Source organism: Dietzia sp. 179-F 9C3 NHS, from assembly GCF_045369825.1.
Classification (GTDB): domain Bacteria; phylum Actinomycetota; class Actinomycetes; order Mycobacteriales; family Mycobacteriaceae; genus Dietzia.
The window spans coordinates 400,192-457,862 of record NZ_JBIQES010000002.1 but is presented as its reverse complement, the minus strand read 5'-3'; the positions used below and the strand labels follow the sequence as shown (position 1 = coordinate 457,862).

Sequence of the window (57,671 nt, the reverse complement as noted above, 5' to 3'; positions counted from 1 at the left end):
ATCCGAGGGGTGAGCGCGGGCCGGCGCGCGGCGGCGCGGCACACCACGTCGTAGACCTCGTTGCTGAGGAACTCGTCGCTGACCAGCTCGCGGAAGCGGCTCACGGGGGCGAGGACGGTGTCACCGGGCAATCGGGTGTTGCGCTTGACGTTGATGTTGTCGGTGTGGGGGAACCAGAAGAACTCGGCGTGGTCGGCCGACCGGGCGAAGCCCTCGAGGTCGGCGAGCGCGGCGTCGAGCGTCCACGGCTGCTCCTCGGCGCGCAGGGCGAAGGCCGGCACGCAGTGGACGGTCATCTTGGTGATGATCCCGAGCGCGCCGAGTCCCAGGCGCGCCGACTCGAACACCTCGGGGTGCGACTCCCGAGTGCAGGAGAGGACGGAGCCGTCGGCCGTGACGAGCTGGAGTCCGACGACGGTGGCGGGCAGTCCCGGGAACCCGGTGCCCGTGCCGTGGGTTCCGGTGGAGACGGCGCCGGCGAGGGACTGCCCGGCGAAGTCGCCGAGGTTGGGCTGGGCCAGGCCGAGGTCCCACAGCAGAGGGCCGAGTCGGTGGAGCCGGGTCCCGGCCCACACGGTGACGTCCGCGCCGTCAACGGTCCCGTCGGCGGCCCGCGTCGGCACGATTGACTCGATACCGGTGAGGTCGTCGAGGGAGACCAGTACCCCGCTCGTGGCGGCGGCGGGGGTGAAGGAGTGCCCGGCGCCCACGCACTTGACGGTGCGACCCCGCTCGGCGGCGGCGGTGACGACGGAGGCCACCTCGGCGACGGTCGTGGGGGCAGCCCGCTCGGCGGGGTTCGCGGTGACGTTCCCGGCCCAGTTGCGCCACGGGCCTGTGCTTGCACTCATGGATCAGGACGATACCCCCGCGAGCGGCCCCCGGAGCGTTGTTCCTGGACGCCCGACCTGCTGTGGTCACCCGCGCCGTGAAGCGCCCGGCCGCCCGGGGTGCTCGTCGTACGATGGATCGGTGACCCGCAGACTCCCGGCCGAGCAGCGCCGCGCCCAGCTCCTCCAGGCCGCACTCCAGATCGCCGAGCACAACGGCCTCGGCGCGGTGACGGTGCGCGGCGTGGCCGAGCGCGCCGGCGTCTCGCTCGGTGTCGTGCACTACTGCTACACGGACAAGGAGGAGCTCCTCAGCGAGGTCATCAACGCGGTCAACGCGGAGGTCCACCAGGCCGCGGCCGCCTTCCTCAACGTCGACTTCGGCTCCGGGGAGCAGGGGCCGGAGGGGCTGCGCCGTCGCCTGTACGACGCCATCGACCTCATCTGGGCCGTCATCTCCGCCTCGCCGGACCGCCAGCTGCTCACCTACGAGATCATCACGTACTCGCTGCGTACCCACGGCGTGCCCGAGGTGGGGCTGGCCCGGGACCAGCAGGACTCGAACGAGGACATTGTGCGCATCGTGCTGGAGCGCACCGCCGAGTCCGCCGGTATGCGGTGGACGAGCGGGCTCGACGCGATGGTCAAGCTCGTCATGTGCCTGGTCGAGGGCATCGGTCTGCGGTGGCAGATCTATCGGGACGACCACGACGCGACCGCCCTGCTGCACCACGGCGTGGACCTCGTGGTGGCCGGTGCGGTCCCGGCCGACGGCGGCTAGCGTGGGAGCAATGGCCCGCACTTCGGACACCGTCGACGCGATCGGGGCGGCCACCGCCCACCTCGACCCCCCTCTGGCCGCGCTCCACCTGCCGAGCCTGCGCGCCAACCTCGCCGACCTGCGCCGCCGCGCGGGCGGCACCCGGATCCGCATCGCGAGCAAGTCCGTCCGGTGCCGCGGGGTGCTCGCCGAGGCGCTCGGCGCCGGGCTCCGCGGCGACGACGGGGTCCGCGGGATCATGGCCTATTCCCTGTCCGAGGCGCTGTGGCTCGTGGGCCACGGGTGTGACGACGTCCTGCTGGGCTATCCGACGGTCGACCGGGCGGCGCTCGCCCGGCTGGGGGCGGACCCCACGGCGCTGGCCGCCGTGACGCTCATGGTGGACGACGTGCGCCAGCTCGAGATCGCCCACGCCGCCGGCGCGGTGGGGGCACGGGTGTGCGTGGACGTGGACGCCTCGCTGCGCCTGGGCCCGATCCACCTCGGGGTCCGGCGGTCGCCGCTGCGCGGCCCGGACGACGTGGAGCCGGTGGCGCGGCGCGCGGTGGAGCTCGGGTTCCATGTGGTCGGCGCGATGTTCTACGAGGCACAGGTGGCCGGGGTGCAGGACAACGTGCGCGGCATCGGGCTGGTCAAGCGCGCCTCTCTGCGCCGCCTCCTCGGTGTGCGCGAGGCGGTCGCCGCGCGGCTGGCCGACGTCACGGGTCGGCGCCCCGAGATCGTCAACTCGGGCGGCTCGGGCTCCCTCGCGGAGAGCGCGGCGGACCCCGCCGTCACCGAGGTCACGGCGGGGTCGGGGCTCTTCGTTCCGGGCCTGTTCGACCACTACCGCTCGTTCACCCCACGCCCGGCGCTGTTCTTCGCGCTGCCCGCTGTGCGCACCCCGGCCCGCGGCCTCACCACCTTCCTCTACGGCGGGTACCCGGCCTCCGGCGTGCCCGGGTGGGACCGCCTGCCCGTCCCGGTGCGCCCGGCGGGCCTGCGCTACCTGCCCCGCGAGGGGGCGGGGGAGGTCCAGACCCCGGTGCGTGGGGACGTCGCGATCGGGGACCGGGCCTGGTGGCGCCACGCCAAGGCGGGGGAGCTCTGCGAGCGGTTCGACGCGATCCACGTGGTGGACGACGACGAGGCCGGCGGCTCCGGACCGCGGATCGTCGAGACCTGGCCGACGTACAGGGGAGAAGGGAAGTGCTTCGGATGACCGGCGGCACCGGCGGGGTGACCGACGAGGCGCGGGCCCGGCTGCACGCGGAGGCGGTGGCGATCACCGCCGAGCTCGTGGCGATCGACTCCACCAACACGGGCGACCCGGCGACGATCGGCGACGGCGAGACCCGGGTGTGCCTGCGCATCGCCGAACTGCTCGACGAGGTCGGCATCGCCAGCGAGCTCGTCGAGTCGGTCCCCGGGCGGGGCAGCCTCTTCGCGCGGATCGAGGGTGCCGACCCGGCGGCGGGCGGGCTCGTCGTCCACGGGCACGTCGACGTCGTCCCCGCCGTGGCCGAGGACTGGTCGGTCCCGCCCTTCGCCGGGGAGATCCGCGACGGGTGGCTCTACGGGCGTGGAACCGTGGACATGAAGGACATGCTCGGCATGGTGCTCGCCGTGGTCCGCCACCACCGCCGCGAGGGGATCGTCCCGCGCCGGCCCCTGCTCCTGGCGTTCTTCGCCGACGAGGAGGCCGCCGGCGTCATGGGCGCCCAGTGGGTGGTCCGCGAACGTCCCGACCTCTTCGACGGGATGACCCACGCGCTCAGCGAGGTCGGGGGCTTCTCCGTGCCGGTCGCCGGGCGGCGCCTCTACCCGATCGCCGTGGCGGAGAAGGGCGTCGCGTGGGCGAGCGTGCGCGCGCACGGCACGGCGGCGCACGCCTCCCGGCCCACCGCGGACAACGCCGTGGCCGCGGTCGCCGGCGCGGTCCACCGGGTGGCCACCCGGGAGTACCCGGTGGCGCCCACCGAGGCCAACACCGCGCTCGCGGCGGCGGTCGGCGAGATCGCGGGCGTGAGCGGCGAGGTCGCCGACCTGCCCGCGCACCTGGACGTGCTCGGGCACTTCGGTCCGGTCGTGGGGGCCTCGCTCTCGCACACCGCCTCGCCCACCGTCCTGTCCGCCGGCTACAAGACCAACGTCATCCCCACGGAGGCGCGCGCCGAGATCGACTGCCGCGTGCTGCCGGGCGGCGAGGACACCTTCCGCGCCGAGATCGAGGAGACCCTCGGGCCGGACGTCGAGGTCGAGTGGATCTGGGCGCCGCCCATCGCCGCCCCCGCCGACGACCCGCTCGTCGGGGTGATCACCGACGCCGTCCGCGAGTCGGACCCGGACGCCCTCGTCGTGCCCTACCTCCTGCCCGCCAGCACGGACAACAAGCACCTCGCCCCGCTGGGGATCGCCGGCTACGGCTTCGTACCCCTGCGGGTGCCCCACGACTTCGACGTGTTCGGCCACTTCCACGCCGTCGACGAGCGGGTGCCCGTGGACGCGCTGCACTTCGGCGCCGACGTCCTCGACCGCGTCCTCCGATCGGCGTGACGGGACGGCTGTCCGGGGCGTCGACCGGGCGGGGGGAGAGGGCACCGGCCCCGCGCATCCCCGCGGACGTGTGGGTGCTCGTCGCCGCGGCGTTCGCCGTGGCGATCGGGTACGGCCTCGTCGCCCCGGTCCTGCCGCAGTTCGCGCGGAGCTTCGACGTCTCGGTGGCGGCCGCGTCCGTGGTGGTGAGCGCGTTCGCGTTCTTCCGCCTGGTCTTCGCCCCCGCCGGAGGGGTTCTGGTGGACCGGCTCGGAGAGCGCCGGGTCTACATGACCGGACTCCTCGTCGTCGCCGTCTCCACCCTGGCCACCGGGTTGGCCCAGTCGTACTGGCAGCTCCTCGTCTTCCGCGGTCTCGGGGGCCTCGGCTCCACGATGTTCACCATCTCGGCCATGGCACTGCTCGTGCGGATCTCGCCGCCGGAGGCGCGCGGCCGGATCTCGGGGCTGTACGCAACGGCCTTCCTCGTGGGCAACATCGGCGGGCCGGTCCTCGGCGGCCTGCTCGCCGGGTTCGGCATGCGGGTGCCGTTCTTCGTCTACGCCGCCAGCCTGCTCGTGGCCACCGCCGTCGTCGCCGTCTTCCTCCGCGGCGGGCGGCGCCGCGCCCCCGACGACCCCACCTCCACCCAGCCCGTCCTCGAGCTCTCCGAGGCGCTGCGCGACAGCGGGTACCGGGCGGCGTTGGTGTCGAGCTTCGTCAACGGGTGGACCTCGTTCGGCGTCCGGGTGGCGATCATCCCGCTCTTCGCCGCCGCGACCTTCGACGCCGGCGCCGGGATCGCCGGGACCGCGCTCGCCTCGTTCGCGGTGGGCACGGCGAGCGTCGTCGCCGCGGCCGGGAGGCTCTCGGACCGGTTCGGCCGCCGTCCGCTGGTGATCGCGGGGCTGCTCGTGTCGGGGTCGGCAACCTTCGTGCTGGGCTGGTGCGACACGGTGCCGCTGCTCGTGGCGACGTCCGTCGTGGCGGGCATGGGGGCGGGTGTGCTCAACCCTGCGCAACAGGCCGCGGTGGCCGACGTCGTGGGCGCCGACCGCGCGGGCGGCAAGGTGCTCGCCACGTTCCAGATGGCCAGCGACTCCGGCGCGATCCTCGGGCCGGTCGTGGTGGGACTGGCGGTGGACCGGTTCGGCTACACCGTCGGCTTCGCGCTCTCCGGCGGACTGCTCCTGGCCGCTGTCGTCCCGTGGTTGTTCGCGCGCGAGACCCACACCCACCACCGGGCGGAGCCGACGGGGGAGTGACCTGCGACGTCGTCTCGCGTGCCGGGGGCCGGAGGCCGTAGCATGGGAGACCTCATGAACACTGACGACGACGACCGTACCGCCGCTTCCGGCGACGAGGTCGACCACGACGCCCCGACGTTCGCCGACATGGGGCTCGCGCCCGAGGTCGCCAAGGCCGTCATCGACGTCGGCTACGAGATCCCGTCGGCGATCCAGGCCGCCACCATCCCGCTCGTCCTCGCCGGTCGCGACGTCGTGGGCCTCGCCCAGACCGGTACCGGCAAGACGGCGGCGTTCGCGCTGCCGATCCTCTCGCTCATCGACCCGGCGGTGAAGGCCCCGCAGGCGCTCGTCCTGGCGCCCACCCGCGAACTCGCGCTCCAGGTGGCCGAGGCGTGCGTGACGTACTCGGCGCACCTGCCGACGGTCAACGTGCTGCCGATCTACGGCGGCCAGGCCTACGGCATCCAGCTCTCGGGCCTGCGCCGCGGCGCGCAGATCATCGTGGGTACGCCGGGCCGTGTCATCGACCATCTGGAGAAGGGCACCCTCGACCTCTCGGGCCTGCGCCACCTCGTCCTCGACGAGGCCGACGAGATGCTCACCATGGGCTTCCAGGAGGACGTCGAGCGGATCCTCTCCGACACCCCGGAGTCGACCCAGGTCTGCCTGTTCTCGGCCACCATGCCCGCGGCCATCCGTCGTATCTCGCAGCAGTATCTCACCGATCCCGCCGAGGTGAAGGTGGCGTCCAGGACGGCCACGGCCTCGACGATCGAGCAGCGCTACGTCCTGGTCCATCACCGCGACAAGCTCGACGCGCTCACGCGGATCCTCGAGGTCGAGGACTTCGACGCGATGATCATGTTCGTCCGCACCAAGCAGGCCACGGAGGAGCTCGCCGAGCGCCTGCGGGCCCGCGGATTCTCGGCGGCGCCGATCAACGGCGACATCCCGCAGAACCTCCGCGAGCGCACCATCGACGCGCTCAAGGACGGGCGGACCGACATCCTCGTGGCCACGGACGTGGCGGCGCGTGGCCTCGACGTGCCCCGGATCAGCCACGTCGTCAACTACGACATCCCGCACGACACGGAGTCCTACGTCCACCGCATCGGCCGCACCGGCCGTGCGGGTCGCAGCGGCCACGCTCTGCTCTTCGTCACCCCCCGTGAGCGGAGGCTGCTCGCGCAGATCGAGCGGGCCACACGCCAGCCGCTGACCGAGATCCAGCTGCCCAGCGTGGACGACGTCAACGAGATGCGTATGCAGAAGTTCGCGCAGTCCATCACCGAGAGCCTCGAGGACCCCAACATCGCCCTCTTCCGGCGACTGGTCGAGGAGTACGCCTCCGAGCACTCGGTCTCGATGTCCGACATCGCCGCGGCGCTGGCCACCCAGTCGCGCAACTCGGACGAGTTCCTCATGAAGGAGCCCGAGCGGCCCGCGCGCCGGCAGGACGACCGGCGTGACCGCCGGGACGACCGGGGGGACCGCCGCGACCGCGGGCCCCGGGACTTCGACGGCCCGCGCCCGTCGCGTTCGGGCAAGGACATGGCCCAGTTCCGGATCGCGGTGGGCAAGCGGAACAACGTCAAGCCGGGCTCGATCATGGGTGCGCTGGCCAACGAGGCGGGCCTGCGGGGCGGCGACATCGGGCGCATCTCCATCCGCTTCGACCACTCGCTCGTCGAGCTCCCCGCCGACCTGCCTGCCGACCAGCTCGCGTCGATGAAGGGCATCCGGGTCGGGGGCCAGGAGATCGACATCCGGCCCGACTCGGGCCCGCCCGCCGGGCGCCCGTCCTCGTTCCGGTCCGATCGCGGCGACCACCGCGGGGGACGGGGAGGCCGCGGCGGGTACCGCGGCGACCGGAGCGACGGGGGATACCGCCGGGGTGACGACGGCGAGGGCCGCCGCGGCGGGTTCCGTGGCCGTTCCGGGGGTGGCCAGGGCCGCTACTGAGCCCAGGCCTCTCGACAGCGCGTGCGGGGAGGGGCGACCACCGACCCCGTGTTCGAACACTTGCGCTATATGATCGCCGCCTATATGATGGAACGCAAGTTCGAGTCAGGGGGGCTCGACCTGCGGATTCCGGGGGGTGGCGGTGATGACGGTTCTCACGATGGACTCGGCGTCGCCCCTGGCCGCGATGGCCCTGCCGGAGCTGGTGGAGGCGTCGCGGGGGTTCACGCGGGCGCAGAATCTCGCGGCGGTCGACCGGCTGGACGCCGTCTTCGCCATGGTGTGCGCGGCGACCCGGCGAGCGGAAGAGGCGGATCGGTGCGACGAGGCGGAGGGGCGTGGACGCGGTCCGGAGTACACACGACTCGAGCCGGCGCGACTCGTTCGCTCGCACGTCACCACCGCGATGGGGGCGCCGTCCTGGCAGGCCGGACGCCTGGTCACGGCGGCGATCCAGCTGCACACCCGCCTGTTCCGGCTGTCCCGGCACGCGCGTGAGGGAGTGCTCGACGAAGCGATGATCGTCGACCTGGCGTGCCGACTCGCCAAGGTGCCCGACCGGCTGGTCCACGAGGTGGAGTGCGAGGTCCTGCGCGGTATCCGCACCCGCCTCGACCAGGGGGATCCGCCCACACGCGGCTCACTGGGGGAGTTCATCGACCGCGCCATGGAGGGCGTGGACCGCGACGAGCTCGATCGTCAACACGAGGCCGCCCGCGAGGAGCGGCGGGTGTCGTTCCGTCCAAAGGGGCAGGGGATGACGTCGATGTGGGCGATGCTGCCCACCGAGGATGCGGCCGCCCTCGAGGTCCGCCTCCGGACCGCCGCGGATGCCGATACCGATCCCACCGATCCCCGCACCGCGGCCCAGCGTCAGGCCGACGCCCTGGCCCGGCTCGGGGAGGACGGCCCCGCCGACGAGGCGCCGGGGACGACAGGCGGGACGGCGGGGACGACAGCAGCGCGCCGGCCGCGCGTGGAGATCACCGTCATCGCCGCGGCGGCTGAGGGCATGCCCGAGCGGGTGGAGTTCGTCCGCGGGGCCTACTCGTCGTTCGACTGGCTGTGTGGTCAGGTCCTGGCGGAGGAGAACGGTGGCGCCCGCTTCCGTCTGGTGGACCCGCTGCCCGGCGCCGAGGACGAGGATCAGGATCCGATGAAGTACTTCCTGTCCGAGGCACTCAAGCGGCGCATCCGGCTGCGTGACGGAACATGCCGGCACCCGGGGTGCAAGGTCAAGGCCGAGGACTGTGAGATCGATCATGTCCTGGCCTTTGACAAGGCGGATCCCGCCCGGGGCGGCCCCACCGCCGAGTGGAACCTGGTGTGCCTGTGTAAGAACCATCACCTGGAGAAGACCTTCGGACCCTGGACCTATCTGCCGGGGCCGAGGGGTGACGGCGAACTGATCATCCTCACCGAAACCGGGCACGAGTACCGCACCTATCCCGACGGCATGCTCGCGCGCGCCCGTGATCAGCTCCTCGGCGTCGCCGCGGTGCGCTGGTTCGACCGCGTCCAGCGCGCCGGCGACCAGCCGGACGATCCCTAGCTGGACATCAAGCTCGGCCGGTCGCATAGGGGCCGCTCACCGACCCCGCGGGCACCGGTCCGCGGCGACGGCGAGAGCGTCGTGGTCGTCGACTGTCACGGGTAGCCCGTAGGCGACGGCGGCCGTGAGGTAGCGGGCCGCATAGAAGCAGTGCCGGTCGGGGGCCGGGGGCATCCAGTCAGCGGGCGTGGAGTCGCTCTTGTGTGTGTTCACCGACCCCGCCACGGCCACGAGGTTGCGGTCCATGTCGTTGGCGAACGCGGCCCGGAGCCCGGCCGGCCACTGCCAGGCGCCCAGGTCCCACGCGGCGGAGAGTGGGTAGACGTGATCGACGTGGATGCCCCGTAGGCCTGTGCGGTCCACGTCGACGATCCGGCCGGTGTAGGGATCGACCAGCAGCCCGCCGCTCACCGCGCAGGCCTCACCGGGGACGGCCGCCGCGCGGACGAGGTCGCGGGCCAACACGTCCAGTCGGGTCGAGCAGCCGTTCCCGGACCCCGGTGCGCCGGTGGTGTCGCTCCACGCCGGGCCGAACACACACGCCGAGGCGCCGGAGCAGTCCCGCTCGTAACCCGGCCGGCGTGGCCGTTCGGGAACCACCTCGACGGCGCCGAGCAGGGCCTGCACCGCGGCGCGGTCGGGGCTGCCGGGCGCCGAGCCGCTCGGGCGCTCGGCCCACCACACGGCCGCGAGCGCCGCGGCCACGGCCAGCGCCGCGGCGACGGCGCGGCGTGGCATCGGTGGGACGAGACCAGGCGATCGGGGCGATCGGGGCGGGCGGAGCGGGCGGAGCGGGCGCACGGTCAGCAGTATGGGCGGCGGCGGTGACGGACAAGCCCGACGAGGCGCCTCGGAGCGGTCGCCTGTGGAGGCGCCCCGAGGCTGTGGACACCGGGCTGGCGGCGTCCGCGTCCGGCAATGTCGGGGCACCGTGCTTACATGTGGACGTGACGGTCGACAGCGGGGACGCCGGTGAGGGAGGCGGTGTGGGCGGCAGCGACGTCGCCGCCCACACCGTCGCCGCGCGCCCCCGGCTGCACGCCGTCTGGGACTCGGGGGTCGTCTCGCTCTGGTGCGACACCGGCCTGGGCCGCCCACGATCGGTGGCGCCGGCGGCATCGGTGACCGCGGTGGCCAGGGCGGGCGCCCCGGACGAGGTGGTCTCGCTCCTCGGCGCCGCACGCCTGGCGCACCGCGTCACGGTGTCGGTCCCCGTCGAGGGGCGTGTCCGGGCGGCGACGGTGCCCGGGATCAGGATCTCGCTCGCGCGGGCGCTCGAGCTGGCCGACCATGCCTTGCCGGGCCGCGCCGGGGCGGTCCCGCACGGAGGCATCCCGCACGCATCCGCCCCGGACTGGGCGGGGGCCGGGCTCCGGGCCCTGGCGACGCTGTCTGCAGGGGTGGCGGCGTTCGTCTCTGCGGGGCACGTGGTTCCCGTCCTCACGCGGCTCGACGGCGCCTGGGACGCCTCGTGGCGGCTCGTCGCCTCGCCGACGGTCGCGGCCTGGACCGCCGAGAGCGCCGACCGCTGCCACGGCCTCGTCGCGGGCCGCGAGGAGCTCGACCGGCTGCTCGCCGCGCTGGCGGACCACCACGCGCGGGCCGCGCTCGCCCCGCTCGCCGCGGACCGGCGCAGCGAGCTCGGTGCCGCCCTGGTGTCGGGCGGCGAGGTCGCCTCGGCGGGGCAGGCGCTGGCCGAGGCGGTCCGGGAGTTCGGTCGGGCCGCCGTCGCCCGAGACGTGGACGTGGTGTTCCGGATCGCCGAACCCGGGGAGGATACCGCGGACCCGGCCGCCCCCGCCTGGCGGCTCGAGGTCCTGGTGCGGGCGGGCGGCGACGCTCTGCGGCCCTACGGCGAGCTGCCGGATCCGGCGGCGGTGGCCGAGCCGGTGCGTGACGTGGTGGACCGCGCCGTGCGGGCGTGGACGCCGCTCGGGCACGCCGACCCCGCCGAGACCGGTCCCGACCTGCTGCTGACCCCGGACCTCGTGGTGGACCTCGTCGACACCGGGATCGAGGCCCTGCGGGGCCACGGGGTCGAGGTCCTTCTGCCGCGGGCGTGGACCCGCGTCCGTACGGCCGTCAGGGTCGTGGTGCCAGAACCGGGCACGGAGGCGGTCGACACCGGCAGGCGCCTCGGCCTGGACCAGCTCGCGGACGTGGACTGGGAGATGGTGGTCGACGACGAGCCGGTCGACGCCGTCGAGCTGCAACAGATGCTCGACTCGGCGTCGGACCTCGTGCGGCTCCGTGGCCGCTGGGTCCGCGCCGACGCCGGGGCCCTGCGGCGCGCGGCCCGGTTCCTCGCGTTGCGACGCGGGGAGCGGACCACGCCGGCCGCGCTCGTCGCCGCACTCGCCTCGGAGGAGGCGGAGGGGGTGGAGGTCGAGGGGCCGACGACCCTGGCGTGGACCGCCGCCGCGGACCCCGGGCCGACGGCCCTGCCGGACTGGTTCGCCGCCACCCTGCGGCCCTACCAGCAGGAGGGGCTGGACTGGCTCGCCGCGCTCGCGGCATCCGGGACCGGGGCGGTCCTGGCCGACGACATGGGCCTGGGCAAGACCGTCCAGGTCCTCGCGTTGACCGCCGCGGAACACGCCGCGGGTCCGCGGGGGCCGACCCTCGTCGTCGCCCCCCTCACCCTGGTCTCCACCTGGCGCCGGGAGGCCGAGCGCTTCGCCCGCGAGCTGACCGTGGCCGTGCACCACGGACCCGGGCGCGCCCGCGGGGAGGGGGCCGCCGAGGTCCTCGGCGCCGCCGACCTCGTGCTCACCTCCTACGGCACCGCGTCGCGCGACGTGGAGCTGCTCTCGACGGTGCCGTGGCGGCGGGTGGTCGCGGACGAGGCGCAGACCGTCAAGAACCCCTCTACGGCCGTTGCGCGAGCCCTCCGTACGATCGGTGCGGAGCACCGGGTGGCCCTCACCGGAACCCCCGTGGAGAACCGGCTCGACGAGCTACGGGCGGTGTTCGACTTCGCCAACCCCGGCCTCCTCGGGTCGGCGAGTACCTTCCGGGCGCGCTTCGCCGTCCCCGTCGAGTCGCACCGTGACGAGGCGGCGGCAGCCCGGCTCCGGACGCTCGCGGCGCCGTTCGTCCTGCGCCGGCTCAAGTCCGATCCCCGCGTCATGGCGGATCTTCCGGACAAGCTGCACATCCGGGTGGACGCGCCCCTCACCCACGAGCAGGTCTCGCTGTACCAGGCGGTGGTCGAGGACATGATGGAACAGGTCAGCCAGGCGGAGGGCGCCTCGCGCAAGGGGGCGATCCTCTCGGGGCTCACCGCGCTCAAGCAGGTGTGCAACCACCCGGCCCACTACCTCGGCGACGGCTCCGGGCTGCTGCGCGGCGGCCGGCACCGGTCGGGCAAGGTCGCCGCACTCGACGAGGTGCTCGCCGAGATCCTCGACGCGGGGGAGAAGGTCCTTCTCTTCACGCAGTACCGGGCCTTCGGCGATCTGCTGCTGCCGCTCCTCGAACGCCGGTCGGCGGGCGCCGTGCCGTTCCTCCACGGCGGCGTGAGTGCGGCCGGACGGGCCGAGATGGTGCGCGACTTCCAGTCGCCGGACGGGCCGCGAGTCATGCTCGCCTCCCTCAAGGCCGGTGGTACAGGCCTCACGCTCACGGAGGCCAACCACGTCGTCCACCTGGACCGCTGGTGGAACCCGGCGGTGGAGAACCAGGCCACCGACCGGGTACACCGGATCGGACAGACGCGGACGGTGCAGGTGCGGACGATGGTCGCGCCCGGGACGGTGGAGGACAGGATCGACGAGCTGTTGGTGGCCAAGCGGGAGCTCGCGGACATGACGCTCGGCCCGCTCGCGGGGGCGCTCACCGAGCTCGGCGACGAGGAGCTCGCGCAGGTGATCTCGCTGGCCGACTACGTCCGGAGCCGGGAGGGGGAGCCGTGACGGCCCGGCGGGGGATCCGGACGCGCAATCGGGCGGGTGCGTTCGGGACACACATGTGGAGCCGGCGCTGGATCGCCGACCTGGAGGCCGGGGCCGCGCCCAGGGAGGCCCGGCAGGCGCGGGTCGACGCGCGGGTGGGGAAGGTGCTCTCGCTCGAGCACTCGGGACGCGTCGTGCGGTGCGACGTGGCGGGCAGCCGACCCGAGCCCTTCACCGTGGAGTTCGCCTTTGCCGAGCTGGACGGTCCGGATGCCGAGGCCCTGCGGCGCGAGCTGCGCTCGGGGGAGGGTGGAGTGCTCGCGGCCCTGGCCGGGCGGTACTCCGACCGGGTGGGCTTCCTGCTCGTCCCCGCCGTCGAGGGCGCCACCCGGTTCTCGTGCCCGTGTCCGGTGCAGCCGGGCCCGTGCCGGCACGTGGTGGCCGCCGGGTGCGTGGTCGTCGAGTGGTGGGACCGCTCGCCCGAGGCACTCTTCGGTCTCCGTGGTCTGGGCGCGGACGTGCTCGGGGCGTCCCCGGGCGCGTCGGGGGAGGCGCTCGGGGTCGACGTCGAGGAGGCACTGTGGGGCGAGGACCCGCTCCTGCCGATGGTCCCCGACCCCGCACCGGCAGGACTGGAGGACCTGCTCGACGCGCCGGTGGCCCGCAGGATGGCGGCCGCGGCCACCCGGGATCCGCTCGAACAGATGCGGGTGGTGGCCGATCTCGAGGACTTCCTCGACGCGTTCGGCCGGTACCGGGCGCGGTGAGCCGGCGCCGCCCGAACGGCCCTGTCGTACCCGCGTCCTACCATGCGGCCATGACCACCGACCGGTCCCGACCCGACGTCCGATTCGTCCACTCCGCCGACTGGCAGCTCGGCATGACCCGGCACTTCCTGGGCGCCGAGTCGCAGGCGGTCTTCGCCTCCGACCGGCTCGCGGCGGTGTCCGCGCTCGCCGACCTCGCCACCGAGTACGACGCCCGGTTCGTCGTGGTGGCCGGGGACGCGTTCGAGCACAACGCGGTCCCGCGCCGGGAGGTCCTGCGCGCCGCCGAGGCGCTCTCGGGCTTCCCCGTGCCGGTGGTGATCCTGCCGGGTAACCACGACCCGCTGGACGTCTCCTCGGTCCTGCGCCACCCCGACTTCGCCGCGGCCACCTCCGGCGGACCGGTCCGGGTGGTCGACGGCCCGGAACCGCTGGAGGTGGTGCCCGGCGTCGAGGTGGTGGGCGTCCCGTGGACGTCCAAGCGTCCCGACCCGTCCCGGCTGGCCACGCTGCTCGACGCGCTGGAGCCGACCGACGGCCTGCGGATCCTCCTCGCCCACGGGTCCACCGACGAGGTGTACGGCGGGAGCTCCCCGTCCGTGGAGGCGATCCCGGTGGCGCGGCTCGAGGCGGCGGTGACGGCGGGGCTCGTCGACTACGTGGCGCTGGGCGACCGGCACTCCGTGACCCGCGTCGGCTCCGGCGACCGCATCTGGTACTCCGGCAGCCCGGAGGCCACCGACTTCGACGATGTGGAGGACGACTCCGGTCACGCCCTCCTCGTGCGACTGGCCGGACGGGCCGCGGACGGGGGGACGTGCGAGGTCACGCCGCAGCGCACCGGGCGCTGGTCCTTCCGGACGCTCCACGCGGTGATCGAGACGGACGGCGACATGGACGCGCTGGTCGAGCGGGTGGAGGAGGCGCCGGACAAGGTCCGCACCGTGCTCCGGCTGGGTCTCACGGGCGCGGTCGGCGTGGCGCTCCGGGCCCGGATCGACTCGTGCCTGGAGCGGTGGTCGGAGCTCTTCGCCTCGGCGCGCGTGTGGGAACGGAACACCCACCTCGTGGTGCGACCCGAGGACGCGGACTTCTCCGGCCTCGTCGGCGGCTACGCGGGCCGCGCCGTCGAGGACCTCCGGGAGCTCGCCGCGTCGTCCGATCCCGCGGCGGAGGACGCCGGCAACGCGCTCGGTCTGCTCTACCGACTGGCCGGGGAGGATGCCCGATGATCCTGCACCGCCTGCTCCTCGAGGACTTCCGCGGCGTGCGCCGCGAGGAGGTCCGGTTCCCCGACACCGGCGTGACGGTGGTCGAGGGGCCCAACGAATCCGGCAAGACCAGCCTCGTGGACGGGCTCCACATGCTGCTCGAACACAAGGCGTCGTCGACCAAGGCGGGCGTCCGGGCGGCCGCGCCGGTGGGACGGGACGTCCCGGTGGTCGTGGAGGCCGAGTTCACGATCGACGGCACACGGATGCGCTACCGCAAGGAGTTCGTCCGCGGGAAGAAGACCGTCCTCGAGTTCCCCGGCTCGACCCGGCCGGCCCTCACGGCGGACGACGCTCACGACGAGGTGCGCAGGCTCCTGGACACCGAGGTGGACTGGCCGCTGTGGTCGGCCCTGCGGGTGGACCAGGACAGCCCGGCGGCGCAGGTCGCCGGGGCGGGGGACTCGGACTCGCTGCGCCGGGCACTCGACGCGGCCGCGGGCGGGGCGGACCCCACCGGTGACGACTCGCTGCTCGAGCGGGTACGGCAGGAGCGCGAGCGCTACCTCACCGCCGCGCGGGGCGAGCCGACCGGGGAGCTGGCACGCGCCCGGGACCGACTCGCCGCCGCACGGGAGGAGCGTGACCGGGCGCGCGCCGGGGTGGACGAGCACGAGGGGGCCGTGGCGGCGTTCGCGACAGCGGAGTCCGCGCACCGGGTCCGGGCGGACGCCCTGGTGACCGCGCAGGCCGAGCTCGACCGGCTCGAGAAGGCACACGAGGCCGCCGCCGGGCTGCGCGCGGACCTCCGCGAGAAGGAGGCGACGGCCGAGCGGGCGTCCACCGCCGAGGAGACCGCGCGGCGGCTGCTCGGCGAGCGCCGGGACCTGACGAAGGACGCCGAGGACGCGGCGGGCAGGGCCGAGCGGCTCGCCGGGGCGTCGGCCGACGTCGACGCGCGGCTGGCGGACGCCACCACCGGCGCGCGTTCCGCCCGGGAGGCGCTCCGGGCGGCGGAGGACGCCGCGGACCGGGCCCGGATCCGCGTCGAGCGGGCCCGCCGGCGCCGGGAGCGGGAGCGGGCGCGGGACGAGCTCGCCTCGCTGACCGACACCCTGGCCGCGCTCGAGAAGGTCGAGGCGGACCTCGAGAAGGTCGAGGCCGACCGGGAGTCGGTCCGGATCACCCAGGAGGCCGTGGACGCGATCCGCGATGCCGCCGACGCGGCGCGCTCCGCGGAGGCCCGCCTCACCGCGGGCGCGCCGGTGCTCGAGATCGGCGGCAGGGGAGAGGCCCGGATCGAGGGCGAGGCGATCGACGCCGCGGCCGGGTGGCGCACCTCGGTGGTCGATCCCACCACGGTCAGCGTCGGCGAGGTGGATCTGACGGTGAGCCCGTCCGGGAACTCGACCGCGGCACGCGACGACGCTCGGCGCGCCCGCGAGCGCGCCGAGGCGCTGCTCGCCGACGCCGGGGTAGCCACCCCGGCCGAGGCGGACGAGCGGCTCCGGCGGTACCGCGAACTCGGCGTCGAGGCGGACGCCCTGCGCGGTCGGCGCGCAGACCTGTTGGGCCGGTCCACCGCCGCGGAGCTCGCTGCGCGCCGCGACACGCTGATCGCGGAACTCGCCGTGAAGGACGAGCCCGGCGACGACGAGGCGGACGCGGACCCCGGCGATCCGGCCGACGCGGTGCGGGAGGCCGAGGCGGCCGTCGCCGCCGCCCGCGCCGCCGAGGGGGAGGCCGCGGCGATCCTGAACGGGTGCAGCGCGGAGCAGGCCGTGCACGCGGCCCGCCTCGCCGACGCCCGGGAGGCCGCGGACGCGCTCGCCGCTCGAGTGGCGACCGCACGCCGGGAGAACACCGACGACGACCTGGCCGGCGCCCTGGAGACGGCGGAGGACGCGCGGGCGGCGGCGGACCGGGAGCACGTCGAGGCCCGCCGCCTGCTCGACGAGGCGCTCGCGGACGCACCGCCCGGACTGCTCGAGAACGCGCGGGCCTCGGTCGCGTCACTGCGCGAGGAGGAACGGCGCGCCGCCGACGAGGTGTCCACTATCAAGGGCGTCGTGTCCCACCTCGGCGACCAGGGCCTGCTCGAGCGCAGTGAGCTCGCCGAGCGCGAGTACGACTCCGCCGAGCGGGACGACGCGGCGCTGTGGCGCCGGGCCCGCGCCGCGGACCTGCTGCACCGCACCCTCACCGAGCGGCGGGCCGAGGCGATGCGCGGCTACCAGGAGCCCTTCCACCGTGCGGTGGTGGACCTGGGGCGTCTCGTCTACGGCCGCGAATTCGACGTCGAGCTGGCGGAGGACCTCACCATCACCTCCCGCCGGCTCGGCGAGGAGACGGTGCCGTACGCCTCCCTGTCCGGCGGGGCGCGCGAGCAGCTCGCGCTCATCGTCCGGGTGGCGTGTGCGCGGATCGTCGGCTCCGACGGGGTCCCGGTGTTCCTCGACGACACGCTGGGCTTCACGGACCCGACCCGACGGTTCGCGATGGGCGCGGTACTCGCGGCCGCGGGGGAGTCGACGCAGGTCGTCGTCCTCACGTGTGACCGCGCCCGGTTCGCCGGGATCGGGGGCGCCCGGTCGCACGTCATGGGGACCGTCCTCGACGAGGAGGGGTGAGCCCGGGAACGGCGCGAACGCGGGGGCGGGATGGTGGGCCACGGCTGCGGGCCGCTCTCGTGCTGTAATAGACCAATGAGCGAGACCCGCTGGTTGAACGACGACGAGCAGCGCATGTGGCGTCGGTACAGGCACGTCAATCAGCTGCTCGAACTCGCGATGGAGCGCCAGCTGCAGCGCGACGCCGCGATGTCCCAGTCCGACTACTCGGTGCTCGTGTGCCTCAGCGAGGCCGACGGGCCGGGCCTGCGCGCCCGCGAGCTCGGCGCCGCGCTCGGCTGGGACCGCAGCCGCGTGTCGCACCAGGTCCGCCGCATGGAGGGACGCGGACTCGTGGCCAAGGGCACCTGCGCCGAGGACGGACGCGGCACGGTCGTCAGCCTCACCCCCGAGGGGGCGCGGGCGATCGGGGAGGTGGCCCCCAAGCACGTGGAGAAGGTCCGGCAGCTCTTCATCGACGTCCTCAGCGAGGACGAGGTGCTCGCGCTCACGAACATCTACGACCGGATCATCGCCCGGATCGACGAGATCGACGGCATCACGCTGCCCTCCTGAGCGGGCCCGGCCGCCGCCCGTGAACGACGAAACCCCCTCCCGATCCTGCATCGATGCAGGTGGGAGGGGGTTTTCGCTGGTGCCCCCGAAGGGAATCGAACCCCTGACCTTTGGTACCGGAAACCAACGCTCTATCCCCTGAGCTACGAGGGCGGGATACCGGCCGCCGGGGCCGGAGGCCGTGGTCGGCTCCCCGCGGGGGCACCGGCCGAACGGCGAGACCGATCGTAGCACCGGCCCGATCCGGGCACCGCATCGGACCCGCCGCCGACGCGCGGACGGGCCGCGGCGGCCGTCCGATTCCCCCGCCGACCGGCGGACACCTAGGATGGGAAGACGTGACTCCCGCCGATCTCGCCGCCGTCGTCCGCGCCGCCGTCCTCGCCGTCCTCACCGAGCGCGGGGCCGACGTCTCGGTCGTCCCCGACACGGTGACCGTGGAGCGCCCCCGCAACCCCGAGCACGGCGACTACGCCACCAACATCGCCCTCCAGCTGGCCAAGAAGGTGGGGACCGCACCGCGCGACCTCGCCCAGGAGCTGGCACGGGTTCTGGCCGACGATCCGGGCATCGCCTCCGCCGAGATCGCCGGCCCCGGCTTCCTCAACATCCGGCTCGACTCGGGCGCCCAGGGCTCGCTCGTGGCGACCGTCCTCAAGCGGGGGGCCGCGTACGGGCACGGCGACGCGCTCGCCGGCCGCCGCGTCAACCTCGAGTTCGTCTCCGCCAACCCCACGGGGCCGATCCACCTCGGCGGCACCCGCTGGGCGGCCGTCGGCGACGCGCTCGGTCGGATCCTCGAGGCGTCCGGCGCCGCGGTGACCCGCGAGTACTACTTCAACGACCACGGTGCGCAGATCGACCGCTTCAGCCGCTCGCTGCTGGCCGCCGCACAGGGCGAGCCGACCCCCGAGGACGGCTACGCGGGCTCGTACATCGAGGACATAGCGGCGCGGGTCGTGGCCGACCACCCGGACGTGCTCGATCAGTCGGAGGCCGAGCGGCTCGAGACCTTCCGGGCGGCGGGCGTGGACCTCATGTTCGACCACATCAAGTCCTCGCTCGCGGAGTTCGGGACGGTCTTCGACGTCTACACCCACGAGAACTCGATGTTCACCTCGGGCGCCGTGGACCGGGCCATCGAGACCCTCAAGGGCAACGGCACCCTCTACGAGTCCGAGGGCGCGTGGTGGCTGCGCTCGACCGACTTCGGCGACGACAAGGATCGGGTGGTCCTCAAGTCGGACGGCGACGCGGCCTACATCGCCGGCGACATCGCCTACTTCCTCGACAAGCGCGAGCGCGGCTTCGACCTGTGCATCTACATGCTGGGCGCCGACCACCACGGCTACATCGCCCGGCTCAAGGCGGCCGCCGCGGCGCTGGGCCACGACCCGGCGACGATCGAGGTGCTCATCGGTCAGATGGTCAACCTCGTGCGCGACGGCGTCCCGGTCAAGATGAGCAAGCGCGCCGGCACGGTGATCACGCTCGACGACCTCGTCGAGGCGATTGGCGTGGACGCCGCACGCTACGCGCTCATCCGCTCCTCGGTGGACCAGACCATGGACATCGACCTGCAGCTGTGGGCGTCGGCGACCAACGACAACCCGGTGTTCTACGTGCAGTACGCCCACGCCCGGCTGTGTTCGCTCGCGCGCAACGCGGCCGACCTCGGCGTGACGGCCGACGGCGCAGACCTCTCGCTGCTCGTCGAGGACCGCGAGGGCGCGCTCATCCGGACCATCGGCGAGTTCCCGCGGGTGGTCGCCAGTGCCGCCGACCTGCGCGAGCCGCACCGGGTGGCCCGCTACCTCGAGGAGCTCGCGGCGGCCTACCACCGCTTCTACGACACCTGCCGCGTCCTGCCGATGGGCGACGAGGAGGCGGGCCCGCTGCACGCCGCTCGGCTCGCACTGAGCTCGGCCACTCGCCAGACCCTCGCCAACGGCCTCGAGCTGATCGGCGTCACCGCCCCGGAGCGGATGTGAGCGCGCACCCGGCCGGGCCCCGGCACGAGTTCCCGCGCGCCGCAGTCCTCGGCGAGCGGCCGGAGACCGCGGCCGACGAGATGACGCTGCCCGCCACGGTGTGGCCGCGCGGCGCCCGGCGCCGGGACGACGGCGTGGTGGAGATCGCCGGCGTGGGCGTCGACGAGCTGGCCGCCGAGTACGGGACCCCGCTGTTCGTCATCGACGAGGATGACTTCCGCTCCCGGTGCCGCGACATGGCCGAGGCGTTCGGTGGTGCCGACCGCGTCCACTACGCCTCCAAGGCGTTCCTGTGCTCCGAGATCGCCCGCTGGGTGGCCGAGGAGGGGCTGAGCATGGATGTCGCGACCGGCGGGGAACTGGCCGTGGCGCTCGGCGCCGGTTTTCCGGCCGAGCGCGTGACCGTCCACGGCAACAACAAGTCCGTCGAGGAACTCGAGTTGGCGGTCTTCTCCGGCGTCGGCCACGTCGTCGTGGACTCCTTCCAGGAGATCGAGCGGCTCGAGCGGGTCGCCGGGGCGGCCGGGGTCGTCCAGGACGTCTTCGTGCGGATCACCGTGGGCGTCGAGGCGCACACCCACGAGTTCATCGCCACCGCCCACGAGGACCAGAAGTTCGGCTTCTCCCTCGCCGGCGGCGCCGCGATGGACGCGATCCGCCGCATCTTCGACTGCGAGAACATCCGCCTCACCGGCCTGCACAGCCACATCGGTTCCCAGATCTTCGAGACCGACGGTTTCGAGCTGGCCGCGCGCCGGGTCATCGGGCTGCTGCGCGACGTGGTGGACGAGTTCGGCGCGGCCAAGACCGCGCAGATCGCGACCGTGGACCTCGGCGGCGGCCTGGGCATCAGCTACGTGGAGTCCGACGACCCGCCGCCGCTTCCGGAGCTGGCGGCCACGCTCACCGAGATCGTCGCGAGCGTCGCCGAGTCCGAGGAGCTCTCCGCCCCGCGGCTGGTGGTGGAGCCGGGCCGGGCGATCGCGGGCCCCGGGACCATCACCCTGTACCGGGTGGGGACCGTCAAGGACGTCGAGCTGTCCGGCGGGGAGAAACGCCGCTACCTCAGCGTGGACGGCGGGATGAGCGACAACATTCGCACCGCCCTGTACGACGCCGCCTATGACGCCCGGTTGGTCGGCCGGTCCTCGTCCGCGGACACCGTGCTCGCGCGCCTCGTGGGCAAGCACTGCGAGAGCGGCGATGTGGTGGTGCGCGACCTGTGGATGCCGGAGGACGTCGGGGACGGCGACCTGGTGGCGGTGGCCGCCACCGGGGCGTACTGCTACTCGATGTCGAGCCGGTACAACCTCATCGGGCGGCCCGCCGTGGTGGCGGTCCGCGACGGCCGGGCACGGCTCGTGCTCCGCCGTGAGACCCTGGACGATCTGACGAGCCTGGAGGTGGGACAGTGAGCGACGCAGCGGCGTCGGTGCGACCCGTAGGGGTGGCGGTGCTCGGGATGGGCACCGTCGGCACCGAGGTGATCCGGTATATGACCGAGCACTCCGACGAGCTCACCGCGCGCATCGGCGGCCCGCTCGCCCTGCGCGGGGTCGCGGTGCGCGACCTGTCACGCGACCGCGGGCTGGACACGGCGCTCCTCACGGCCGACGCGGAATCGCTCGTGGTCCGGGACGACGTCGACGTCGTCGTCGAGCTCATGGGCGGCATCGACGTGCCCCGTCCCCTCCTCCTGGAGGCCCTCCGGCGGGGCAAGTCCGTGGTCACCGCCAACAAGGCACTTCTGGCCGAGTACACCGACGAGCTGGCGGAGGCGGCCGACGGGTCCGGAGCGGACCTGTACTTCGAGGCCGCCGTGGCCGGCGCGATCCCGGTGGTCGGGCCCCTGCGCCGCTCGCTGGCGGGCGACCAGATCGAGCGCGTCGTGGGGATCGTCAACGGCACCACCAACTACATCCTCTCGGAGATGGAGTCGACGGGCGCCGACTACGCCGAGACCCTCGCCGAGGCCGGACGCCTCGGCTACGCGGAGGCCGACCCGACCGCCGACGTCGAGGGTTACGACGCCGCCGCCAAGGCCGCGATCCTCGCCTCCATCGCCTTCCACACCCGGGTCACCGCCGCCGACGTCTACCGGGAGGGGATCTCCCGGATCACCTCCAACGACATCGAGTCGGCGCGCGACATGGACTGCACCATCAAGCTGCTCGCCATCTGCGAGAAGGTCACCCGCCCGGAGGGCGGCCAGGCGGTCTCGGCCCGCGTCTACCCGGCGCTGCTGCCGTTGACCCATCCGCTCGCGTCGGTCAACGGTGCGTACAACGCGGTCGTCGTGGAGGCCGAGGCGGCCGGTCGGCTCATGTTCTACGGACAGGGTGCCGGCGGTGCCCCCACCGCGTCTGCGGTCCTCGGCGACCTCGTCGCGGCGGCTCGCAACAAGGTGCTCCGCGGCCGCGCTCCCGGCGAGTCCACCTACGCGGCCCTGCCGGTGGCCCCGATGGGTGAGGTCTCCACCCGGTACCACGTGCGGCTGCGCGTGGCGGACCGCCAGGGGGTGCTCGCCCAGGTGGCCGCCGAGTTCTCGACCCACGGCGTCTCCATCGCACAGGTGCGGCAGACCGAGGTGGGGGCACCCGAGGGCGTCGAGGCCACGGAGCCACCCACCGCCGAGCTCACCGTGCTCACGCACCGGGCCTCCGAGCGGGCCCTGGCCGACACCGTGGCCGCGCTCGCCGATCAGGAGGTCGTCACGGCCGTCACCAGCGTCATCCGTCTCGAGGGAGTGGACAACGAATGAGCAACACCCACCAGCCCGTGCACCGCCGCTGGCCCGGTCTCATCGAGGCGTATCGGGACCGCCTGCCCATCGGGGACGACTGGGAGGCCGTCACCCTCTACGAGGGTGGCACCCCGCTCGTCCCGGCCCCGCACCTGTCCTCGGTGACCGGCTGCGACGTCTACCTCAAGGTCGAGGGACTCAACCCCACCGGGTCGTTCAAGGACCGCGGCATGACCATGGCGGTCACCGACGCCAAGGCGCGCGGCCAGAAGGCCGTCCTCTGCGCGTCCACCGGCAACACCTCGGCCTCCGCCGCCGCGTACGCCACCCGCGCGGGTATGGAGTGCGCCGTGCTCATCCCGCAGGGCAAGATCGCGGCCGGCAAGCTCGCGCAGGCGGTGATGATGGGCGCCACGATCATCCAGATCGACGGCAACTTCGACGACTGCCTGGAGCTGGCGCGCAAGACCACCGCCACCTACCCGGAGATCGGCCTGGTCAACTCGGTCAATCCCGTGCGCATCGAGGGGCAGAAGACCGCGGCGTTCGAGATCGTCGACGTGCTGGGCAAAGCCCCAGACCTGCACTTCCTGCCCGTCGGGAACGCGGGCAACATCACCGCGTACTGGAAGGGCTACACCGAGTACCACGCCGACGGGATCATCTCGACCCGCCCGCGCATGATGGGCGTCCAGGCCGCCGGCGCCGCCCCGCTCGTCGACGGCGCGCCGGTCAGGAACCCGGAGACCATCGCCACTGCCATCCGGATCGGTGCGCCCGCGTCGTGGGACGGCGCGGTCACCGCCAAGGAGGAGTCCGGCGGCACCTTCCGCAAGCGCACCGACGAGCAGATCCTCGAGGCGTACCGCACAGTAGCCGGCAAGGACGGCGTCTACGTGGAGCCCGCCTCGGCCGCCTCGGTGGCGGGCCTGCTCGACGCGCACGCGGGCGGCGAGCTCGAGGCCGGCCAGACCATCGTCTGCACCGTGACGGGCAACGGGCTCAAGGACCCGGACACCGCCCTGCTGGGGATGCCCGAGGTCGAGCCGGTCCCGGTCGACCCGTCCGCGGTGGCCGGCGCGCTCGGTCTGGAGTGAGCGGCGTGAGCGGAACCGGACCCGAGGTCTTCGGCAGCTCCGGCGGGCGCATCCTGCCCGTGGGGCGCACGGTCACCGTCGAGGTGCCCGCGTCCAGCGCGAACCTCGGCCCGGGCTTCGACGCCCTCGGCGTGGCGCTGGGTCTGTACGACCGCATCACCGTCACCGTCATCGAGTCGGGCCTCGAGCTCGCGGTGACGGGCGAGGGGGAGGGCGACGTCCCGCTCGACGCCTCGCACCTCGTGGCCAAGGCCGTCGAGGCCGGCCTGCGGGCCGGCGGCGTCGGGGTCCCGGGCGTGCGAATCGAGTGCGTCAACGCGATCCCGCACTCGCGGGGCCTGGGGTCCTCGGCGTCGGCCGCGGTCGGCGGGCTCGTTGCCGCGGACGGCCTCATGGGGCGCGTCCTGCGCACCGAGCACCTGGTCCAGCTCTCCAGCGAGTTCGAGGGGCACCCGGACAACGCCGCGGCGAGCGTCCTGGGCGGCGTGGTGATCTCGTGGACGGAACGGTCCGAGGTCGACGTCCGGTACCGAGCGGTCCGCATGAAGGTGGACCCGTCCGTGGTCGCCACCGTGCTCGTGCCGTCGGAGACCTCCTCCACCGCCCAGACGCGGGGCCTGCTGCCGGCGACCGTGCCGCACTCCGACGCCGCCTTCAACGCCAGTAGAGCCGCGCTTATGTCGGTGGCGCTGGCGTCCCACCCGGAGTTCCTCCTCGCCGCCACCGAGGACCGCCTGCACCAGCCGTACCGGGCGCCGGCGCTCGTCGGCACCACCCGGTGGGTGGGCCGACTGCGCGAGCGTGGCCTGGCCGCGACCGTGTCCGGCGCGGGCCCGACCGTCCTCGTCCTGGGGACGGCGCCGCTGCCCGCGGACCTGCGTCAGGAGGCGGAGTCCGAGGGGTGGCGGGTGCTCGATCTGGAGATCGCCGACGGCGCCCGGGTCGTCACCGACGCCTGACGCCGCGCGTCACCTGGTGGCCCCGGGCGCGATGGTCGTGACCCGGTACGACCCCGCCGTGTGGCGTCCGCGGATCGCGCGCTTGTCGTACTTGCCCACCGAGGTGCGCGGGATCTCGTCGACAAAGGCCCAGTGATCGGGTCGCTTCCACAGGTCGACCTCGCCCTCCATCGCCTCCCACAGGGAGCGGGCGGTGGCCGTGGCCCCGGGCTTGAGGTGCACCACGACGAGCGGTCGGTGTCCCCAGCGGTCGTCCGGGACGCCGATCACGGCCGCCTCCGCGACGCGGTCGTCGAGCATCACCGCGTTCTCCAGCTCGACCGTGGAGATCCACTCGCCGCCGGAGAGGATGATGTCGTCCACTCTGTCCACTACGGTGAGGAAGCCCTTGGGGGAGATGGTGGCCATGTCCCCGGTGCGCAGCCAGCCGTCCTCGAACCGCCCGCCGGTGTCGTCGGGGTCGTCGAGGTACCGGGCCGTGACCCAGGGGCCGCGCAGCTGCAGCTCGCCGACGGTGGCGCCGTCGTGGGGCTGGGTCGTGCCGCCGTCGACGAGGCGGGCCTCCACGCCGGCGGGGAACCGGCCCTGGCTGAGGACCTGCTCGCGGCGTTCGGTGGCGGAGGACCGCGGGTCGGGCCGCGCCGCTGCCACCACGGGGCTGGTCTCGGTGAGCCCGTAGGCCTGGATCACGGTGATGCCGTGCCGGTCCGAGAACGCGTCGAACAGGGCCGGCGGGACGGCGGAACCGCCCACGAGGACCTCGCGCAGGTGCCCCAGCGGCTGGGGGTGCTCGTCGAGGTGGCGCAAGAGGCCGGCGAGGACGATAGGCGTGGTGGCGGCCTTGGTGGGCCGGAACGTCGCGAGGAGGGCGGCGACCTCGCGGCCGGAGGGGAGGGGCTCCGGCGGGCGGGGGCGGGCCATGACCAGCGAGGACCCGGAGAGGAAGGACGCGTGCGGCAGGCCCCACGCCATGACGTGGTAGCAGGGGATGGTCGTGAGCACGGTGTCGGCGGGCTGGAGGGCCGAGCACTCCGCCATGCACATCTGCATGGAGTGCAGCCAGATCGAGCGGTGGGTGTAGGCCACGGCCTTGGGGCTGCCGGTGGTACCGGAGGTGTGGGAGATGACGGCCGCGGCGCGCTCGTCGAGGCCCGGCCACGGGTAGGTGGTGGCCCGACCGTCGAGGAGCGCCTCGAGGGCGTGGATCTCGGCGCCGGTGCCCCCCGCCACGGGGTCGGGCACCTCGGCGCCGAAGAGGACGAGGTGGCGGATGCTCTCGACGAGCCCGGCGGCCTCGCCGGCGAGCGCCGCCCACAGCGGGTCGGCGAGGAGCACGCTCACCCCGGCGTCCCGGAGCAGGGCGACGATGGTCGAGTGGGGGAGCCGGATGTTGACCGGGAGGGCGACGGCTCCCATCGACGGCACGGCGAACAGGGCCTCGACGAACTCGGTGCGGTTCCCGGACAGGACGGCGACCACGTCGCCCTCGCCCACGCCCAGCTCGGCGAGGGCGTGGGCGGTGGCGGCGGACCGCGCGGCGATCACCTCGAACCGCGCGGTCTGAGGGCGCAGGTGCGAGTCGAAGCCGGTGACTGTGGAGGCGGCGTGGCGGTCGCCGCCATGGGTGAGGATCCGGGAGACGAGCAGTGGCGCGTCGCGCATGGTGCCGATCACGGCGGCTCCCTCCGTATCCGGGGACGATGGGCTGTAGGTTACCGCTGTCCGCCGGCGGGGACCTCCCGAGGCGGGACTCGCCACGGTGGGATGCGTGGGACCGGGCGCCGGGTAGTATGCTTGGCGAAGCCACGGACGCCCGGTCGTCCTCTCCCCAGGTCGTTTCACTGCCGCGTTCCCGAGACGCGGTCCGGTCGGGAGGGGAACGATCCCACGGCGAGTGGCTCCTCGGGACCCCGTTTCGCCTCAGGTCGTTCCTCCGACGAACTGGTCCCCCTGACGACCCCAGCCGTGTACGGCCCGGTTCCTACACGGCCGGCCCCGGCGGCCACCCGGGACGCGCAGTCCGCGCCCCGGTCCGACGCCCGGCATGTGGCGGGACACCCCGCCCGGCACCGGGCCCAGAAAGGATCCCCGTGACCTCGACGGACACCACCTCCACGGCGCCCCAGGGCGCCGCCCTGGCAGACATGCGTCTGGCGGATCTCAAGTCCCTCGCGCAGCAGATGGGCATCAAGGGCCTGTCCGGCAAGCGCAAGGGCGAACTCGTCGCGCTCATCGAGGGCGCCCGCGGCGGGCAGGCCCCGGCGCCGCGCCAGCGTCGTGCGGCGGCCAAGCCCGCGGGGGCGCCCGAGGCGTCGCCGACGGCCGACGAGACGCCGGCCGCGAAGGCCGACGAGAAACCGGCCGCGAAGGCCGACGAGAAGCCCGGTTCCCGCGCCGACGACGCCGCCCGCGACGGCCAGGACCGGCAGGACCAGCAGGGTCAGCAGGACCAGCAGGACCGGCAGGGCAACCGTCAGCGCCGCGGTGGACAGAACCGCGACGAGTCCGGTGGCGGCCAGGGGCGCGATCAGCAGAACCGCGACCAGCAGGGCGGCCAGGGTAACCAAGGCGGCGACAACGGCCCGCGGGGCGACGGTCGCAACCGTGACGACGAGGGCGGCGGCCGCGGCCGCCGGAGCCGTCGCCGGCGCGAGCGCAACCGCGGCGGCAACCGGCAGAACGACGGCGAGCCCCAGGTGAACGAGGACGACGTCCTGCAGCCCGTCGCCGGCATCCTCGATGTGCTCGACAACTACGCGTTCGTCCGCACCTCGGGCTACCTCGCCGGCTCGAACGACGTCTACGTCTCCATGAACATGATCCGCCGGCACGGCCTGCGCCGCGGCGACGCGGTGACCGGCGCGGTCAAGATGCCGCGCGACGGCCAGGACGGCGGCCACGGCGGTGGCGGCGGTGGCGGCGGTGGCGGCAAGAACCGCCAGAAGTTCAACCCGCTCGTCCGGCTCGACACGGTCAACGGCGGCCCCGTCGACGCGGCCCGCAACCGGCCCGAGTTCGGCAAGCTCACCCCGCTGTACCCCAACCAGCGGCTGCGGCTGGAGACGGAGAAGAACATCCTCTCGACCCGCGTGATCGACCTCATCATGCCGATCGGCAAGGGGCAGCGCGCGCTCATCGTCTCGCCGCCCAAGGCCGGCAAGACCACGATCCTGCAGAACATCGCCAACGCGATCTCCACCAACAACCCCGAATGCCACCTCATGGTGGTGCTCGTCGACGAGCGCCCCGAGGAGGTCACCGACATGCAGCGGTCGGTCAAGGGCGAGGTCATCGCCTCGACCTTCGATCGCCCTCCGTCGGACCACACGCAGGTCGCCGAGCTCGCGATCGAGCGCGCCAAGCGCCTGGTGGAGATGGGGCAGGACGTCGTGGTCCTGCTCGACTCCATCACCCGCCTCGGCCGCGCCTACAACAACTCCTCGCCGGCGTCGGGACGCATCCTCTCCGGCGGTGTCGACTCGACCGCGTTGTACCCACCCAAGCGGTTCCTCGGCGCGGCGCGCAACATCGAGCACGGCGGCTCGCTGACGATCATCGCCACGGCGATGGTCGAGACCGGCTCGGCCGGCGACACGGTGATCTTCGAGGAGTTCAAGGGCACGGGTAACGCCGAGCTCAAGCTCGACCGGCGCATCGCCGAGCGGCGCGTCTTCCCGGCCGTGGACGTGGGCCCCTCGGGCACGCGTAAGGAGGAGCTCCTCATGAGCCCCGAGGAGGCGGGCATCATGCACAAGCTCCGCCGCGTCCTCTCGGGTCTGGACTCCCACCAGGCCATCGACCTGCTCATGAGCCAGCTGCGCAAGACCACCACCAACTACGAGTTCCTGCTGCAGGTGGCCAAGACCACGCCCACCCTGCCGCAGGACGACGAGTGACCCGGTCGGCTGGGCGATCGCCGTCCTCGATCGACGACGTCCTGTCCGAGTACGGCGGGCTCGAGGCGCAGCTGTCCGACCCGGCGCTGCACGAGGACGCCGCCGCGGCCCGACGGGTGGGCAAGCGCTTCGCCGAACTCACTCCGGTGGTCCAGTGCCACCGCGCTCTCGAGACGACGCGCGACGACCTGGCCGCCGCGCGCGAGCTGGCCGGCGACGACTCGTCCTTCGCCGCCGAGGCCGACCGTCTGGCCACGGAGGCCGCGGAGCTCGAAGCGCGGCTGGCGGACCTGCTCGCGCCGCGCGACCCGCACGACGCCGACGACGTGCTCCTGGAGATCAAGTCCGGCGAGGGCGGAGAGGAGTCCGCGCTCTTCGCCGCGGACCTCGCACGCATGTACACCCGCTATGCGGAGAAGCACGGCTGGATCGTCGAGGTGCTCGGCGTGACCGAGTCGGACCTCGGCGGCTACAAGGACGCCTCCTTCTCCATCCGCTCCCGCCAGCCCTCGCGCGACGGCGTGTGGTCGCGGCTGAAGTTCGAGGGCGGCGTGCACCGCGTGCAGCGCGTCCCCGTGACCGAGTCCCAGGGCCGGGTGCACACCTCGGCCGCGGGCGTCCTCGTGTTCCCCGAACCGGAGGACGTGGGGCCGGTGGAGATCGACGAGTCCGACCTGCGGATCGACGTGTACCGCTCCTCCGGCAGGGGTGGGCAGGGCGTCAACACCACCGATTCGGCGGTGCGGATCACCCATCTGCCGACCGGGACCGTGGTCACGTGCCAGAACGAGCGCAGCCAGCTGCAGAACAAGCAGCGCGCGCTACAGGTGCTCGCCGCGCGCCTCCAGGCCGCCGCCGAGGAGGCCGCCGACGCCGAGGCCGCCGAGGGCCGGGCCACGCAGGTCCGCACCGTCGACCGCTCGGAGCGGATCCGCACGTACAACTTCCCGGAGAACCGGATCGCCGACCACCGCGTCGGCTTCAAGGCCCACAACCTCGACGCGGTCCTCGACGGCGACCTCGACGCGGTGCTCGACGCCCTTGCGGCCGAGGACCGGCGCCGCCGCATGGAGGACACGTAACCGTGGAGGTCCGGCCGGTCCGCGCGACCGAGGTCGTGCGGTCGGCGGCCGCCGCGCTCGCCGCCGCGGGAATCGACTCGGCCCGCGTGGAGGCCGAGATGATCTGCGCCCACGTGCTCGGCGTGCCCCGTTCGGCTCTGGTGGGGGCCGACGCCGTCGACCACGACCGGGCGGCGGAGATCGACCGCCTCGTGGCCGCCCGGGCCAGGGACCGCACGCCGGTCCAGTACCTCCTCGGCTACGCCGTGTCCGGTCGGCTCGACCTGGCCGTCGGCCCCGGCGTCTTCATCCCCCGCCCCGAGACCGAACTCCTCGTGGCGGACGTTCTCGCCGGCCTGCCGGGTCCCGGCGTCGGGGCGGCGCCGCTGGTGGTGGACCTCTGCGCGGGCAGCGGGACCCTCGCGCTGGAGATCGCCCACGCACGGCCGGACGCCGAGGTCCACGCCGTCGAGCTCCACGACGCCGCACTGGAGTGGCTGCGGCGCAACGCCGGGCTGCGCGCCGCGGCGGGGGACACCCCGGTGACGGTCCACGCAGCCGACGCCACGGACCCCGGACTACTGCCCGCCCTGCGCGGCCGCGTCACGGCCGTGGTGTCCAACCCGCCGTATATCCCCGAGACCGACGACCTCCCGCCCGACGTCGCCCGGCACGAGCCCGCGACCGCGCTGTTCGGGGGGACCGACGGCCTCGCCGTCATCCACCCGCTCGTCGCCGTGGCGGCCCGGCTCCTCGCGCCCGGCGGGCGGGTCGCCGTGGAGCACGACGACACGACCGGAGCGGAGGTCGCGGCGGTGGTCTCCGGCCACGGCGGCTTCGGTACCGTGGAACGGCACACCGACCTGGCCGGTCGCCCGCGGTTCGTCACCGCGACGCGGCGGCACGACGCCGGTGCCGACGCCCCGGCAGGGGAGAAGGGGAACCAGCGGTGACCATCACCTACGACTGCTCGGAAGAGACCGGCCGCGAGGTCGGCCTCGCCTCCGCCGCGAGCGCGCTGCGCTCGGGGCGCCTCGTCGTGACCCCCACCGACACCCTGTACGGGATCGCGGCCGACGCCTTCGACCCCGACGCGGTGACCCTCCTGCTCTCGGCCAAGCGTCGTGGACCCGACATGCCGGTCCCCGTCCTCGTGGGCTCGTGGGAGACGATCGACGGCCTCGTCGTGAGCACGCCGGCGCCGGCCCGCGACCTCATCCGGGCGTTCTGGCCGGGGGGACTGAGCCTCATCGTCAACCAGGCGCCCTCCCTCAACTGGAATCTCGGGCACACGCAGGGCACCGTGATGCTGCGCATGCCGCTGCACCCGGTGGCCCTCGAGCTCCTGCGCGAGGTCGGCCCGCTGGCCGTCTCCAGCGCCAACGTCTCGGGCCAGCCCCCGGCGACCACTGTCGCCCAGGCCCGCGAGCAGCTCGGGGACTCCGTCGCCGTGTACCTCGACGGCGGGGAGTGCGCGATCGGCACCCCCTCGACGATCGTCGACCTCACGGGCGCCGGCCCGCGCGTCGTGCGCGAGGGAGCCGTGAGCGCCGAGCGCATCGCGGAGGTCCTCGGGACCGACGCCGCCTCCCTGCGCGGCTGACCCGGGGGAAACGCGGACGTGGGCATCGGGATCCCGTACCGAGAGCTGCTGCTCATCGGGGTCACGGCCGCACTCGTCACCTTTGTCGTCACCGGGGTCGTCCGCGGCGTCGCGCCGGTCATCGGCGGGTTGGCCTACCCGCGCGACCGCGACGTCCACATCATCCCGACGCCGCGGCTCGGCGGAGTCGGCATCTTCACGGGCGTCCTCGTGGCCGTCTACCTCGCCGCCCAGCTTCCGGCGCTCAACCGGGCGTTCCCGCCGTTCGCTCCCGACGTCGAGGCGACGATCATCGCCGGGGGCGTGATCGTGCTCGTGGGGATCGTCGACGACATCCTCGGCCTCGGCGCCGTCACCAAGCTCGCCGGGCAGGCCGCCGCCGCGGGCGTGCTCGTGGCGATGGGCGTGTCGTGGACCCTCGTCTACGTGCCGTTCGGGGACGGCAACATCCTCGTGCTGGACCAGCTGCAGGCGGGCCTGCTCACCGTGGTGTTCACCCTGACGATCGTCAACGCCATGAACTTCGTCGACGGGCTCGACGGGCTCGCCGCCGGCCTCGGCGCGATCGCGGCGCTGGCGATCTGTGTGTTCTCGATCGGGATCATGATGGACCAGGGCGGCACCGTCGGCGCCTACCCGCCCGCCCTCGTCACCGCGGTGCTCGCCGGCGCCCTGGTCGGCTTCCTCCCGCACAACTTCCAGCCCGCCCGAATCTTTATGGGGGACTCGGGATCCATGCTCATCGGGCTCGTGCTCGCCGCGGCCTCGACCAGCGCCTCGGGGAAGATCTCGCAGAGCCTCTACGGCCCCCAGGAGATGATCGTCCTGCTCTCGCCGATGATCGTCGTGGCCGCCGCGATGTTCGTTCCCATGCTCGACCTCGTCCTCGCGGTGGTCCGCCGGGTGGGGGCGGGCAGGAGCCCCTTCGCGCCCGACAAGATGCACCTGCACCACCGCCTGCTCGCCCTCGGCCACTCGCACCGCAGGGTCGCCCTCGTCATCTACGCCTGGGTCGCCCTCATCGCCTTCGGGACCGTCGGTGCCACCATGTTGCCCACCGAGATCATCGTCCCCCTGGTCGCCGCCGGGCTCCTCCTGGCGCTGTCCGCGACCGTCGTCCCCCGCCTGCGCAGGGCCAGGGGGAAGCGGGGCGGACGGTCCGCGGAGGGTGCCCGCTAGGCTGGCGCGCATGACGGATGCACCTGACCAGCACTCCGAGAGCGCCCACACCGCCGGACTCCGCCGGGCGGTGACGCTCGGTGCCGGGGCCCTGGCCGTGCTCATGATCCTCAGCGCGCTGCTGTGGTGGGCGCTCGACGGGACGTCTGGGCTGTGGGGGGCGCTGCTCGGCGCGGCGATCGGCGGGACGTTCGTCCTCCTGACGGCGATCGTCGTGATCGCGACGGCGCGGACCTCACCCCAGGTGACCGGTGCCGTGCTGCTCGGGACCTGGCTCCTCAAGCTCATCGCGGCGATCGTCGCGGTGGCCGCACTCAAGCCACTCGATTTCTACTCCCGACGTGCGTTCGCCCTGACGATCGTCGTCGCGATGGTCGTGGTCCTGGCCTCCGAGACGATCGCGATCCTGCGCACCCGGGCACCCTACGTGGAGCCGTTGGCGGGGCCCTGACGGGCACGCCGGGACCCCCCGACGTGCCCGCCGCCAACGCGCCACACGATTGCGGTACGGGGTGCCCCCCGCGTCCTCCGGTGGGCGTGGTCTTTGTTACGATGCACCCTGGCGGGAAACCGGGATGCGGAGCCGCCTCGCGCAGGTCTGCGCGAGGACGACGATTCCCCTCGGCCTCCCGTCTGGTCCCGTGCAGCGGGACCGAAAGATGGACATGACCACCGTCTGACGCAGGCGGCCCGAACAGGGGAGAGAACGCTGAGCACGTCACTGCTGGCATTCAAGGGTGAGTTCCACCCGCCGTCACTCACCGACTTCTTCCCGCCGGCGGTGTTGTTCGAGGGCACGCCGTTCGAGCTCGACCGGCTGATGCTCATCCGGCTGCTCGCGGCCGCGCTCGTGGCGGTGTTGTTCTTCGTGGCCATGCGGAGCGCGAAGGTCGTCCCGCGTGGGTTCCAGAACGTCGCGGAGATCGCACTGGACTTCGTCAAGAAGTACATCTCGGACGACATCATCGGGAAGAAGGACGGCGACCGGTTCCTGCCGATCATCGCCACGATCTTCTTCCTCACGCTGTTCATGAACATCCCGGCGATCATCCCGGGGTTGAACATCTCGCCCAATGCGCGCATCGGCATGCCATTGGTCATGGCGGCCGTCGCCTACGTGGTGTTCATCTACGCCGGCGCCAAGAAGTACGGCTTCTTCTCCTTCATCGGCAAGTCGGTGGTCGTGCCCAACCTGCCGCCGGCGCTGCACCTGCTCGTGGTCCCGATCGAGTTCTTCTCGACCTTCGTCCTCCGGCCGGCCACGCTCACCATCCGTCTCATGGCCAACATGCTCGCCGGTCACATCATGATCGTCCTGCTGTTCTCGGCCACGAACTTCTTCTTCTGGCAGTTCAACGGCTGGACCGCCGTCAGCGCGGTGACCATCCTGGTCGCGGTGGCGTTCACCTTCTTCGAACTGCTGGTGATCTTCCTGCAGGCGTACATCTTCGCCCTGCTCACGGCCGTGTACATCGACCTGTCGCTGCACGCGGACAGCCACTAGGACTTCCGGCGCCCCCGAGCGCCGGGACTGCAAGACCACACCGACGACCGAGTGCGGACATCCCGTACCGGCCATCTGAAAGGGAACGGAAACCCACATGGATATCGTCACTCTCGCCCAGGCGACCGAGACCACCTTCACCGGCCTCGGAGCCGTCGGCTACGGCCTCGCCGCCATCGGCCCCGGCATCGGCATCGGCATCGTCGTCGGTAAGGCGATCGAGGGCATGGCCCGCCAGCCCGAGATGGCCGGCCAGCTCCGTACCACGATGTTCCTGGGCATCGCCTTCACCGAGGCCCTCGCGCTCATCGGTATCGTCACCGGCTTCATTTTCTGATCGCGTCCGGCGCGAAGGTCAACGACATGAATCCGATCCACATCCTCGCCGCCGGCGAGGGCGACGGGCTCCCCCTGGAGGAGACGCCCAACGTCCTGTCGCCGGCGCTGTACGACATCGTCTGGTCGCTGATCCCCTTCGCTGTCGTCCTCTTCGTGTTCTGGAAGTTCGTCCTCCCGATGTTCAAGCGGGTCCTGGACGAGCGCACCGAGCGCATCGAAGGCGGCATCGAGAAGGCGGAGGCCGCGCAGGCCGAGGCCAAGGCGGCTCTGGACAAGTACAACGCCCAGCTCGCGGAGGCCCGCGGCGAAGCCGCGAAGATTCGCGACGACGCTCGTGCCCAGGGGCAGCAGATCCTCGCCGACATGAAGGCCGAGGCGCAGGCCGAGAGCGACCGCATCGTCGCCGCCGGCCACCAGCAGCTCGCCGCGCAGCGCCAGCAGATCGTCACGGAGCTCCGTGGCGACCTCGGGCGTCAGTCGGTCGAACTCGCCGAGCGTCTCATGGGTGAGCAGCTGTCCGACCCGGTCCGCCGTTCGGGCACCATCGACCGTTTCCTCGCCGACCTGGACAAGGTCGCCGGGGCGGGCCAGAAGTAAGGAAGAAGCAGACTATGCACGCAGCAAGCCGCGACGCCCTGGAGCAGTCCCGGTCGGTTCTGCAGTCCTCCCTGTCGGCGAATCCGGCCGGGGGCGCCACCGGCGCCAAGGTCGGTGCCGAGCTCTTCCAGGTTGTCGACGTCCTGGAGGAGAACCGTTCCCTGCGCGTCGCCGTGGCGGACTCGGCGGCGCCGGTCGAGGCCCGTGAGGACCTCACGCGATCGGTGTTCGGCTGGAAGGTCGACGAGTCGACCCTCGCGGTGGTGCTTGCTGCGGTCGCTCAGTCCTGGTCCACCCCGCGTGATCTCCGCGAAGGTCTCGTCACGCTGGGTCGGGAGGCACTCCTGCTCTCGGCTCGCGAGCAGGGCCAGCTCGGCACGGTGGAGGACGAGCTCTTCCGGCTCGGACGGGTAGTCGCCGGCGACCCGCAGTTCGAGGCCGCGCTGTCCGACCGCACCACGACCGCGGACGCCAAGCGTGCGCTCCTCGGCCAGGTGCTCTACGGCAAGGTCACGGCCGTCACCGAGGCGCTCGCCTCGCAGGCCGTCGCCCGCCCCGAGGGCATGCCCGCGGACGACCTCGACGCGCTCTCGCGCCAGGCCGCTGAGCTCCAGGGGCAGTCGGTGGCCGTCGTCACCGCCGCCGCCGAACTCTCGGCGGAGCAGCAGAGCGCCCTGGAGAGCAAGCTCGCGACGATCTACGGCCGGGAGATGACCGTGCACGTCCAGGTTGACCCGGACGTGATCGGCGGCATGGTGATCCGTGTCGGCGACGAGATCATCGACGGCTCGGTAGCCGGACGGCTCGACGCCGTGCGCCGGGCGCTGCCGTAGACGTCCACCCGGTCGCCATCCGACGAGCAGCGGTCGCACACGGTCGATGCTCACCTGATAAGAACACATCCAGACCACACTTAGTGAGAGCAGGAATGACATGGCGGAGCTGACTATCTCCTCCGACGAGATCCGTAGTGCGATTGCGAATTACACCTCCACCGTCTCGACCGAGGCGTCGCGCGAGGAGGTGGGCGTCGTCACCGACACCGGCGACGGAATCGCCCACATCTCCGGACTGCCGTCCGCGATGGCCAACGAGCTGCTGGAGTTCCCGGGCGGCATCCTCGGCGTCGCACTGAACCTGGAGGACCGCGAGATCGGTGCGGTCATCCTCGGCAACTTCGACGAGATCGCGCAGGGGCAGGAGGTGCGCCGCACCGGAGACGTCCTCTCGGTGCCTGTCGGCGACGGCTTCCTCGGCCGCGTGGTCAACCCGCTCGGCCAGCCGATCGACGGCCTGGGTGAGATCGAGTCCTCCGAGTCCCGCGCCCTCGAGCTCCAGGCCCCGTCCGTGCTGCAGCGCCAGCCGGTCGAGGAGCCGATGCAGACCGGCATCAAGGCCATCGACGCCATGACGCCGATCGGCCGCGGCCAGCGTCAGCTCATCATTGGTGACCGCAAGACCGGTAAGACCGCGGTCTGCATCGACGCCATCCTCAACCAGAAGGCCAACTGGGAGTCGGGCGACAAGACCAAGCAGCTCCGGTGCATCTACGTCGCGATCGGCCAGAAGGGCTCCACGATCGCCGGCGTCAAGGCCACGCTCGAGGAGCACGGCGCGATGGAGTACACCACCATCGTCGCGGCCCCGGCCTCCGACTCCGCCGGCTTCAAGTGGCTCGCGCCGTTCACCGGATCCGCCATCGGCCAGCAGTGGATGTACGAGGGCAACCACGTCCTCATCGTGTTCGACGACCTCTCCAAGCAGGCCGACGCCTACCGCGCCATCTCGCTGCTGCTGCGCCGCCCGCCGGGTCGCGAGGCCTACCCGGGTGACGTCTTCTACCTGCACTCGCGGCTCCTGGAGCGGTGCGCCAAGCTGTCCGACGACATGGGCGGCGGATCGATGACCGGCCTGCCGATCATCGAGACCAAGGCCAACGACGTCTCGGCGTTCATCCCGACCAACGTCATCTCGATCACCGACGGCCAGGTGTTCCTGGAGTCCGACCTGTTCAACCGTGGTGTGCGCCCGGCCATCAACGTCGGTATCTCCGTCTCCCGAGTCGGTGGCGCCGCCCAGACCAAGGGTATGAAGAAGGTCTCCGGCTCGCTGCGCCTCGACCTGGCGGCGTTCCGTGACCTTGAGTCGTTCGCCACCTTCGCCTCTGACCTCGACGCGGCCTCCAAGGCCCAGCTCGAGCGCGGTCAGCGCCTGGTCGAGATCCTCAAGCAGGATCAGAACTCGCCCGTTGCCGTCGAGGACCAGATCGTGTCGATCTACCTCGCCGGCGAGGGCTACTACGACTCGGTGCCGGTGGACGACGTCCGCCGCTTCGAGGCCGAGCTCCTCGAGGACCTGCGTCACTCGGCGTCGGACGTCTACTCGCAGATCGAGGGTGGAACGGCCCTGTCGGATGAGTCGATGGAGACCCTCAAGTCCAAGACGGACGCGTTCAAGGAGGGTTTCGTGGCCTCCGACGGGTCGCGCGTGGTCAACGAGCCCGAGGCCGAGGCCCTGGACGACGACGAGATCGACCGCGAGAAGATCACGGTCACCAAGAAGAAGAAGGCCTGAGGCCCGCGATGACAGGCATCCGATTCGAGGCCGGAAGGAGTGTGATCTGAGACCATGGCGAACCTGCGCGAACTGCGCGGCCGCATCAAGTCGGTCAACTCGACCAAGAAGATCACCAAGGCCCAGGAGATGATCGCGACCTCGCAGATCACCAAGGCCCAGGTCAGGGTGGCGGAAGCCAAGCCCTTCGCCGACCAGATCACCGCGGTGCTCACCGACCTGGCCAACGCCTCGTCGCTCAAGCACCCGATGCTCAACGAGCCGGAGGACGCCAGGCGTTCGGCCGTGCTCGTGGTGACCTCGGACCGCGGCATGTGCGGTGGTTACAACCACAACGTGCTCAAGGAGGCCGCCGAGCTCATCGCCAACCTCGAGGGACGTGGCCTCGAGGTGGACATCTACGTGATGGGCAACAAGGGCATCGTGTACTACACGTTCCGTGACGTGAAGCTGGCCGGCGCGTGGCACGGCCACTCCCAGAAGCCGGTCTACAACGAGGCCCGTCCGGCGTTCCAGCTTCTGGCGGCCGCGTTCAAGGCCGGCGGAGAGGGGTCTTTCGACGCCTCCGAGTGGCTCGAGGAGGACTCCGGCGACACGACCCGCAAGGGCGTCGACGAGGTCCACATCGTCTACACCCAGTTCAAGTCCATGCTCACCCAGACCCCGCGTGCGCGACGTCTGGCTCCGATCGAGACCGAGGTCGAGACGGAGGAGCTGGACCTGGGCGAGCACATGACGGACACGTCCCGGTCGGAGTTCAAGCCCGAGGTCTCGTTCGAGCCCGACGCCGACACGCTGCTCGACAGCATCCTCCCGCGTTACATGTCGACCCGTGCGTTCGCCTCCCTCCTGGAGGCCGCCGCGTCCGAGTCGGCGGCGCGGAGGACGGCCATGAAGTCGGCCACGGACAACGCGACCGAACTGGTCGAGGACCTCAGTCGTGAGGCCAACCAGGTCCGTCAGGCACAGATCACCCAGGAAATCAGCGAGATTGTCGGTGGCGCTGGCGCGCTCGCCGCGAGCGCAGGAAGTGACTAAGCAATGACCACAGCTGTTACCGAGCAGAACCAGACGGGTACGGCCGGTCTCACCGGCCGGGTCGCCCGCGTCCTGGGCGCGGTCGTCGACGTGGAGTTCCCGCGCGGCGCCCTCCCGGCTCTCTTCAACGCCCTCACCGCCGAGATCACGCTTGAGGCCGTGGCCAAGACGGTCACCCTCGAGGTGGCCCAGCATCTCGGCGACAACATGGTGCGCTGCATCTCGATGCAGTCCACCGACGGCCTGGTGCGTGGCGCCGACGTCGTCGACTCGGGCAAGCCGATCTCGGTGCCGGTCGGCGATGTGGTCAAGGGCCACGTCTTCAACGCCCTCGGCGACTGCCTTGACGCTCCCGGCACCGGCCGGGACGGCGAGCAGTGGGGCATCCACCGCGAGCCGCCGGCCTTCGACCAGCTCGAGGGCAAGACCGAGATCCTCGAGACCGGCATCAAGGTCATCGACCTGCTCACCCCGTACGTCAAGGGTGGCAAGATCGGCCTCTTCGGTGGTGCCGGTGTCGGCAAGACGGTGCTCATCCAGGAGATGATCACCCGTATCGCCCGTGAGTTCTCCGGTACGTCGGTGTTCGCCGGCGTCGGTGAGCGTACCCGTGAGGGCACCGACCTCATCCTCGAGATGGACGAGATGGGCGTGCTCCAGGACACCGCCCTCGTGTTCGGCCAGATGGACGAGCCGCCGGGTACCCGTATGCGCGTCGCCCTCTCGGCCCTGACCATGGCCGAGTACTTCCGCGACGTGCAGGGCCAGGACGTGCTCCTGTTCATCGACAACATCTTCCGCTTCACCCAGGCCGGTTCCGAGGTCTCCACGCTGCTCGGCCGCATGCCGTCCGCCGTTGGTTACCAGCCGACCCTGGCGGACGAGATGGGTCAGCTGCAGGAGCGGATCACCTCGACGCGCGGTAAGTCGATCACCTCGCTTCAGGCGATCTACGTCCCCGCCGACGACTACACCGACCCCGCGCCGGCGACGACCTTCGCCCACCTCGACGCCACCACGGAGCTCTCCCGCTCCATCGCGTCGAAGGGCATCTACCCGGCCGTCGACCCGCTCACCTCGACCTCGCGGATCCTCGAGCCGGCCATCGTCGGCGACGAGCACTACCGCGTGGCCCAGGAGGTCATCCGGATCCTCCAGAAGTACAAGGAGCTCCAGGACATCATCGCCATCCTCGGTATGGACGAGCTGTCCGAGGAGGACAAGGTCACGGTGCAGCGCGCGCGTCGTATCGAGCGCTTCCTCGGCCAGAACTTCCTCGTTGCCGAGAAGTTCACCGGGCAGGTCGGTTCGGTCGTCCCGCTCACGGACACCATCGAGGCGTTCGACAAGCTCTGCAAGGGCGAACTTGACCACCTCCCCGAGCAGGCGTTCAACGGTATCGGCGGTCTCGACGACGTCGAGGCCAACGCCAAGAAGCTCTCCGGGAAGTGACGGTCCGCCATGGCTGACATCGACGTCGAGTTCGTCACCGTCGAGCGGCGGTTCTGGTCCGGGACCGCGTCCATGGTGGTCGCCAAGACCACCGAGGGTGAGATCGGTATCCAGGCCGGTCACGAGCCGCTGCTCGGCGAGCTGGACGAGGGCGGCACCGTCACCGTATACACGGACGAGGGCAAGAAGGTCGCGGCCGTCCGGGGCGGCTTCCTCTCGGTGACCGCCACCAAGGTGAGTATCCTCGGGGAACTCGCCGAATGGGCGGAGAACATCGACCGGGCCGAGGCCGAGCGGTCGCTCGCCGACGCCGGTGAGGACCCCACCGCTGCCGCCGCCGCCCGGGGTCGTCTGCGCGCCGTCGAGAAGGCCGGCGCCTAGACGGCTGGGACCTCGACCGTCCCACACGACCGCGGCCACCAGGAAAGGGGTCGGAGTAGATGGCGACGTACATCGGGATCGCTCTCGGTGTCGTCATCCTGCTCGTCCTCCTCCCGGTGGCCGCGGCCGTCGTCTACCGGCTCGTCGTGGTGCGCCGCACCTCGACCCCCGCGCTGTTCAGCTCCCACAACGGGCCGGGGTGGTGCTACGGGGCCCTCAAGTACTCCGACACAGAGGCGAGCTTCTACCGGCTCGTCAGCCTGAGGTTCGGCGCAGATTTGACGATCGAACGCCGCAGCCTCACGCTCGGGGCGCGCCGGCAGCCCACGGGCGCCGAGCTCGACGTGGCGGAGGTGGGGGAGATGATCGTCCCCGTCACCGGCCGGGATCGGCGCGGAGGAAAGGTCGAGGGCGAGTTCTGCCTGGGCCCGGCGGAGCTCACCGCGCTGCTCGCGTGGGTCGAGGCGTGCTCGACCGAGCAGGTTCGGCGGACCGGCCGCCGCCGGCGCTGAGCGCGCCTGTCCATCCCGGGCCGTCAACAAGGAGGATCCGTGCGTCTCGTCGTCGCGACGTGCCAGGTCGACTACGTCGGCCGACTCACCGCCCACCTGCCTATGGCACCCCGGCTGTTGCTCGTCAAGGCCGACGGATCGGTGAGCGTGCATGCCGACGACCGCGCGTACAAGCCCCTCAACTGGATGACGCCGCCGTGCTCGCTCACCGAGAGCGAGCACCCCGAGAACGCCGACCACCGGCTGTGGGTGGTGGAGAACAAGGCGGGGGAGCAGCTTCGGATCACCGTCGCCGAGGTGCACCACGAGTCGGAACACGAGCTCGGCGTCGACCCGGGCCTGGTCAAGGACGGCGTGGAGGCGCACCTGCAGGAACTGCTCGCCGAGCACATCGAGACCCTGGGCCAGGGCTACAGCCTCATCCGCCGCGAGTACATGACCGCGATCGGCCCCGTGGACATCCTCGGCCGTGACGCGGACGGGGTGACCGTGGCCGTGGAGATCAAGCGCCGGGGTGAGATCGACGGTGTCGAGCAGCTCACCCGGTACCTCGAGCTCCTCAACCGGGACCCGCTCCTCGCGCCGGTCTCGGGGGTGTTCGCCGCCCAGGTGATCAAGCCGCAGGCCCGCACGCTCGCGCAGGACCGGGGGATCCGCTGCGTCACCCTGGACTACGACGCGCTGCGGGGGGTCGAGTCCGCCGACCTGCGACTGTTCTAGGGGCCCGGTGCCTCGCCGTCATCGCCGTGCCCCGCAGGGGCCGTCCCCTGCCCGCCGCGAGGGTCTGGGCGGCGCCGCGCTCGAGCCCGGTCCCGCCGGCGACCCGGACTCCTACCACGTCCGGCGCATCCCGGCGTCGCGGGCCGGGCGGGACTACCGGTGCCCGGGCTGCGACCACGTGGTGGGGGCGGGTGTAGCCCACGTGGTGGCCTGGCCCGACCGGCCCGGTGGCGCAGAGGAACGACGACACTGGCATGCCGGCTGCTGGGCCGGGCGCGGCAGCCGGGGGCTCACACGCCGCTGGAGTTGAACTCCGGCGGGTCGGGGAAGTCGGGGTCGTGCGCGTCGGCCCGTCCGGGCAGCGGCTCGAGGCGGGCGCGGATCGCGGCGAGCTCGCCGACGATCCCCTCGCGCATCCCGCGGAGCCGCTCCACGTGCTCGCGAGCCCGGGCGACCGTCGCCTCGGCCTCCCGCCGGGCCTCCTCGACGATCCTGCGGGCCTCGTCCTCGGCCCGGCGGGTCGTCGCGGTGGCGGCGGCGGTCGCGGCCTCACGTCGCTCGCGGTCCTCGTCGAGGGCTTCAGCCCGGCGCGCGTCCGAGGCCAGGCGGTGATCCTCGTCGATGCGGTCGCGCGTCAGCGCCGCCTCGTGGTCGAGCCGGGAAGCCTCGCGCCGGGCGGCGGCGACGATCTCCTCCGCGCGGCCACGGGCGGCGGCCAGCACGGCGTCGTGCTCGGCGCGGACGGCGGTGGCGCGGTTGCGCACCTCGGCGAGCTCGGCGGCCGCGGTCTCCCGGTCCGCGCCGGCCGCCCGGCGGGCGTCCTCCCGGAGGTGCCAGGCCTCCTCCTCCGCGTCGGCGCGGATGCGCGCGGCGGCCTCGCGGGCCGCGTCACGGACCGACTCGGCCTCGGTCGTGGCCAGCGAGAGCATGGTCGACATCCGGTCCGACATCTGGTCGGCCGTCACGGGGGCCCGTCCGAGCTCGTCGACGCGGGCCTCGAGGGTCTCGGCCCGGCTCCGGGCGGCCGCGGCGTCGGCCGTGGCCCGGTCCGCCCGGTCGACCGCCGCGTCGCGGTCGGCGCGCAGGAGGACGACCTCGGCCTCGAGCCGGGACACCGCGTCGGTGACCTGTTCCCGGTCGAAACCCCTGCGTACGACGGCGAACGACGCCGCTGTGCCCGGGGGCGTGTTCATGCTGGACATGGAATCCAGCGTAGCGGGGATCGGGGAGCGGGCGCTCAGTGCGCGTCGGCCGCGGGCTCCACGAGCTCGAGCAGGACGCCGCCCGCGTCCTTGGGGTGGACGAAGTTGATCCGGGAGTTCGCCGTGCCCCGCTTGGGCTCGGGGTAGAGGACGCGCACGCCGCGGCCGGCCAGGTGGGTCATCACGGCGTCGATGTCCGTGACCCGCACGGCCATCTGCTGCAGGCCGGGGCCGTTGCGGTCGAGGAACTTGGCGATGGTGGAGGACTCGTCGAGCGGTGCGAGCACCTGGATGAGCGCACCGCCCTCCGGGCCGTTCGGGCAGCCGAGCATGGCCTCCCGGACGCCCTGCTCCTCGTTGACCTCCTCGTGGAGGTTCTCCATGCCGAGGGTGTCGCGGTACCAGGCCACTGCGGCGTCGAAGTCGGGCACGGCAACGCCGACGTGGTCGATCGCCACGACGAGGTCCGAGGGGAGTGCACTACCGGCGGAAGTGGGTGTAGTCATGACACACACGGTAGTCGCGTCCGCTACGCGGTACATTCGGGTTATCCGCCATTCACCCGGTGTCACCCACGCATCGTCCCCCAGAGGTAGGAACGCTCATGACCAACGAGAACACCACCGTCATCGTCTCCGGTGCCCGCACCCCGTTCGGGCGGCTCATGGGCGGCCTGTCTTCTTTGAGCGCCCCCGAGCTCGGCGGCATCGCGATCCGCGGCGCACTGGACAAGGGCGGCGTGTCGGATGACGCCGTCGACGCCGTCATCATGGGCCAGGTCCTCGCGGCCGGCATCGGACAAATGGCCGCCCGCCAGTCGCTCATCGCGGCCGGGCTGCCCAAGAAGATCCACGCCCTGTCCATCAACAAGATGTGCCTGTCCGGCCTCACCGCGATCGCGCTCGCCGACCAGATGATCCGCTCGGGCGAGGCCGAGGTCGTGGTGGCCGGCGGCCAGGAGTCGATGTCGCAGGCGCCGCACATCCTCCCCAACAGCCGCGCCGGCTACAAATACGGCTCGATCGAGGTCCTCGACCACATGGCGTTCGACGGGCTGCACGACGTGGTCACCGATCAGCCGATGGGTGCGCTCACCGAGTCGCGGAACGCCGAGCTGGGTATCACCCGCGAGGCGCAGGACGAGTTCGCCGTCACCAGCCACAACCGTGCCGAGGCCGCGTGGGCGAACGGGAAGTTCGCCGACGAGGTCGTCCCCGTGACGGTCAAGGGCCGCAAGGGCGACACCGTGGTCTCGGAGGACGAGGGCTTCCGCAAGGGCGCCACCGTCGAGCAGATGGCCTCGCTCCGCCCGGCCTTCGCCAAGGACGGCACCATCACCGCAGGGTCGTCGTCGCAGATCTCCGACGGTGCCTCCGCCACCGTCATCACCTCCAAGGCGCGCGCCGAGAAGGAGGGGTGGCCGATCCTCGCCGAGATCGTGCAGTACGGCGCCGTCGCCGGCCCGGACTCGACGCTGCAGCACCAGCCCTCGGCCGCGATCGCCGACGCCCTCGACAAGTCCGGCTTGAAGGTCGGGGACCTGGACCTCGTGGAACTCAACGAGGCCTTCTCCTCGGTGGGCATCCACGCCACCAAGGAGCTCGGGCTGGACCCGGAGAAGGTCAACGTCAACGGTGGCGCGATCGCGCTCGGCCACCCCATCGGCGTGTCCGGAAACCGCGTCGTGCTGACCCTCGCGCTCGAGCTCGCCCGCCGCGGTGGCGGGGTCGGCGCGGCCGCGCTGTGCGGCGGCGGCGGCCAGGGCGACGCGCTCATCATCCGGGTGCCCGCGCAGAAGTGACCCCGTGCCGGCGCCCGCGCCGGCTGACGTCCGGCCCGTTCCCACTCACCGGTGGGGGCGGGTCGGCCGTGTCCGTGGCAGGATCGTGGGCGTGACCAGACCAGGTAACCGACCCCCGTCCGCCGCCGAGCAGCGTCTCGCGGCGTCCCTCTCGGGCGCCGTGGACCTCACGGGCCTGAAGAAGCGCGCGGAGGCCAGACGCGACGCAGAGAAGAACGCCGGCGCCCCCGGGCGGGCGGTTGGCGGTGGGCCCGTCACGCAGGTGGACGTGGACGAGGCCTCGTTCGAACAGGAGGTCCTGCTCCGGTCGGCGCAGGTCCCCGTCGTCGTCGAACTCATGTCCCGGCGCGCACCGTCCCCGCTCACCGCCCTCCTGGCCACCCTCGCCGAGGAGGCGGGTGGCCGGTGGATCCACGCGACGGTGGACGTCGACACGGCGCCGATGATCGCGCAGGCTTTCCAGGCACGCGCCGTCCCCACGGTGGTGGCCGTCGCCGGCGGTCGCCCGCTCGCCGACTTCGAGGGCGACCAGCCCGAGGAGGCACTGCGCGGATGGATCGGCGCGGTGCTGCAGGCCACCGAGGGCAAGCTCGAGGGCCCGCCGGAGGGAATGGCTGCGGGCCACGGCGAGGAGGGCGCCGAGCCCGCCGATCCCGAGCGGGACGCCGCCGAGCAGGCGCTGGCCGCCGGGGACCTGGCCGCCGCGGAGGAGCGCTTCGCGGCCCTGGCGCAGGCACGCCAGGGTGATCATTCGCTGCTCGAGGCCCTGCGCTACGTCCAGGCAGCCCGCCGCGCGACCGAGGGGGACGACTCCGCCGAGGGAACCGTGGCGGCCGCGCAGCGCGCCGCGGACCGGTCGCTCGTGGCCGGCGAGTACGAGGCGGCGTTCGGAGTGCTCGTGGACGCGATCCGCGTGAGCGCGGGCGACGACCGCGCGGCCCTGAGGACGCGCCTGCTCGAGCTCCTCGACGCGCTGCCGGGCGACGATCCCCGCGTGCTCGCCGCCCGTCGGGATCTGGCGAGCGCTCTGTACTGAGCCTTACGAGGCGCGAGAGGCTCCTTCCGCGGGGGCCGGCGGGCGTCGGGTCAGCGGGTGTGGCGGAGCCACACGCAGGCGCGCGGCCCCACGGTGATCGCCGCGGAGTGCGCTCGACCGTGCCACGAGGTGTCCTCCGCGTGGACACCGCCCATGTTGCCCGAGCCCGAGCCCTCGTAGAACTCGGCGTCGGTGTTGAGGATCTCCTCCCAGAACCCGCTCTCGGGCAGTCCCACGCGGTAGTCGCTCAGGGTGGAGCCGGAGAAATTGACCACGCAGACCACGCTGTTGCCGGAGTGGTCGGTGCGCAGGAACGACAGCGCGCTGTGGGCGGAGTCGTTGGCGTCGATCCAGGAGAAGCCGGCCGGGTCGTCGTCGAGGGCCCACAGCGCGGGGTTCTCGGCGTAGCGCGCGTTCATGTCGCGCACCGAGGCGAGGATGCCGCGGTGGTACTCGCCCTCCCATCCCTCGAGGTCGGACCAGGTGACGCCCTCCTCCTCGTTCCACTCGCCGGTCTGGCCGAACTCCAGGCCCTGGAAGAGCAGCTTCTTGCCGGGGTGCGCCCACATGTAGGCGTAGAGGCCGCGCAGGCCGGCGGCGCGCTCCCACGAGGAGCCGGGCATACGCTGCCACATGGAGCCCTTGCCGTGCACCACCTCGTCGTGGCTCAGCGGGAGGACGAACCGCTCGCTCCACGCGTACATCATCGAGAAGGTGATCTCGTTGTGGTGGTAGCTGCGGTAGATGGGGTCGAGTCCCACGTAGCGCAGGGTGTCGTTCATCCACCCCATGTTCCACTTCATGGAGAAGCCCAGCCCGCCGGAGGAGGTGGGGGCGGTCACGCCACCCCACGAGGTGGACTCCTCGGCCACTGTGAGGAAACCCGGGTGCTCGCGCTGAACAGTGGCGTTGACCTCCTGGAGAAACGAGATCGCCTCGAGATTCTCCCGGCCGCCGTAGCGGTTGGGGATCCACTGGCCGGCCTCGCGGGAGTAGTCCAGGTAGAGCATCGAGGCCACGGCGTCCACGCGCAGGCCGTCGACGTGGAACTCCTCGGCCCAGTACAGGGCGTTGGCCACGAGGAAGTTGCGGACCTCGTGCCGGCCGAAGTCGAAGACGTAGGTGCCCCAGTCGGGCTGCTCGCCGCGGCGCGGGTCGGGGTGTTCATAGAGGGCGGTGCCGTCGAAGCGGCCGAGCGACCACTCGTCCTTGGGGAAGTGTGCGGGCACCCAGTCCACGAGCACGCCGATGCCGTGGGAGTGGAGGTGGTCGATCACGTAGCGCAGGTCGTCGGGCGAGCCGAAGCGGCTGGTGGGCGCGTAGTACGAGGACACCTGGTAGCCCCACGAGCCGCCGAACGGGTGCTCGGCGACGGGCATGAGCTCGACGTGGGTGAAGCCGTTCTCCACGACGTGCTCGGCCAGCTGGTGCGCGAACTCGCGGTACCCCAGACCCGGCCGCCAGGAGCCGACGTGCACCTCGAGGACGGACATGGGGGACCGGGAGTGGTCGCGGGTCGGCCGGGCGGTCATCCACTCGTCGTCGTTCCACTCGTACCCGGACGTGAACACCTTCGAGCCGGTCGCGGGCGGCACCTCGGTGGCCACCGCGAGAGGGTCGGCGTGGTCGACGGTGCGGCCGTCGGCGCCGCGGACGCAGTACTTGTAGGTGGCGCCGTCCTCGACGCCGGGGACGAACAGTTCCCACACGCCGGAGGAGCCGATGCTGCGCATGGGCAGGGCGGTGGGGTTCCAGCCGCAGAAGTCACCCACCACGGAGATGCCGCGGGCGTTGGGGGCCCACACGGCGAACGAGGTGCCGGTAACCGGGCCGCTCGGGGTGTCGTAGGTCCGCACGTGCGCGCCGAGCACGGTCCACAGCCGCTCGTGGCGGCCCTCGCCGATGAGGTGGAGGTCGACCTCGCCGAGGGTGGGCAGGAAGCGGTAACCGTCGGCGACGGTCCGGCAGTGCCCGTCGGGGTAGGCCACGCGGTAGCGGTAGTCGGGGACGTCGGCGTCCGGGAGCTCGGCGTGGAACAGCCCGTCGCCGAGCGGCTCCATCGGCACGGTCCGGTCGCCGAGGTCGATCTCCACGGTCACGGCGCCCGGCTGCATGGTGCGCACCACCGAGCCGGAGCCGGCGCGGTGCGCGCCGTAGACGGAGTGGGGGTCGTGGTGGGTCCCGGAGCGCAGCCGCTCCACGTCCTCGGCGGAGAGCTCGACGGGGGAGGGTGACGACGACGAGGATGCGATCGCCCGACGGTCCGCCGGCGCGGCGGCCGCCTCCTCGGGGGTGCGCCAGACGGCGTCGGTATCGACGGCCGGGGTGCTCACCCGCGCCGAGGCGAGGTCCTTCTCGGCCGTGACCGACTCGAGTGTCGTGCCGACCTCGGCGGCCTTCCCGACCGTGGTCGCCTTACCGCCCTTGCGGGCTTTGTCAGACTTGCCGGCCCTGGCCGGCTTGTCGCCCTTGGCCTTCGTACCGGACGGGGTGACCGACCCGGAGGCGTCGTGGGCGTCGCGATCCTTCTTGTGGTGCTTTCCCATGAGTGTCAGCCTCACTCCACGATGTGCGTACGGTAGGTTAGTTCGACCCTACGTGCTTCGTCGCACGGCGGGACCGCCACGATGTGCGCGACCGCCGACCACGGCTCGAGGCGCACGTAGTTGCGGCGGCCCCAGTGGAACTCGCGGCCGGAGACCTCGTCGTGGACGCTGAACTGCGCGTCGTCGTCGTAGCCGAGCGCCGCCATGTCGAGCGTGAGGGTGCCCTCCTGGGCACCGTGGGAGTCGAGGGTGATGACGGCGAGGACGCAGTCGCCCGTGGCCGGGTCGATCTTGGAGTACGCGATGATCCGGTCGTTGTCGACCTCGTGGAACCGCAGCGTACGGAGCTGCTGGAGGGCCGGGTGCGCGCGGCGGATGCGGTTGAGGTCCCGCAGCCACGGGGCCAGGGACTGCCCGGCGGCCTCCGCGCCCGCGAAGTCGCGGGGGCGCAGTTCGTACTTCTCGGAGTCGAGGTACTCCTCGCTGCCCTCGGCGACGGGCTCCCACTCGTAGAGCTCGAAGCCGGAGTACACGCCCCACGCCGGGGAGAGCGTGGCGGCCAGCGCCGCGCGGATGGCGAACATCGCGGGGCCGCCGCGCTGCAGCGACTCGTGGAGGATGTCCGGGGTGTTGGTGAACATGTTGGGCCGGCACTCGTCCACGTGGGCGAGGAACTGTTCGCAGAACTCCACGAGCTCGGCCTTGGTGGTCTTCCACGTGAAGTAGGTGTACGACTGCGAGAAGCCCCGCTTGGCCAGGCCGAACAGGCGGGCGGGCCGGGTGAAGGCCTCGGAGAGGAACAGCACGTCCGGTTCGGTGCGCTTGACCTCGCCGATGAGCCGGTGCCAGAAGTCGCCCGGCTTGGTGTGGGGGTTGTCCACCCGGAAGATCCGGACGCCGAGACCGGTCCACAGGCGGACGACGCGCAGGACCTCGGTGTAGAGGCCCTCCGGGTCGAGGTCGAAGTTGAGCGGGTAGATGTCCTGGTACTTCTTGGGCGGGTTCTCCGCGTAGGCGATGTGCCCGTCCGGCAGGACCGTGAACCACTCGGGGTGGTCCTGCGCCCACGGGTGGTCCGGCGCGCACTGCAGCGCCAGGTCCAGGGCGATCTCGACGCCGCGGTCGGCCGAGTACTCCACGAGGTCGCGGAAGTCCTCGATCGTGCCCAGCGCGGGGTGGACCGCGTCGTGGCCGCCGTCGGCGGAGCCGATCGCCCACGGCGAGCCGACGTCGTGGGGCTCCGGGGTGAGCGTGTTGTTGCGGCCCTTGCGGTTGATCTCGCCGATGGGGTGGATCGGCGGCAGGTAGACCACGTCGAAGCCCATGTCGGCGGCGTGGTCGACGAGCGTGCGCGAGGTCGCGAAGGTCCCGTGCACGGGCCGGCCCTGCTCGTCCCAGCCGCCGGTGGAGCGGGGGAAGAACTCGTACCACGAGCTGAACTGGGCTTCGCGGCGGTCCACCCACACGCGGTGGGTCTGGCCCACGGTGACGAGGTCACGGACCGGGCGGGCGGCCATCGCGGCCGTCACCTCGGGGGAGAGGGCCACCGCGGTGCGCGCGTGGGCGTCGCCGCCACCCCGCAGCGCGGCGGCCGCGCGGGAGAGCAGCTCGGCGCCCGCGGTGTCGCCGCCGGCCGAGGCCTGGGCGGCGCCGGCGTCGAGGACCCGCGCGCCCACCTCGAACTCGTTGCCCAGCACGTCCGCGCCCTGGCCGGCGTCCATCTTCTTGCCGATCCCGTCCTTCCACGTGGCGAAGGGGTCGGACCACGCCTCGACGCGGAAGGACCACATGCCGGGGGTGTCGGTGGGGAGAAGGGCGTGGACCGTGTCGGCCTCGGCCCCGGGGACCATGGTGGTGCGCGACGACGCGCCGCCGGGGCGGCGGACCACCAGGCTCGCCGAGAGGGCGTCGTGGCCCTCGCGCCACACGGTCGCGGAGATCGGCACGATCTCGCCGACCACGGATTTGGACGGGAACCGCCCGCAGGAGACCAGGGGGCGGACGTCGTCGATTCCCAGGCGGTCGTTCACGGCTACTCCTCGGCGTGGGCGGTGTCACGGGCGTGCGCTACCCCCACGACGCTAGCGAAGCGGAGCAGTTCGGGTCGGCGCGTCACCTCCGGTTCACCTGCTCCACCTCCCCGGCCCGTGTTCCTGGCCCCCTGTTCCCCGATTCGGGGTTGAATGGGCCCCGTGCACACCGTGATCGATCCCGACCCCGACCTCGTCCTCGACCTGCGCGACGTCTCGCTCCGCCGCGAGGGCCGGACCCTGGTGGGTCCGGTGACGTGGCAGGTGGAGCTCGACGAGAGGTGGGTGGTGCTCGGCCCCAACGGCGCGGGCAAGACCTCGCTGCTGCGGATCGCCTCCGCGCTCGAGTACCCCAGCTCGGGGACCGCGGTGATCCTCGGGGAGCAGCTCGGACGGACCGAGGTGACGGAGCTGCGGAGCCGGGTGGGCCTGTCGTCGTCGGCGCTCGCGGGCCGGATCCCCGGTGACGAGGTGGTGCAGGACCTCGTCGTCTCCGCCGGGTACTCCGTGCTCGGCCGCTGGCGGGAGGAGTACGACGACCTGGACCTCGAACAAGCCGCCGACACGCTCGAGGCGATGGGTGCCGAGCACCTGCGCGAACGGACGTGGGGGACCCTGTCCGAGGGCGAGCGCAAGCGGGTGCTCATCGCGCGGGCGATGATGACCGATCCCGAGTTGCTGCTGCTCGACGAGCCGGGAGCGGGCCTGGACCTGGGGGGTCGCGAGGACCTGGTGGCCCGCCTCGGCGACATGGCGATGGACCCGGACGCGCCCGCCACCGTCCTCGTCACCCATCACGTGGAAGAGATCCCGCCGGGCTTCACGCACGCGATGCTCCTCGCCGAGGGCGGGGTCACGGCGATGGGGCTCATCGAGGACGTCATCACGTCGGAGAACCTCAGCGCGGCGTTCTCGCAACGAATCGTGGTGGACGCGATCGACGGCCGGTACTTCGCGCGGCGGGCCCGGCGCTCCGGCCGGCACCGACGGCCGTGACCGTCCCGTGGACCGACCGCGCCGGGGACGTCCCCGTCCGTGAAGCGGCCACGGTCGCGCTCGTGCGGGACGCGGCGATCGGCGGCGGGGTCGAGGTCTTTCTCCAGCACCGCGTGGGCACCATGCAGTTCGCGGCGGGGATGTCGGTCTTCCCCGGCGGCGGCGTCGAGCCCCGCGACCACGAGGGCACCCGACCGTGGCGCGGTCCCGGGCCCGACTGGTGGGCCGAGCGCTTCGGGGTCACACCGGCCCGCGCCGCGGCCGCCGTGCGCGGGGTCGCGCGGGAGCTGTTCGAGGAGAGCGGGGTCCTGCTCGCCGAGCCGGCCGGCGACGGGCCCGTGACGCGCCCCGGGACGGAGGAGAGAGTGGCCCTCGACGCCGGGGAGGGCGACCTGGACTCCCTGCTGGCCGCCCACGGGTTGGTCCTCGCGGCGCACCTGCTGCGCCCCTGGGACCGCTGGACCACGCCGCCCGGCCCGCCGCGGCGCTACGACACCCTGTTCTTCGTGGCCGCCCTGCCCGAGGGCGAGACCCCGGACGGCGGCACGAGCGAGGCCCGGGCCACCGGCTGGATCCGGGCCGACGAGGCCGCCACCGCGGGCACGCTCGGCCGCCTCGGCATGATGCGCCCCACCCTCGCCACGCTCGCCGAACTCGCCGCCGCCGAGGACGTGGCCGAGATACTGGCCACCCAGCGGACCGTGGTCGGCCAGGGCCACTAGGTGCGGGCCCGATGACCCCCGAGGATCTGGACTTCCTCCTCTCCGACGCCGGGGCGGAGCTGCTCGCGGTGGCCGCGGCGCAGGACTTCTCGTCCGGCGCTCTGGTGGCCGCGACGGAGGCGGTCCGGCGGGCCGACCCGGTCCACGCCGCGGCCGCGATCGACGTGGTGACCGCGCGGCGGCGCGCCGCGGGTCGGCTCCGCGGGCCCGGCCGTCTGCTGCTCACCGACGAGGCCGTCCAGCAGGCCACCGCGTGGCCCGTGGCGGCGCTGCGCGCGCGGCGCCTCGCCGGCCGCGACGTCCACGACGTCACCTGCTCGGTGGGCGCCGAACTCGTCGAGCTGGTGGCCACCGCGGACCGCGTCGTCGGCTCGGACCTCGATCCGGTCCGCGCGCGGATGGCCGCCCACAACGTCCCCGGGGCGCTCGTGTGCGTGGCCGACGCGCTGCGCCCGCCGAGCCGTGACGCCGTCCTCGTGGCCGACCCGGCGCGCCGGGCGGGGGGCCGGCGGATCCATGACCCGGAGCGGTTGAGCCCGCCCCTTCCGGCGCTGCTCGCTGCCGCGCGCGGCCGCGACCACGCGATCAAGTGCGCGCCCGGCCTCGACGTCTCCGGGCTCGGTTACACCGGGGAGGTAGAGGTGGTCTCCCTCGACGGCTCCGTCCGCGAGGCGTGCCTCTGGTCCCCGGGGCTCTCGGGCCCGGTGGCCCGGCGGGCGACCGTCGTCCGCACCGGCCCGGCCGGCGCTCCCGGGCACTGGGGTCCGCCGCGGCTCACGGGGGAGGGGCTCGAGGTCCATGTGGAGGAGGTGACCGACATCGACGACGACGAGGTGGACGCACTCCCCGAGGCGGACCGCTTCCTCGTGGACCCGGACGGCGCGATAGTCCGGGCCGGCCTCGTCCGGCACTGGGCCCGTCGCCACGGTCTCCGCCAGCTCGACCCGCGGATCGCCCACCTCACCGGCCCGTCCCTCCCGCCCGGTCACACCGGGTTCGAGGTCCTGGCCAGGCACCGGTTGGACCGCAAGGAGCTGCGCCGGGCGCTCCGAGAGCGGGACTGCGGCTCGCTCGAGATCCTCGTCCGTGGCGTGGACGTGGACCCGGACGCGCTGCGCAGGTCGCTCGGACTGCGCGGGGCCCGGCCGCTCGCGCTGGTGGTGACCCGGATCGACAGGGCGGCGGTCGTGTTCGTGTGCGGCCCGCGCACGGCCGACGCCGGGCCGGCGGCGGGTCAGCCGTAGACGTAGACGGCACCCATCGCGGTGGACACCGCGATCCGCCCGTCGGCGTCCACGCTCAGGCCCGACACGGGGCCGGTGGCGGCGGGGACGACGAAGGAGTGGACGGTGTGGCCGTCGCCGCCGTCGAGCAGGTGCACGGCCACGCCGGGTTCGTCGCCCTCGCCGGCGTCCGAGCGCACGGCCACCACGACCCGGCCGTTCTCGGTGGCGACCGGGTTGGTGAGCTGGCGTAGGTCGTCGCGCCGCCAGACCTCGTGGCCGCGCCCGTCCTCCCCGCGGATCGCGACGACCGGGGCGGGGCCGGCGTCGTCGGCGTGCTCGTCGCTGCGCCCCCGCCAGATCGTGGTGGTCCGGCCGCCCGCGACGAGGGTGCCGTCGGGGAGCAGGGCGGGCGGGGTGTCCGGCTCGTATCCCAGGGGCGCGGACCACCGGACCGCGCCGTCGTCGGTCGCGTAGCCGTGCAGGGTGCCGTCCGCGGCGTGCGCGTACACCTCGGTGCCGTCGTCGGAGAGCACCACCGGCGTCCCCAGTCGGCCGTCCGGGAGCTCGGTGCGCCACAGGACCTCGAAGTGCCCGCGGCCACCCGGGTTGAACCGGGCCGCGACCAGCTCCGGTACCGCGCGCCCGGGTCGCCATGCGGTGAGGTAGAAGGTGCCCGACGCGGTGTCCACGGCGGCAGGGCCGGGGACGGGACACCCGCGCTCGCCGGTGGCGCACCAGACGACGCCGAACGCCGGGTCCGACGCGGCGATCTCCCCGGCCAGCGGCGTGGCCGCGGAGGCGTCGAGGCCCGTGTGCGCGTTGACGGCCCGGGCGATCCCGAGGTGGGAGATCATCAGCAGTGTGCGGTTGTCCAGCAGGGTGATCGTGGTGGGGATGCCCTGGATAGGTTGGAACCACCGCATCTCGCCCTCCGGGGCCAGCGCGCCGACGCCCCCGTACTGCGGGATGAACGTGTACCCGCGCCCGTCGACGGTGGCGGTGATGCGCGGCCCCTCGGTGGGCAGTCGGCTACACCACCGCTTGCGTCCGTCCTCGGAGGTGAGCGCGAAGAGGTTGCAGCCACGCTCGGAGATGGTCGCCTGGTAGGTCGTGCCGATCCCGTCCGAGCTGGCCACGCCCGAGAGCGGCGCACCGAGCGTACGGGACCACAACAGTTCGGGCTCGTCGCTCACCGGGGCGTGGGCGCGGCCGGGGTTCGCGGGACCACCGGTCACCGACGACCAGCTCTCGGCCTGGGGGAGACGTGAGTCCCCGCTCTCGGTGTGGGACGTGCACCCGGAGACCAGCGCGGCGACGAGCAGGGCGGGCACGGCGGCACGGCGACCGACCGGACGCGCCGAGCGCCCGGGCCGTCGTCCCTGTCCCCGTCTCACCCGGACCCCTTCCCGCTGTTCATCACGCCAGATCGTAGTCCGGGCCTCCGCCGCGCCCTCGCCGACGCCCCGGTGAGGGCGCGGACGGCGGAGCGGGCCCGGGGGCGAACCCGACGCGAACGGCGACGGCTGTCCGCCCGCCGGGACTACCGTGAGCGGCATCACGGCCGTCGTGAGGCGGCCCCGCGATACGAGAGGCGAACCCGCGATGACAGCGAACTCCGGACTCGACACCGCACTGACACCGCTGGCCTTCCTAGGCCGCGCCGCCCGGATCCATCCCGCCGCGACGGCCGTGGTGGACGGCCCCCGGCGCTGGACCTACGCCGAGTTCGCCGACCGCGCGACACGGCTGGCCGCGCTGCTGCGGACGCGCGGCGTGAGTCGCGGCGACCGGGTGGGAGTGCTCGCCCCCAACTCAGCGGAAGCGCTGCTCGCGCAGTTCGCGGTGCCGCTCGCGGGCGGCGCGGTGGTCGCGCTCAACACCCGTCTGGCGCCCGCCGAGATCGCCTACATCGCCGACCACGCCGGCTTCGAGGTGCTCATCGCCGACGCGGAGCTCCTCGCCGGCCTCGGTGACGAGGTCCCGCCGTCGCTGCGCTGCATCCTCGTGGCGCCCGACGCCGATGGCACCCAGCCCGACCCGTCGCGTTTCGGATCGAAGGCCGAGGCGCTCGAGGAGGAACTCGAGCTGGCCTCGCCCACGCCGCTGCCGTGGGCGGTCGAGGACGAGGACGCCGTCATCGCCGTCAACTACACCTCCGGGACCACCGGCCGCCCTAAGGGCGTCATGTACACCCACCGCGGCGCGTACCTCAACTCCCTCGGGGAGATCGTCACCCAGGCTCTCGACTCCGACTCCCGCTACCTGTGGACCCTGCCGATGTTCCACTGCAACGGGTGGTGCACGGGGTGGGCCCTCACCGGCGCGATGGGCACCCACGTGTGCCTGCGGGCCGTGCGCGGTGACGACATCTGGCGGCTTTTCGAGGAAGAAGGAATCAACCGCCTCGCCGGCGCCCCGGCCGTCCTCACGACGATCGCCGACGACCCGGCGGCCCGGCCGACCGAGGGGATCCGGATGATCACCGCCGGTGCCCCGCCATCGCCGACCATCCTGCGCCGCTTCGAGGAACTGGGGATCGACGTCACGCAGGTCTACGGGCTCACCGAGACCTACGGCCCGTACACCGAGTGCGTCCCGCAGCCGGAGTGGGCGGAGCTGGACCCGGAGGAGCGGGCCGCGCTCAAGTCGCGCCAGGGCGTGTCGATGATCCACGCCGACACCGTGCGCGTGGTCGAGCGCACCGCCGCGGGCGAGGGGCACCTCGTCGACGTGCCCGCCGACGGCGTGACGATGGGCGAGGTCGTGATGAGCGGCAACGGCGTGATGAAGGGCTACTTCCGGGACGAGGAGGCCACTGCGACCGCGTTCGCGGGCGGCTGGTTCCACTCCGGCGACCTCGGGGTGATGCACCCGGACGGTTACGTCCAGCTTCTCGACCGCGCGAAGGACGTCGTGGTCTCCGGCGGCGAGAACATCTCGACCATCGAGGTCGAGCAGGCCGTCGTGTCCCACCCGGATGTCGTGGACTGTGCCGTCGTCTCGATGCCCGACGAGAAGTGGGGCGAGCGTCCCAAGGCCTACGTGGTGGTCCGTCCCGGCTCCACGCTCGACGAGGCCGGCGTGATCGAGCACTGCCGCACCAAGATCGCCCGCTACAAGGTGCCCGGAGCCGTGGAGCTCACCACGGCCCTGCCCCGGACCTCGACCGGGAAGGTCCGCAAGAACGAGCTGCGGGACGCCGCGTGGGCGGGGTGGGAGAAGCGGATCAACTGACCGCCCCCGCCCCCCGGGTCGCCGTCGGCGGCCCGCTATTCTGGATCGCAGGACCAAATCCGGTGCGACCGGTAAGGATGGACGGACCGCACCCAGCCCCGACTCGCAGGAGGTCGACGCAGGCCCATGACGAACATCGTCGTACTGATCAAGCAGGTTCCGGACTACGAGTCCGACAAGAAGCTCGAGGACGGTGACCACACCCTCGACCGCGAGGCCGCGGACGCCGTGCTGGACGAGATCAACGAGCGCGCCGTCGAGCAGGCGCTCCAGATCAAGGAGGCCGACGGGGGAGAGGTGACGATCCTCACCGCCGGACCCGCCCGCGCGACCGAGGCCATCCGTAAGGCGCTGTCCATGGGCGCGGACAAGGCCGTGCACATCGTCGACGATGCCGTCGGTGGTTCGGACGTCGTCCAGACGGCGTGGACGCTGGCCAACGCCCTCGGCACCATCGAGGGCACCGAGCTGGTCATCTGTGGCAACGAGGCTTCGGACGGCCGGATGGGCGCCGTGCCGGCGATCATCGCCGAGTACCTGGGCCTGCCGCAGCTCACGCACATGAAGTCGCTCGAGATCGCCGACGGTGTGGCCAAGGGAGAGCGGGAGACCGACGAGGGCTTCTTCGACGTCGAGGCGTCGCTGCCGTGCGTCGTCTCGGTGTCCGAGAAGATCAACGAGCCGCGGTTCCCCTCCTTCAAGGGAATCATGGCCGCCAAGAAGAAGCCGATCGAGACCATCGCGCTGTCCGACATCAATGTCGAGGGCGCGCAGGTCGGCGTCGAGAACGCGGCCTCGACGGTCACCGGCGTCACCCCCAAGCCTCCGCGCGAGGCCGGCGAGAAGATCACCGACGAGGGCGAGGGCGGCAACGACATCGCCAAGTACCTCGTCGCGCAGAAGATCATCTGATCCCGAGCTGACCGACTCCCACCTTCAGACTTTTCAAGGAGAATCCACCATGGCTGAAGTCCTCGTCGCGGTCGAGCATGTCGACGGCGAACTGAAGAAGGCCACCCTCGAGCTGCTCACCGCCGCGCGTGCGCTGGGCGAGCCCTCCGCCGTCGTGTTCGGCGAGACCGGGACCGCCGAGTCCCTTGCCGCCGAGCTCAAGGCGGGCGGCGCGGAGAAGATCTACGCCGCCGAGGGCGACAACGTCCAGAACTACCTCGTGGCCCCCAAGGTCGACGTCCTCGCCGGCCTGGCTGAGCAGGGCGCCGCCGCGGTGGTCCTCGCGGCGACCAGCGAGGGCAAGGAGGTCGGTGGCCGCCTGGCCGCCCGCACCGG

49 protein-coding genes and 1 tRNA gene (2 of these 50 only partly in view) are annotated in these 57,671 nt (G+C 72.7%); 41 read left to right on the top strand and 9 right to left on the bottom strand.

Features of this window, described 5'->3' with window-relative positions:
• On the bottom strand, window positions 1-851 hold the 5' portion of the coding sequence (locus tag ACH0BZ_RS04465) for a D-arabinono-1,4-lactone oxidase (RefSeq protein WP_406896751.1). It extends 484 nt beyond the left edge of the window; only the first 851 of its 1,335 coding nucleotides appear in the window; it begins with the start codon at window positions 849-851; its stop codon lies off the left edge, out of view.
• A 121-nt stretch (window positions 852-972) separates the two neighbouring features.
• Between ACH0BZ_RS04465 and ACH0BZ_RS04460 the strand changes: the two genes are divergently transcribed.
• From ACH0BZ_RS04460 to ACH0BZ_RS04435, 6 genes are all read left to right on the top strand, one after another.
• On the top strand, window positions 973-1,611 hold the full coding sequence (locus tag ACH0BZ_RS04460) for a TetR/AcrR family transcriptional regulator (protein WP_406896750.1): 639 nt from the start codon (window positions 973-975) through the stop codon (window positions 1,609-1,611).
• Between the two features lie 10 nt (window positions 1,612-1,621).
• The gene (locus ACH0BZ_RS04455; protein ID WP_406896749.1) at window positions 1,622-2,812 is read left to right on the top strand and encodes an amino acid deaminase/aldolase; all 1,191 of its coding nucleotides are present in this window, start codon (window positions 1,622-1,624) and stop codon (window positions 2,810-2,812) included.
• Window positions 2,809-4,146, top strand: a complete 1,338-nt coding sequence (locus ACH0BZ_RS04450; protein ID WP_406896748.1) for a M20/M25/M40 family metallo-hydrolase — start codon at window positions 2,809-2,811, stop codon at window positions 4,144-4,146. Before ACH0BZ_RS04455 ends, ACH0BZ_RS04450 begins: the two co-directional genes overlap by 4 nt.
• Window positions 4,143-5,390 (top strand): MFS transporter, encoded by a 1,248-nt coding sequence (locus ACH0BZ_RS04445; RefSeq protein ID WP_406896747.1) that lies wholly within the window; start codon window positions 4,143-4,145, stop codon window positions 5,388-5,390. Before ACH0BZ_RS04450 ends, ACH0BZ_RS04445 begins: the two co-directional genes overlap by 4 nt.
• A gap of 54 nt (window positions 5,391-5,444) precedes the next feature.
• Window positions 5,445-7,337: a DEAD/DEAH box helicase gene (locus ACH0BZ_RS04440; protein ID WP_406896746.1), complete on the top strand. Its 1,893-nt coding sequence runs from the start codon at window positions 5,445-5,447 to the stop codon at window positions 7,335-7,337.
• A gap of 145 nt (window positions 7,338-7,482) precedes the next feature.
• Window positions 7,483-8,889 carry a DUF222 domain-containing protein gene (locus ACH0BZ_RS04435; protein WP_406896745.1) on the top strand — a complete coding sequence of 469 codons (1,407 nt, stop codon included), beginning with the start codon at window positions 7,483-7,485 and terminating at the stop codon, window positions 8,887-8,889.
• Window positions 8,890-8,925: 36 nt separating this feature from the next.
• Here ACH0BZ_RS04435 and ACH0BZ_RS04430 read toward each other — a convergent pair whose 3' ends face one another.
• Window positions 8,926-9,627: an HNH endonuclease family protein gene (locus tag ACH0BZ_RS04430; RefSeq protein ID WP_406896744.1), complete on the bottom strand. Its 702-nt coding sequence runs from the start codon at window positions 9,625-9,627 to the stop codon at window positions 8,926-8,928.
• Window positions 9,628-9,836: 209 nt separating this feature from the next.
• Here ACH0BZ_RS04430 and ACH0BZ_RS04425 point away from each other — a divergent pair, with 209 nt between their 5' ends.
• The 5 genes from ACH0BZ_RS04425 to ACH0BZ_RS04405 all read left to right on the top strand — a co-directional run bounded on the left by ACH0BZ_RS04425 (window position 9,837) and on the right by ACH0BZ_RS04405 (window position 17,945).
• The gene (locus ACH0BZ_RS04425) at window positions 9,837-12,803 is read left to right on the top strand and encodes a DEAD/DEAH box helicase (protein WP_406896743.1); all 2,967 of its coding nucleotides are present in this window, start codon (window positions 9,837-9,839) and stop codon (window positions 12,801-12,803) included.
• Window positions 12,804-12,856: 53 nt separating this feature from the next.
• Window positions 12,857-13,549 carry a hypothetical protein gene (locus ACH0BZ_RS04420; RefSeq protein ID WP_406896742.1) on the top strand — a complete coding sequence of 231 codons (693 nt, stop codon included), beginning with the start codon at window positions 12,857-12,859 and terminating at the stop codon, window positions 13,547-13,549.
• Window positions 13,550-13,599: 50 nt separating this feature from the next.
• Window positions 13,600-14,781, top strand: coding sequence for an exonuclease SbcCD subunit D (locus ACH0BZ_RS04415; RefSeq protein ID WP_406896741.1), 1,182 nt, complete (start codon window positions 13,600-13,602; stop codon window positions 14,779-14,781).
• Window positions 14,778-17,390 (top strand): AAA family ATPase, encoded by a 2,613-nt coding sequence (locus tag ACH0BZ_RS04410; protein WP_406896740.1) that lies wholly within the window; start codon window positions 14,778-14,780, stop codon window positions 17,388-17,390. The genes ACH0BZ_RS04415 and ACH0BZ_RS04410 overlap by 4 nt, the downstream gene beginning before the upstream one ends.
• Window positions 17,391-17,465: 75 nt before the next feature.
• Entirely contained in the window at window positions 17,466-17,945 is a 480-nt protein-coding gene (locus tag ACH0BZ_RS04405; RefSeq protein ID WP_406896739.1) for a MarR family winged helix-turn-helix transcriptional regulator, read from the top strand.
• 77 nt (window positions 17,946-18,022) lie between these two features.
• On the opposite strand, the gene ACH0BZ_RS04400 is transcribed toward ACH0BZ_RS04405, so the two are convergent.
• Window positions 18,023-18,098, bottom strand: a tRNA-Arg gene (locus ACH0BZ_RS04400).
• Window positions 18,099-18,283: 185 nt separating this feature from the next.
• On the opposite strand from ACH0BZ_RS04400, the gene argS reads away from it, so the two are divergent.
• Genes argS through thrB form a run of 5 tightly spaced genes read left to right on the top strand, consistent with a single transcriptional unit; the run spans window position 18,284 to window position 24,735 of the window.
• Window positions 18,284-19,936 (top strand): arginine--tRNA ligase, encoded by a 1,653-nt coding sequence (argS, locus tag ACH0BZ_RS04395; RefSeq protein ID WP_406896738.1) that lies wholly within the window; start codon window positions 18,284-18,286, stop codon window positions 19,934-19,936.
• Entirely contained in the window at window positions 19,933-21,351 is a 1,419-nt protein-coding gene (gene lysA, locus ACH0BZ_RS04390; RefSeq protein ID WP_406896737.1) for a diaminopimelate decarboxylase, read from the top strand. The genes argS and lysA overlap by 4 nt, the downstream gene beginning before the upstream one ends.
• Complete coding sequence (locus ACH0BZ_RS04385; RefSeq protein WP_406896736.1) at window positions 21,348-22,697, top strand: homoserine dehydrogenase; 1,350 nt, start codon at window positions 21,348-21,350, stop codon at window positions 22,695-22,697. Before lysA ends, ACH0BZ_RS04385 begins: the two co-directional genes overlap by 4 nt.
• Window positions 22,694-23,776 carry a threonine synthase gene (thrC, locus tag ACH0BZ_RS04380; RefSeq protein ID WP_406896735.1) on the top strand — a complete coding sequence of 361 codons (1,083 nt, stop codon included), beginning with the start codon at window positions 22,694-22,696 and terminating at the stop codon, window positions 23,774-23,776. The genes ACH0BZ_RS04385 and thrC overlap by 4 nt, the downstream gene beginning before the upstream one ends.
• Window positions 23,773-24,735, top strand: a complete 963-nt coding sequence (gene thrB, locus ACH0BZ_RS04375; protein ID WP_406896734.1) for a homoserine kinase — start codon at window positions 23,773-23,775, stop codon at window positions 24,733-24,735. The genes thrC and thrB overlap by 4 nt, the downstream gene beginning before the upstream one ends.
• Window positions 24,736-24,744: 9 nt before the next feature.
• Here the strand turns inward: thrB and ACH0BZ_RS04370 are convergent, their stop codons facing one another.
• Entirely contained in the window at window positions 24,745-26,409 is a 1,665-nt protein-coding gene (locus ACH0BZ_RS04370) for a long-chain-fatty-acid--CoA ligase (RefSeq protein ID WP_406896733.1), read from the bottom strand.
• A gap of 470 nt (window positions 26,410-26,879) precedes the next feature.
• Between ACH0BZ_RS04370 and rho the strand changes: the two genes are divergently transcribed.
• The 17 genes from rho to ACH0BZ_RS04285 all read left to right on the top strand — a co-directional run bounded on the left by rho (window position 26,880) and on the right by ACH0BZ_RS04285 (window position 41,901).
• On the top strand, window positions 26,880-28,631 hold the full coding sequence (gene rho / locus ACH0BZ_RS04365) for a transcription termination factor Rho (protein WP_406896792.1): 1,752 nt from the start codon (window positions 26,880-26,882) through the stop codon (window positions 28,629-28,631).
• Window positions 28,628-29,713 carry a peptide chain release factor 1 gene (gene prfA / locus ACH0BZ_RS04360; protein ID WP_406896732.1) on the top strand — a complete coding sequence of 362 codons (1,086 nt, stop codon included), beginning with the start codon at window positions 28,628-28,630 and terminating at the stop codon, window positions 29,711-29,713. Before rho ends, prfA begins: the two co-directional genes overlap by 4 nt.
• 2 nt (window positions 29,714-29,715) lie before the next feature.
• Window positions 29,716-30,645 carry a peptide chain release factor N(5)-glutamine methyltransferase gene (gene prmC / locus ACH0BZ_RS04355; protein WP_406896731.1) on the top strand — a complete coding sequence of 310 codons (930 nt, stop codon included), beginning with the start codon at window positions 29,716-29,718 and terminating at the stop codon, window positions 30,643-30,645.
• The gene (locus ACH0BZ_RS04350; RefSeq protein WP_406896730.1) at window positions 30,642-31,295 is read left to right on the top strand and encodes an L-threonylcarbamoyladenylate synthase; all 654 of its coding nucleotides are present in this window, start codon (window positions 30,642-30,644) and stop codon (window positions 31,293-31,295) included. The genes prmC and ACH0BZ_RS04350 overlap by 4 nt, the downstream gene beginning before the upstream one ends.
• Window positions 31,296-31,313: 18 nt before the next feature.
• The gene (locus ACH0BZ_RS04345) at window positions 31,314-32,474 is read left to right on the top strand and encodes a glycosyltransferase family 4 protein (protein WP_406896729.1); all 1,161 of its coding nucleotides are present in this window, start codon (window positions 31,314-31,316) and stop codon (window positions 32,472-32,474) included.
• 10 nt (window positions 32,475-32,484) lie between these two features.
• Window positions 32,485-32,925 carry a hypothetical protein gene (locus ACH0BZ_RS04340; RefSeq protein ID WP_406896728.1) on the top strand — a complete coding sequence of 147 codons (441 nt, stop codon included), beginning with the start codon at window positions 32,485-32,487 and terminating at the stop codon, window positions 32,923-32,925.
• A 273-nt stretch (window positions 32,926-33,198) separates the two neighbouring features.
• Entirely contained in the window at window positions 33,199-33,978 is a 780-nt protein-coding gene (atpB, locus tag ACH0BZ_RS04335; protein ID WP_406896791.1) for a F0F1 ATP synthase subunit A, read from the top strand.
• Window positions 33,979-34,075: 97 nt separating this feature from the next.
• The gene (locus ACH0BZ_RS04330; protein ID WP_406896727.1) at window positions 34,076-34,315 is read left to right on the top strand and encodes an ATP synthase F0 subunit C; all 240 of its coding nucleotides are present in this window, start codon (window positions 34,076-34,078) and stop codon (window positions 34,313-34,315) included.
• 26 nt (window positions 34,316-34,341) lie between these two features.
• Entirely contained in the window at window positions 34,342-34,914 is a 573-nt protein-coding gene (locus tag ACH0BZ_RS04325; protein WP_406896726.1) for a F0F1 ATP synthase subunit B, read from the top strand.
• A 14-nt stretch (window positions 34,915-34,928) separates the two neighbouring features.
• Entirely contained in the window at window positions 34,929-35,747 is an 819-nt protein-coding gene (locus ACH0BZ_RS04320) for a F0F1 ATP synthase subunit delta (RefSeq protein WP_406896725.1), read from the top strand.
• Window positions 35,748-35,847: 100 nt separating this feature from the next.
• Window positions 35,848-37,488, top strand: a complete 1,641-nt coding sequence (gene atpA / locus ACH0BZ_RS04315) for a F0F1 ATP synthase subunit alpha (protein ID WP_406896724.1) — start codon at window positions 35,848-35,850, stop codon at window positions 37,486-37,488.
• 54 nt (window positions 37,489-37,542) lie between these two features.
• On the top strand, window positions 37,543-38,526 hold the full coding sequence (locus tag ACH0BZ_RS04310) for a F0F1 ATP synthase subunit gamma (protein WP_406896723.1): 984 nt from the start codon (window positions 37,543-37,545) through the stop codon (window positions 38,524-38,526).
• Between the two features lie 3 nt (window positions 38,527-38,529).
• Window positions 38,530-39,978: a F0F1 ATP synthase subunit beta gene (gene atpD, locus ACH0BZ_RS04305; RefSeq protein ID WP_406896722.1), complete on the top strand. Its 1,449-nt coding sequence runs from the start codon at window positions 38,530-38,532 to the stop codon at window positions 39,976-39,978.
• Window positions 39,979-39,987: 9 nt separating this feature from the next.
• On the top strand, window positions 39,988-40,359 hold the full coding sequence (locus ACH0BZ_RS04300; protein ID WP_406896721.1) for a F0F1 ATP synthase subunit epsilon: 372 nt from the start codon (window positions 39,988-39,990) through the stop codon (window positions 40,357-40,359).
• Between the two features lie 59 nt (window positions 40,360-40,418).
• On the top strand, window positions 40,419-40,871 hold the full coding sequence (locus tag ACH0BZ_RS04295; RefSeq protein WP_406896720.1) for a DUF2550 family protein: 453 nt from the start codon (window positions 40,419-40,421) through the stop codon (window positions 40,869-40,871).
• Window positions 40,872-40,910: 39 nt separating this feature from the next.
• Window positions 40,911-41,591 (top strand): endonuclease NucS, encoded by a 681-nt coding sequence (gene nucS / locus ACH0BZ_RS04290; protein WP_406896719.1) that lies wholly within the window; start codon window positions 40,911-40,913, stop codon window positions 41,589-41,591.
• Between the two features lie 7 nt (window positions 41,592-41,598).
• Window positions 41,599-41,901 (top strand): ATP/GTP-binding protein, encoded by a 303-nt coding sequence (locus tag ACH0BZ_RS04285; RefSeq protein WP_406896718.1) that lies wholly within the window; start codon window positions 41,599-41,601, stop codon window positions 41,899-41,901.
• Here ACH0BZ_RS04285 and ACH0BZ_RS04280 read toward each other — a convergent pair.
• On the bottom strand, window positions 41,882-42,793 hold the full coding sequence (locus tag ACH0BZ_RS04280; RefSeq protein WP_406896717.1) for a hypothetical protein: 912 nt from the start codon (window positions 42,791-42,793) through the stop codon (window positions 41,882-41,884). The two genes, ACH0BZ_RS04285 and ACH0BZ_RS04280, sit on opposite strands and share 20 nt — an antisense overlap.
• 35 nt (window positions 42,794-42,828) lie before the next feature.
• The gene (mce, locus tag ACH0BZ_RS04275) at window positions 42,829-43,299 is read right to left on the bottom strand and encodes a methylmalonyl-CoA epimerase (protein ID WP_406896716.1); all 471 of its coding nucleotides are present in this window, start codon (window positions 43,297-43,299) and stop codon (window positions 42,829-42,831) included.
• Between the two features lie 98 nt (window positions 43,300-43,397).
• On the opposite strand from mce, the gene ACH0BZ_RS04270 reads away from it, so the two are divergent.
• Together ACH0BZ_RS04270 and ACH0BZ_RS04265 are read left to right on the top strand one after the other, a co-directional pair.
• On the top strand, window positions 43,398-44,594 hold the full coding sequence (locus tag ACH0BZ_RS04270) for an acetyl-CoA C-acetyltransferase (RefSeq protein ID WP_406896715.1): 1,197 nt from the start codon (window positions 43,398-43,400) through the stop codon (window positions 44,592-44,594).
• Window positions 44,595-44,685: 91 nt separating this feature from the next.
• Window positions 44,686-45,630: a tetratricopeptide repeat protein gene (locus tag ACH0BZ_RS04265; RefSeq protein WP_406896714.1), complete on the top strand. Its 945-nt coding sequence runs from the start codon at window positions 44,686-44,688 to the stop codon at window positions 45,628-45,630.
• A 50-nt stretch (window positions 45,631-45,680) separates the two neighbouring features.
• Here ACH0BZ_RS04265 and glgB read toward each other — a convergent pair whose 3' ends face one another.
• Together glgB and ACH0BZ_RS04255 are read right to left on the bottom strand one after the other, a co-directional pair.
• Window positions 45,681-48,176 (bottom strand): 1,4-alpha-glucan branching protein GlgB, encoded by a 2,496-nt coding sequence (gene glgB / locus ACH0BZ_RS04260; protein ID WP_406896713.1) that lies wholly within the window; start codon window positions 48,174-48,176, stop codon window positions 45,681-45,683.
• 11 nt (window positions 48,177-48,187) lie between these two features.
• A complete protein-coding gene (locus ACH0BZ_RS04255; RefSeq protein ID WP_406896712.1) occupies window positions 48,188-50,206 on the bottom strand; it encodes a maltotransferase domain-containing protein in 2,019 nt (672 codons plus the stop codon).
• A 153-nt stretch (window positions 50,207-50,359) separates the two neighbouring features.
• Between ACH0BZ_RS04255 and ACH0BZ_RS04250 the strand changes: the two genes are divergently transcribed.
• From ACH0BZ_RS04250 to ACH0BZ_RS04240, 3 genes are read left to right on the top strand one after another with little or no spacing between them, the layout of a single operon-like run.
• Window positions 50,360-51,202 carry an ABC transporter ATP-binding protein gene (locus ACH0BZ_RS04250; protein WP_406896711.1) on the top strand — a complete coding sequence of 281 codons (843 nt, stop codon included), beginning with the start codon at window positions 50,360-50,362 and terminating at the stop codon, window positions 51,200-51,202.
• Window positions 51,199-51,924, top strand: a complete 726-nt coding sequence (locus ACH0BZ_RS04245) for an NUDIX hydrolase (protein WP_406896710.1) — start codon at window positions 51,199-51,201, stop codon at window positions 51,922-51,924. The genes ACH0BZ_RS04250 and ACH0BZ_RS04245 overlap by 4 nt, the downstream gene beginning before the upstream one ends.
• An 11-nt stretch (window positions 51,925-51,935) precedes the next feature.
• Window positions 51,936-53,168 carry a THUMP-like domain-containing protein gene (locus ACH0BZ_RS04240; protein ID WP_406896709.1) on the top strand — a complete coding sequence of 411 codons (1,233 nt, stop codon included), beginning with the start codon at window positions 51,936-51,938 and terminating at the stop codon, window positions 53,166-53,168.
• On the opposite strand, the gene ACH0BZ_RS04235 is transcribed toward ACH0BZ_RS04240, so the two are convergent.
• On the bottom strand, window positions 53,159-54,544 hold the full coding sequence (locus ACH0BZ_RS04235; protein ID WP_406896708.1) for a PQQ-binding-like beta-propeller repeat protein: 1,386 nt from the start codon (window positions 54,542-54,544) through the stop codon (window positions 53,159-53,161). The genes ACH0BZ_RS04240 and ACH0BZ_RS04235 overlap by 10 nt on opposite strands.
• A gap of 208 nt (window positions 54,545-54,752) precedes the next feature.
• Between ACH0BZ_RS04235 and ACH0BZ_RS04230 the strand changes: the two genes are divergently transcribed.
• The 3 genes from ACH0BZ_RS04230 to ACH0BZ_RS04220 form a co-directional block, all read left to right on the top strand.
• A complete protein-coding gene (locus ACH0BZ_RS04230) occupies window positions 54,753-56,384 on the top strand; it encodes an AMP-binding protein (protein ID WP_406896707.1) in 1,632 nt (543 codons plus the stop codon).
• A gap of 126 nt (window positions 56,385-56,510) precedes the next feature.
• On the top strand, window positions 56,511-57,296 hold the full coding sequence (locus ACH0BZ_RS04225; protein WP_406896706.1) for an electron transfer flavoprotein subunit beta/FixA family protein: 786 nt from the start codon (window positions 56,511-56,513) through the stop codon (window positions 57,294-57,296).
• 49 nt (window positions 57,297-57,345) lie between these two features.
• Window positions 57,346-57,671, top strand: partial view of an electron transfer flavoprotein subunit alpha/FixB family protein gene (locus ACH0BZ_RS04220; protein WP_406896705.1) — the 5' end (the start) only. Its footprint extends 625 nt past the window's final position; only the first 326 of its 951 coding nucleotides appear in the window; its start codon is at window positions 57,346-57,348; its stop codon lies beyond the right edge, outside the window.

Excerpts from the sequence above, each read along its gene's own strand:
- ACH0BZ_RS04325 (WP_406896726.1), top strand. The coding sequence starts at position 34,342 with ATGAATCCGATCCACATCCTCGCCGCCGGCGAGGGCGACGGGCTCCCC.
- ACH0BZ_RS04310 (WP_406896723.1), top strand. The coding sequence starts at position 37,543 with ATGGCGAACCTGCGCGAACTGCGCGGCCGCATCAAGTCGGTCAACTCG.
- atpD (WP_406896722.1), top strand. The coding sequence starts at position 38,530 with ATGACCACAGCTGTTACCGAGCAGAACCAGACGGGTACGGCCGGTCTC.
- thrC (WP_406896735.1), top strand. The coding sequence starts at position 22,694 with ATGAGCAACACCCACCAGCCCGTGCACCGCCGCTGGCCCGGTCTCATC.
- ACH0BZ_RS04420 (WP_406896742.1), top strand. The coding sequence starts at position 12,857 with ATGTGGAGCCGGCGCTGGATCGCCGACCTGGAGGCCGGGGCCGCGCCC.
- ACH0BZ_RS04450 (WP_406896748.1), top strand. The coding sequence starts at position 2,809 with ATGACCGGCGGCACCGGCGGGGTGACCGACGAGGCGCGGGCCCGGCTG.
- mce (WP_406896716.1), bottom strand. The coding sequence starts at position 43,299 with ATGACTACACCCACTTCCGCCGGTAGTGCACTCCCCTCGGACCTCGTC.
- ACH0BZ_RS04435 (WP_406896745.1), top strand. The coding sequence starts at position 7,483 with ATGACGGTTCTCACGATGGACTCGGCGTCGCCCCTGGCCGCGATGGCC.
- ACH0BZ_RS04225 (WP_406896706.1), top strand. The coding sequence starts at position 56,511 with ATGACGAACATCGTCGTACTGATCAAGCAGGTTCCGGACTACGAGTCC.
- ACH0BZ_RS04295 (WP_406896720.1), top strand. The coding sequence starts at position 40,419 with ATGGCGACGTACATCGGGATCGCTCTCGGTGTCGTCATCCTGCTCGTC.
- ACH0BZ_RS04415 (WP_406896741.1), top strand. The coding sequence starts at position 13,600 with ATGACCACCGACCGGTCCCGACCCGACGTCCGATTCGTCCACTCCGCC.
- glgB (WP_406896713.1), bottom strand. The coding sequence starts at position 48,176 with ATGGGAAAGCACCACAAGAAGGATCGCGACGCCCACGACGCCTCCGGG.
- ACH0BZ_RS04300 (WP_406896721.1), top strand. The coding sequence starts at position 39,988 with ATGGCTGACATCGACGTCGAGTTCGTCACCGTCGAGCGGCGGTTCTGG.
- ACH0BZ_RS04455 (WP_406896749.1), top strand. The coding sequence starts at position 1,622 with ATGGCCCGCACTTCGGACACCGTCGACGCGATCGGGGCGGCCACCGCC.
- ACH0BZ_RS04250 (WP_406896711.1), top strand. The coding sequence starts at position 50,360 with ATGGGCCCCGTGCACACCGTGATCGATCCCGACCCCGACCTCGTCCTC.
- rho (WP_406896792.1), top strand. The coding sequence starts at position 26,880 with ATGCGTCTGGCGGATCTCAAGTCCCTCGCGCAGCAGATGGGCATCAAG.
- ACH0BZ_RS04330 (WP_406896727.1), top strand. The coding sequence starts at position 34,076 with ATGGATATCGTCACTCTCGCCCAGGCGACCGAGACCACCTTCACCGGC.
- ACH0BZ_RS04280 (WP_406896717.1), bottom strand. The coding sequence starts at position 42,793 with ATGTCCAGCATGAACACGCCCCCGGGCACAGCGGCGTCGTTCGCCGTC.
- ACH0BZ_RS04270 (WP_406896715.1), top strand. The coding sequence starts at position 43,398 with ATGACCAACGAGAACACCACCGTCATCGTCTCCGGTGCCCGCACCCCG.
- ACH0BZ_RS04320 (WP_406896725.1), top strand. The coding sequence starts at position 34,929 with ATGCACGCAGCAAGCCGCGACGCCCTGGAGCAGTCCCGGTCGGTTCTG.
- ACH0BZ_RS04440 (WP_406896746.1), top strand. The coding sequence starts at position 5,445 with ATGAACACTGACGACGACGACCGTACCGCCGCTTCCGGCGACGAGGTC.
- ACH0BZ_RS04240 (WP_406896709.1), top strand. The coding sequence starts at position 51,936 with ATGACCCCCGAGGATCTGGACTTCCTCCTCTCCGACGCCGGGGCGGAG.
- ACH0BZ_RS04340 (WP_406896728.1), top strand. The coding sequence starts at position 32,485 with ATGACGGATGCACCTGACCAGCACTCCGAGAGCGCCCACACCGCCGGA.
- atpA (WP_406896724.1), top strand. The coding sequence starts at position 35,848 with ATGGCGGAGCTGACTATCTCCTCCGACGAGATCCGTAGTGCGATTGCG.
- ACH0BZ_RS04410 (WP_406896740.1), top strand. The coding sequence starts at position 14,778 with ATGATCCTGCACCGCCTGCTCCTCGAGGACTTCCGCGGCGTGCGCCGC.
- ACH0BZ_RS04430 (WP_406896744.1), bottom strand. The coding sequence starts at position 9,627 with ATGCCACGCCGCGCCGTCGCCGCGGCGCTGGCCGTGGCCGCGGCGCTC.
- ACH0BZ_RS04405 (WP_406896739.1), top strand. The coding sequence starts at position 17,466 with ATGAGCGAGACCCGCTGGTTGAACGACGACGAGCAGCGCATGTGGCGT.
- ACH0BZ_RS04230 (WP_406896707.1), top strand. The coding sequence starts at position 54,753 with ATGACAGCGAACTCCGGACTCGACACCGCACTGACACCGCTGGCCTTC.